Annotated in this window: 50 protein-coding genes; 10 read left to right on the plus strand and 40 right to left on the minus strand. The window is 36.2% G+C overall.

From position 1 onward, the window contains the following. Window positions 1-207: 207 nt before the first annotated feature. From FFM71_RS05790 to FFM71_RS05805, 4 genes are all read right to left on the minus strand, one after another. Window positions 208-2,091 (minus strand): LTA synthase family protein, encoded by a 1,884-nt coding sequence (locus FFM71_RS05790; protein WP_171000481.1) that lies wholly within the window; start codon window positions 2,089-2,091, stop codon window positions 208-210. 671 nt (window positions 2,092-2,762) lie between these two features. Beyond that, window positions 2,763-4,646 carry an LTA synthase family protein gene (locus FFM71_RS05795; protein ID WP_137611227.1) on the minus strand — a complete coding sequence of 628 codons (1,884 nt, stop codon included), beginning with the start codon at window positions 4,644-4,646 and terminating at the stop codon, window positions 2,763-2,765. Window positions 4,647-5,068: 422 nt separating this feature from the next. Further along, the gene (locus FFM71_RS05800) at window positions 5,069-5,647 is read right to left on the minus strand and encodes an NAD(P)H-dependent oxidoreductase (protein ID WP_137611228.1); all 579 of its coding nucleotides are present in this window, start codon (window positions 5,645-5,647) and stop codon (window positions 5,069-5,071) included. Window positions 5,648-6,047: 400 nt separating this feature from the next. Then, window positions 6,048-6,899: a YitT family protein gene (locus FFM71_RS05805; RefSeq protein WP_137611229.1), complete on the minus strand. Its 852-nt coding sequence runs from the start codon at window positions 6,897-6,899 to the stop codon at window positions 6,048-6,050. 587 nt (window positions 6,900-7,486) lie between these two features. Between FFM71_RS05805 and FFM71_RS05810 the strand changes: the two genes are divergently transcribed. Then, window positions 7,487-8,350 carry an NAD(P)-dependent oxidoreductase gene (locus FFM71_RS05810; RefSeq protein WP_137611230.1) on the plus strand — a complete coding sequence of 288 codons (864 nt, stop codon included), beginning with the start codon at window positions 7,487-7,489 and terminating at the stop codon, window positions 8,348-8,350. A 402-nt stretch (window positions 8,351-8,752) separates the two neighbouring features. Here the strand turns inward: FFM71_RS05810 and FFM71_RS05815 are convergent, their stop codons facing one another. Genes FFM71_RS05815 through FFM71_RS05825 form a run of 3 tightly spaced genes read right to left on the minus strand, consistent with a single transcriptional unit; the run spans window position 8,753 to window position 12,748 of the window. Continuing rightward, window positions 8,753-9,670, minus strand: coding sequence for a sce7725 family protein (locus FFM71_RS05815; protein WP_137611231.1), 918 nt, complete (start codon window positions 9,668-9,670; stop codon window positions 8,753-8,755). Beyond that, entirely contained in the window at window positions 9,667-10,383 is a 717-nt protein-coding gene (locus tag FFM71_RS05820; protein ID WP_137611232.1) for a hypothetical protein, read from the minus strand. The genes FFM71_RS05815 and FFM71_RS05820 overlap by 4 nt, the downstream gene beginning before the upstream one ends. Next, on the minus strand, window positions 10,373-12,748 hold the full coding sequence (locus FFM71_RS05825; protein ID WP_137611233.1) for an ATP-dependent DNA helicase: 2,376 nt from the start codon (window positions 12,746-12,748) through the stop codon (window positions 10,373-10,375). Before FFM71_RS05825 ends, FFM71_RS05820 begins: the two co-directional genes overlap by 11 nt. 214 nt (window positions 12,749-12,962) lie before the next feature. Between FFM71_RS05825 and FFM71_RS05830 the strand changes: the two genes are divergently transcribed. Beyond that, entirely contained in the window at window positions 12,963-13,517 is a 555-nt protein-coding gene (locus FFM71_RS05830; RefSeq protein WP_137611234.1) for a TetR/AcrR family transcriptional regulator, read from the plus strand. A gap of 155 nt (window positions 13,518-13,672) precedes the next feature. Here the strand turns inward: FFM71_RS05830 and FFM71_RS05835 are convergent, their stop codons facing one another. The 7 genes from FFM71_RS05835 to FFM71_RS05865 all read right to left on the minus strand — a co-directional run bounded on the left by FFM71_RS05835 (window position 13,673) and on the right by FFM71_RS05865 (window position 18,707). After that, entirely contained in the window at window positions 13,673-14,506 is an 834-nt protein-coding gene (locus tag FFM71_RS05835) for a methyltransferase domain-containing protein (protein WP_137611235.1), read from the minus strand. 7 nt (window positions 14,507-14,513) lie between these two features. Beyond that, entirely contained in the window at window positions 14,514-15,080 is a 567-nt protein-coding gene (locus FFM71_RS05840; RefSeq protein WP_137611236.1) for an SOS response-associated peptidase family protein, read from the minus strand. A gap of 790 nt (window positions 15,081-15,870) precedes the next feature. Beyond that, window positions 15,871-16,293, minus strand: coding sequence for a DUF805 domain-containing protein (locus FFM71_RS05845; RefSeq protein WP_137611237.1), 423 nt, complete (start codon window positions 16,291-16,293; stop codon window positions 15,871-15,873). Window positions 16,294-16,305: 12 nt separating this feature from the next. Continuing rightward, window positions 16,306-16,650: a fluoride efflux transporter FluC gene (locus FFM71_RS05850; protein ID WP_223876483.1), complete on the minus strand. Its 345-nt coding sequence runs from the start codon at window positions 16,648-16,650 to the stop codon at window positions 16,306-16,308. After that, window positions 16,647-17,066 (minus strand): fluoride efflux transporter FluC, encoded by a 420-nt coding sequence (locus FFM71_RS05855; protein WP_137611238.1) that lies wholly within the window; start codon window positions 17,064-17,066, stop codon window positions 16,647-16,649. Before FFM71_RS05855 ends, FFM71_RS05850 begins: the two co-directional genes overlap by 4 nt. Before the next feature lie 54 nt (window positions 17,067-17,120). Beyond that, window positions 17,121-18,023 (minus strand): phosphogluconate dehydrogenase (NAD(+)-dependent, decarboxylating), encoded by a 903-nt coding sequence (gnd, locus tag FFM71_RS05860; protein ID WP_137611239.1) that lies wholly within the window; start codon window positions 18,021-18,023, stop codon window positions 17,121-17,123. 123 nt (window positions 18,024-18,146) lie between these two features. Next, entirely contained in the window at window positions 18,147-18,707 is a 561-nt protein-coding gene (locus FFM71_RS05865) for a MerR family transcriptional regulator (protein WP_137611240.1), read from the minus strand. A gap of 226 nt (window positions 18,708-18,933) precedes the next feature. Here FFM71_RS05865 and FFM71_RS05870 point away from each other — a divergent pair, with 226 nt between their 5' ends. Then, window positions 18,934-20,322, plus strand: a complete 1,389-nt coding sequence (locus FFM71_RS05870) for a hemolysin family protein (protein WP_137611241.1) — start codon at window positions 18,934-18,936, stop codon at window positions 20,320-20,322. A 510-nt stretch (window positions 20,323-20,832) separates the two neighbouring features. Here FFM71_RS05870 and FFM71_RS13380 read toward each other — a convergent pair. The 8 genes from FFM71_RS13380 to FFM71_RS05900 all read right to left on the minus strand — a co-directional run bounded on the left by FFM71_RS13380 (window position 20,833) and on the right by FFM71_RS05900 (window position 29,299). Then, on the minus strand, window positions 20,833-21,003 hold the full coding sequence (locus FFM71_RS13380) for a hypothetical protein (protein ID WP_171000482.1): 171 nt from the start codon (window positions 21,001-21,003) through the stop codon (window positions 20,833-20,835). Window positions 21,004-21,036: 33 nt separating this feature from the next. Next, window positions 21,037-21,195 carry a hypothetical protein gene (locus tag FFM71_RS13385; protein ID WP_171000483.1) on the minus strand — a complete coding sequence of 53 codons (159 nt, stop codon included), beginning with the start codon at window positions 21,193-21,195 and terminating at the stop codon, window positions 21,037-21,039. Window positions 21,196-21,772: 577 nt separating this feature from the next. Then, window positions 21,773-22,528: a class I SAM-dependent methyltransferase gene (locus tag FFM71_RS05875; protein WP_137611242.1), complete on the minus strand. Its 756-nt coding sequence runs from the start codon at window positions 22,526-22,528 to the stop codon at window positions 21,773-21,775. Window positions 22,529-23,136: 608 nt separating this feature from the next. Beyond that, window positions 23,137-24,846: a putative glycosyltransferase family protein gene (locus FFM71_RS05880; RefSeq protein WP_137611243.1), complete on the minus strand. Its 1,710-nt coding sequence runs from the start codon at window positions 24,844-24,846 to the stop codon at window positions 23,137-23,139. Between the two features lie 49 nt (window positions 24,847-24,895). Continuing rightward, complete coding sequence (locus FFM71_RS05885; RefSeq protein ID WP_137611244.1) at window positions 24,896-26,569, minus strand: putative glycosyltransferase family protein; 1,674 nt, start codon at window positions 26,567-26,569, stop codon at window positions 24,896-24,898. Window positions 26,570-26,769: 200 nt separating this feature from the next. Further along, a complete protein-coding gene (locus FFM71_RS05890; RefSeq protein WP_137611245.1) occupies window positions 26,770-27,111 on the minus strand; it encodes an iron-sulfur cluster biosynthesis family protein in 342 nt (113 codons plus the stop codon). A 704-nt stretch (window positions 27,112-27,815) separates the two neighbouring features. Next, window positions 27,816-28,631, minus strand: a complete 816-nt coding sequence (locus FFM71_RS05895; protein ID WP_137611246.1) for a hypothetical protein — start codon at window positions 28,629-28,631, stop codon at window positions 27,816-27,818. Window positions 28,632-28,636: 5 nt separating this feature from the next. Then, on the minus strand, window positions 28,637-29,299 hold the full coding sequence (locus tag FFM71_RS05900) for an HAD hydrolase-like protein (protein WP_137611247.1): 663 nt from the start codon (window positions 29,297-29,299) through the stop codon (window positions 28,637-28,639). Window positions 29,300-30,065: 766 nt separating this feature from the next. On the opposite strand from FFM71_RS05900, the gene FFM71_RS05905 reads away from it, so the two are divergent. Further along, on the plus strand, window positions 30,066-32,399 hold the full coding sequence (locus FFM71_RS05905) for an HAD-IC family P-type ATPase (protein ID WP_137611248.1): 2,334 nt from the start codon (window positions 30,066-30,068) through the stop codon (window positions 32,397-32,399). A gap of 621 nt (window positions 32,400-33,020) precedes the next feature. Here FFM71_RS05905 and FFM71_RS13390 read toward each other — a convergent pair. The 5 genes from FFM71_RS13390 to FFM71_RS05920 form a co-directional block, all read right to left on the minus strand. After that, window positions 33,021-33,179 (minus strand): hypothetical protein, encoded by a 159-nt coding sequence (locus FFM71_RS13390; protein ID WP_171000485.1) that lies wholly within the window; start codon window positions 33,177-33,179, stop codon window positions 33,021-33,023. Between the two features lie 10 nt (window positions 33,180-33,189). After that, window positions 33,190-33,354 carry a hypothetical protein gene (locus FFM71_RS13395; protein ID WP_171000486.1) on the minus strand — a complete coding sequence of 55 codons (165 nt, stop codon included), beginning with the start codon at window positions 33,352-33,354 and terminating at the stop codon, window positions 33,190-33,192. A 95-nt stretch (window positions 33,355-33,449) separates the two neighbouring features. Next, complete coding sequence (locus FFM71_RS05910; protein WP_137611249.1) at window positions 33,450-35,576, minus strand: SLAP domain-containing protein; 2,127 nt, start codon at window positions 35,574-35,576, stop codon at window positions 33,450-33,452. A gap of 123 nt (window positions 35,577-35,699) precedes the next feature. Continuing rightward, window positions 35,700-35,921 (minus strand): hypothetical protein, encoded by a 222-nt coding sequence (locus tag FFM71_RS05915; RefSeq protein ID WP_137611250.1) that lies wholly within the window; start codon window positions 35,919-35,921, stop codon window positions 35,700-35,702. An 82-nt stretch (window positions 35,922-36,003) separates the two neighbouring features. Further along, a complete protein-coding gene (locus tag FFM71_RS05920) occupies window positions 36,004-37,446 on the minus strand; it encodes a glycoside hydrolase family 1 protein (protein WP_137611251.1) in 1,443 nt (480 codons plus the stop codon). 161 nt (window positions 37,447-37,607) lie between these two features. On the opposite strand from FFM71_RS05920, the gene FFM71_RS05925 reads away from it, so the two are divergent. The 3 genes from FFM71_RS05925 to FFM71_RS05935 all read left to right on the plus strand — a co-directional run bounded on the left by FFM71_RS05925 (window position 37,608) and on the right by FFM71_RS05935 (window position 38,780). Continuing rightward, window positions 37,608-38,081: a DUF2975 domain-containing protein gene (locus tag FFM71_RS05925; protein WP_171000487.1), complete on the plus strand. Its 474-nt coding sequence runs from the start codon at window positions 37,608-37,610 to the stop codon at window positions 38,079-38,081. A gap of 7 nt (window positions 38,082-38,088) precedes the next feature. Beyond that, window positions 38,089-38,304, plus strand: coding sequence for a helix-turn-helix domain-containing protein (locus FFM71_RS05930; protein WP_137611253.1), 216 nt, complete (start codon window positions 38,089-38,091; stop codon window positions 38,302-38,304). 101 nt (window positions 38,305-38,405) lie between these two features. Further along, a complete protein-coding gene (locus tag FFM71_RS05935; RefSeq protein ID WP_137611254.1) occupies window positions 38,406-38,780 on the plus strand; it encodes a hypothetical protein in 375 nt (124 codons plus the stop codon). Window positions 38,781-39,369: 589 nt separating this feature from the next. Here FFM71_RS05935 and FFM71_RS05940 read toward each other — a convergent pair. Genes FFM71_RS05940 through FFM71_RS05950 form a run of 3 tightly spaced genes read right to left on the minus strand, consistent with a single transcriptional unit; the run spans window position 39,370 to window position 42,051 of the window. Then, window positions 39,370-39,651 carry a SemiSWEET family transporter gene (locus FFM71_RS05940; protein ID WP_137611255.1) on the minus strand — a complete coding sequence of 94 codons (282 nt, stop codon included), beginning with the start codon at window positions 39,649-39,651 and terminating at the stop codon, window positions 39,370-39,372. A 10-nt stretch (window positions 39,652-39,661) separates the two neighbouring features. After that, a complete protein-coding gene (locus FFM71_RS05945) occupies window positions 39,662-41,131 on the minus strand; it encodes a glycoside hydrolase family 1 protein (RefSeq protein WP_137611256.1) in 1,470 nt (489 codons plus the stop codon). After that, complete coding sequence (locus tag FFM71_RS05950) at window positions 41,131-42,051, minus strand: ROK family protein (RefSeq protein ID WP_137611257.1); 921 nt, start codon at window positions 42,049-42,051, stop codon at window positions 41,131-41,133. The genes FFM71_RS05945 and FFM71_RS05950 overlap by 1 nt, the downstream gene beginning before the upstream one ends. A 125-nt stretch (window positions 42,052-42,176) precedes the next feature. On the opposite strand from FFM71_RS05950, the gene FFM71_RS05955 reads away from it, so the two are divergent. Continuing rightward, a complete protein-coding gene (locus tag FFM71_RS05955; RefSeq protein ID WP_137611258.1) occupies window positions 42,177-43,289 on the plus strand; it encodes a helix-turn-helix domain-containing protein in 1,113 nt (370 codons plus the stop codon). Window positions 43,290-43,458: 169 nt separating this feature from the next. Here the strand turns inward: FFM71_RS05955 and FFM71_RS05960 are convergent, their stop codons facing one another. The 5 genes from FFM71_RS05960 to FFM71_RS05980 form a co-directional block, all read right to left on the minus strand. Continuing rightward, the gene (locus tag FFM71_RS05960) at window positions 43,459-44,322 is read right to left on the minus strand and encodes an alpha/beta hydrolase (protein WP_137611259.1); all 864 of its coding nucleotides are present in this window, start codon (window positions 44,320-44,322) and stop codon (window positions 43,459-43,461) included. A 16-nt stretch (window positions 44,323-44,338) separates the two neighbouring features. Then, complete coding sequence (locus FFM71_RS05965) at window positions 44,339-45,544, minus strand: MFS transporter (RefSeq protein ID WP_137611260.1); 1,206 nt, start codon at window positions 45,542-45,544, stop codon at window positions 44,339-44,341. A 2-nt stretch (window positions 45,545-45,546) separates the two neighbouring features. Then, window positions 45,547-48,351, minus strand: coding sequence for a family 78 glycoside hydrolase catalytic domain (locus FFM71_RS05970; protein ID WP_137611261.1), 2,805 nt, complete (start codon window positions 48,349-48,351; stop codon window positions 45,547-45,549). Between the two features lie 161 nt (window positions 48,352-48,512). Next, the gene (locus tag FFM71_RS05975; protein ID WP_137611262.1) at window positions 48,513-49,493 is read right to left on the minus strand and encodes a ribose-phosphate diphosphokinase; all 981 of its coding nucleotides are present in this window, start codon (window positions 49,491-49,493) and stop codon (window positions 48,513-48,515) included. A gap of 14 nt (window positions 49,494-49,507) precedes the next feature. Then, entirely contained in the window at window positions 49,508-49,888 is a 381-nt protein-coding gene (locus tag FFM71_RS05980; protein WP_137611263.1) for a YueI family protein, read from the minus strand. A gap of 1,082 nt (window positions 49,889-50,970) precedes the next feature. Between FFM71_RS05980 and FFM71_RS05985 the strand changes: the two genes are divergently transcribed. Further along, a complete protein-coding gene (locus tag FFM71_RS05985) occupies window positions 50,971-51,210 on the plus strand; it encodes a hypothetical protein (protein ID WP_137611264.1) in 240 nt (79 codons plus the stop codon). Between the two features lie 44 nt (window positions 51,211-51,254). Here FFM71_RS05985 and FFM71_RS05990 read toward each other — a convergent pair whose 3' ends face one another. From FFM71_RS05990 to FFM71_RS06005, 4 genes are all read right to left on the minus strand, one after another. Further along, window positions 51,255-52,217: a helix-turn-helix transcriptional regulator gene (locus FFM71_RS05990; RefSeq protein ID WP_137611265.1), complete on the minus strand. Its 963-nt coding sequence runs from the start codon at window positions 52,215-52,217 to the stop codon at window positions 51,255-51,257. 262 nt (window positions 52,218-52,479) lie between these two features. After that, a complete protein-coding gene (locus FFM71_RS05995) occupies window positions 52,480-53,145 on the minus strand; it encodes a type 1 glutamine amidotransferase (RefSeq protein WP_137611266.1) in 666 nt (221 codons plus the stop codon). Window positions 53,146-53,357: 212 nt separating this feature from the next. Continuing rightward, complete coding sequence (locus FFM71_RS06000; protein ID WP_137611267.1) at window positions 53,358-53,735, minus strand: nucleotide pyrophosphohydrolase; 378 nt, start codon at window positions 53,733-53,735, stop codon at window positions 53,358-53,360. 2 nt (window positions 53,736-53,737) lie between these two features. Continuing rightward, window positions 53,738-55,498, minus strand: coding sequence for a DUF2075 domain-containing protein (locus tag FFM71_RS06005; protein WP_137611268.1), 1,761 nt, complete (start codon window positions 55,496-55,498; stop codon window positions 53,738-53,740). A gap of 213 nt (window positions 55,499-55,711) precedes the next feature. Here FFM71_RS06005 and FFM71_RS06010 point away from each other — a divergent pair, with 213 nt between their 5' ends. After that, the gene (locus tag FFM71_RS06010; protein ID WP_137611269.1) at window positions 55,712-56,506 is read left to right on the plus strand and encodes a hypothetical protein; all 795 of its coding nucleotides are present in this window, start codon (window positions 55,712-55,714) and stop codon (window positions 56,504-56,506) included. Between the two features lie 121 nt (window positions 56,507-56,627). Here the strand turns inward: FFM71_RS06010 and FFM71_RS06015 are convergent, their stop codons facing one another. Next, window positions 56,628-57,578, minus strand: a complete 951-nt coding sequence (locus tag FFM71_RS06015; protein WP_137611270.1) for a zinc-binding dehydrogenase — start codon at window positions 57,576-57,578, stop codon at window positions 56,628-56,630. Window positions 57,579-57,671: the final 93 nt, after the last annotated feature.

Here is a 57,671-nt window from a genome sequence, read left to right on the forward strand (position 1 = left end):
ATCAAAACAGATTTAGGTGGAATGTCGCCTGTTCAATATCGAGAATCAACAGAATTAAAAGCTGCATAAAAAAGTGTCCAAACTTCGGGGTTCAGATCAGCGTTGAAGACTCGCGGGTTTTGCGAGGCTTCAACCGAGGCTCGAGCCGTTCCGCGCAGCAATTGAATACTCTCAGCTCTGGAAACGGCATACTTCAAAAAATTTCAATTATTTATTAATTGTTGACTTGCTATAGCCCTTACCGACTGTTAAATCATATTGAACTAACTTGTAGTCGTGAAGTAATTTTCTCTGTGATGATGTTAAATTCTTCGTTGAGATTTGTTTGCCATTTGAATCAACATACAGGTTTTCATTCTTTCCAACACTATTCTTTGCCATTGCTGGTATCTCTTCTTGTACCTTGGTTAACAATGCATAATACGGTGTCACTTGCTGTTGCATCTGTTTCAAAGCCAACGGAATGAAACCATTTGGATCAGTAACTTCAGTTGAATCGGTCAACTTTCTAGTTCCGTAGCCATGTTCGATTGCGTATTTATTACTATAAATAAAGTAGTCTGTTTCATGCTGAACGACGTTATATTTCTGCATAGAGTTCTTGGCATACAAACCTGGTAAATGGTCGCCATACCAAACAACTGTGATTGGTTTCTGGATCGTATCTAACTTGTCCAAAAAATCTTGGGTTGAATTATCAGTGAAATTAATACTTTTAGCGTAATTTGAAACCTGTTGTGGAATCTCCGCTGCTTTCCCATTAGTAACGTTAAATTGATTATTGTCATACATAACGTTATAAGGCATGTGATTTTGCATTGTAACTAAACTAATAAATTGGCCACCTTTATTTTGATTAATTTGCCACAAAGTATTTTTGTAAGAGGATTCATCGCTAACATAAGGATTATTGCCGATTGTATCGGTATACTTTAATGCCAGCTTTCCAGTCGAATCAATATTTCGGAAACTTTGAAAGCCAAGTTTTGGATATACTGTCTGTCGATCATAAAAATTGCCATGAAACGGATGAATCGCAGCCGATTTCTGGAAACTATTGACGATATTGACTGGATGGTCCTGCTTCGTAACCAATTGCGTGTATGGTGACTGTAGTGACTTTGAGAATTGATTATAAGCTAAACCAGTGAACGTCATATATTCCATATTGGCAGTTCCACCACCATAGCCAGAACTGAGCATCAATCCAGATGTGTTTTCCTTTTTGATATTCATAATTTTGGGGGCAACTTCTTGATTAATTTTAATATTAGGAACTCGACTAGGGTCAGCAAAACTCTCACTCAAGACGAAAATCAACGTCTGATCACTCAAATTATTATTAGGCCGCTTTTCATTAATATTGTCGGCAACATTACGATACTTTGTTACCAGATTAGCCATCTTAGTTTTATTGTAGCCACTTGGCTGATCCATAATATCGACATGCATGTTTCCTAAAAACGTCAGTAACGGACCATTTGTAGTAGCAGTCATACTAATATTCGGTGTGAAATTAGAATAGCCGGCCTTTGTCATTAATTTGTTAATGGTCGAGCCTTCCTTATTAACGTTATAAAAGGCACCGATACTAGAGACCGCCAAAGCGATCAAAATAATGCGTGTAACGATATTAAAACGCCATAACTTCTTCGAATACATTTTCTCCAAAATAATACATGAGATAACAACCAACAAAATAACGATCACAACAATCAGAACAATTTTTCCACTAATCATCGTAAGCATTTCTTTAGCATTAGATAGAAAGCTTAAATCACTTGGCAAAACGGGTTCCGAACGATAGATAACCTTTAACTTATTAGCCACGATATAAATTGCAAAAAATACGTAAAATACGGCAGTTGCATAAAAGAACCGGTTGAATAAACCGTAAGCTCCTAAATACAGCAATGTCAAAATTAACGTCGTAATTAGATATGGTACGACATTAGTTTTGAACAGAATACTATTAGTGGTTTGAAGTAACCCCGTTTGAGAATAGTTCAGCAAATATCCGACAATGAACGCAGATAAAATTATAAAAACTATTTGCAAACAATATAAAATATTAAATTTCTTTTTATTCATAATAGAAACACCCTTATTTGATAGTTCACACATAGTAATAGCCGGAAAACCTGGAGACGTCAGGTTTCCTTATATTTTCAAGCTTTAGTTAATAACTAAAGCTTAAAAGACGAAAAATTGATATAACCGTTGTTGTTAAATACCTAGAGTTAATTTATTTAAACAATCCGGAGTTTTCATTTTATTATTCCTTCAATTAAAAAAACAAACTAGTTGGAAGAGCTGAGAGTATTCATTTGCAGCGAAAGTGGCGTTAGGACTTTAGTCCTTACACCACCGGACGCGTTGGAGACTCGCGGGTTTTGCGAGGCTTCAACCGAGGTCCGAGACCGCTCTCTGGCTCAGGCCGTTCCGCGCAGCAATTGAATACTCTCAGCTCTGGAAACAGCATATTTAACTAAACTTTCAATCTTTAGTTAATAACTTATATACTAACTCATTTTTATTAATATTCAGATATTATGTAATAAAAAAATGTGAATTTCTATAAATGAAATTCACATTATTAATTTTTTCCTAACTTTATATAGCCGTTACTATCAAGACCCTAGGGGCAAATTATTTAAACAAATCAGAAGCCCTTCGTTTTATTGTTACTGCCACAAAAACTAGTTGGAAGGGCTGAGACTTTCAATTTTAAAAATTATATAAGTCTGAAGCTAAAAAGCCAGTTACTTATTTATGGTGTTCTTAGAATAATTCTTCCCAGCCGTTAAATCGTATTGAACCAATTCATAATCATGAATCAATTTCTTCTGCTTAGCCGTCATATCTTTGGTTGTAACTTCCTTGCTATCCTTGTTGACATACAATGAATTACTACTTTCAGCAATATTCTTAGACATAGCGGGGATTTCTTCTTGGACCTTTGTCAATAAAGCATAATATGGTGTTACTTTTTGATTCATTTGCTTCAATGCTAATGGAATAAAACCATTAGGATCTGTAACTTGCGTGGAATCAGTTAACTTGGTCGTTCCATAATTATGATCTCGTGCATACTTGTTACTGTATATGAAGTAATCTGTTTCATGTTCTGGAATATTATATTTGTACATATCGTCATTATCATAAATACCTGGCAAATGATCGCCATACCAAACAATTGTAATGGGTTTTTCAATCGCATCCAATTTACTCAAGAAATCTTTGGTTTCCGTATCAGTAATACTCATACCTTTAGCATAATTGTTAACTTGGTCACGGGTTTTATTCAAAACACCTGAACCGGTATTCTCAAATTGATTCTTAGAATATTCATTCATATATGGCATATGATTTTGCATCGTAACTAAATTGATAAACTGACCACCACTAGTCTGATTTATCTGCCATAGAGCGTCGTTATAGGCAGACTCATCGCTAATATACTCCATACCAGGCAACGTATTCGTATATTTTAAAGCTAAACTTCCAGTTGTATCGATATTTCTAAATGATTGAATACCAAAACTGCGATAAACAGAATTACGATTATAAAAATTACCGTGATATGGATGAATGGCAGCAGAAGTCTTAAAGCTATTAGCAATGTTAATAGGGTCCTCCTGCTTATTAACAACCTGTGTATAAGGCGATTGCAAAGTATCAGAGAACTGGTTCATTGCTAACCCAGTCAGTGTCATATATTCCATATTTGCAGTCCCACCGCCATAACCAGAACTCATCATTAAACCTGACGTAGTATTATTCTTAATATTTCTAATATTTGGCATTGGATCTTGGTTCATTTTAATATTCGGTACTCGCGTTGGATCCGAATAACTTTCGCTGAGAACAAAAATCAACGTTTGTTTGCTCAAATCAGAGTTATCACGGCTTTTATTAATATCAGTTGCTTCCCGTTGATATTCTTTAACAATATCATCCATGGCCTTTTTGCTGTAACCACTTGGTTTGTCCATAATATCAACATACATATTGCCTAAAAATGTCAACATAGGACCATTACTATTGGCAGAGCGATTAATATTGGAATCCGAGTTGGTATAACCCGAAGCAGCTAATAGTTTATAGGTAGTCGAATTAGTGTCGCTTGCTGTATAAAAGATTCCGATGCTAAACGCTGTAAGAGCAATAAAAATCAGTCTAGTAACTGGTCTAAAACGTAACGTATTCTTTCCATAAAAGTGTTCTAATGTGATAGATGCCACTACCGCGACGATTAAAATAGCAATCACAGCTACAATTAATTTTGTCGTTACCATCGACATCAAACTTTTAGTATTCTTCAATAATAGAAGATCACTTGGCAAAATTGGTTCTGAACGATAATTGACTTTTAAGCGGTCAGCTACGGCATAAATCAAAAAGAAAATGAAATAAAATGCTGAAGCGTAAAAGAAGCGATTAAATATTCCATACAACCCCAAATAAATTACAAATAGAATTAAAACCGTAAGTAAATAAGTGTTAATATTCGTTCCAAAAACAATTTGTGTGGTGAAAATCCAGTCATTAGTTTGTGCGTAATTTAAAATAATTCCAACAGCAAAAGCTGACAATATCATGAATAATATCTGTAAAGCCCCAATTATATTACTTTTTTTATGCATTAATAAAACGTCCTCATTTTATACTCATAATATGTATTCTAACTCTAAATTCTTTTATATCTAGGAAAATATTATAACGCCCACCAAACAATAGCAAATTTGATGGGCGTTATATATTTTTTAACTAAAGTGAAGACCTCTGATTTTTTATTGTTCCTGCCATTAAAAGAATAAATTAGTTGGAAGAGCTGAGAGTATTCATTCGTAGCGAAAGTGGCGTTAGGACTTTAGTCCTTACACCACCGGGCGTGTTGAAGACTCGCGGGTTTTTGCGAGGCTTCAACCGAGGTTCGAGACCGCTTTCTGGCTCGGGCCGTTCCGCGCAGCAAATGAATACCCTCAGCTCTGGAAACGGCATACTTAACTAAACTTTCACCCGTTATCTTTTTCAAGGTAAAGCGTTATGTTAGTTAAATTTGCATCTACTTTTCATAGAGCCTCGGTAATTCATTTAAAAATTTTTCACGTTTCTCATCAGTCGTTGTATTTACTTGGCCAAAATGAATCCATTTGACACTTTGGGGATCAATACCTACATCCGCCAAGGTTCGATTAATAAAAATCTCTTGAATCGGATTCCCGCAGTCTTTTTCCAAGTATGCCTTAGTTACGGTCGACGTCGTTATAACGGTGACTTTTCTAATATACGTCAGTAGTCCTTTCCAACCGTTGTCTTCATTATAAGCAAAACCATTTAACATCACTTTATCGAAAAATCCTTTCAACATTGCCGGCATTCCTTGCCACCAAATTGGAAAAATAAAAATCAATTCATCCGACGCAGCGATTCGACGCTGATATCTTTTGACCAGTTCATCATCTGTCTTACCCTGACCGTGAAGTTTCAACTGTGCTTCAGTTAAAATCGGATTAAAGTTGTCCGCATATGGATCGATTATTTCAAACTCTTCATCATTTTTACAAAAAGAATTCGACAATCTATTTAAAAGTTCGTGATTAAAACTACCCGCGTAAGGATGAGTATAAATAATTGTTTTCATATTCAAAATCTCCTTGTCACTTCATACTATCCAGTATATTATCTTTTGGGTCATTACCCGACCCAATAAAGAGTGATTTTTATGGTCTAATTTGACTTTTGTATGCCATCTCCAGGGCTAATTTGTATGTATTATTAGACAGATTGATTTCTGATGAATTCAGTTTTTAAATCATAGGTAAATCAAATAAAAAATGAGTTGTATCACTTAAAGAACCAAATAATTAGGTGTGATACAACTCATTTTTATTAGCTGAAGATTGAAAGGTGAAAAAGTGATATAAACGTTGCTGTGACAGTTCTAAATTCAATTAATTTAAACAGCAAAAGAGCACAATTGGACATTCTTATTATTAAAAAACTAGTTGGAGGAACTGAATAATGTATCAAACTTTTAGAAATTAATTATCATTGAATTTTCCAGAAATAGACATTGTTGGTTGAATATTAATAAATGCCTCTGGATCCACATTCATAATGATCTTTTTAGCAAAGAATAATTGATACTTTGTTAAAACGGTTGTAATTGAACCGATTTCTTCGCCTGAATAAGCACCTTGTAGATGGTAATCCAACGTTAATCCACGATTTAACGACTTTAATAATTCCTTTGAAATTTCATCGATTTTATGTGAATAAATCGTAACGGTAATTTTTTGTTGCTGAATATACATTTTATCAATAACCACATTAGTAATGTAGATTGAAATAATTGTATACAATGCTAATTCCCAGCCGAATGCAAAGCCGGCAATTATGATAATGACCGCATTAATGGCAAAACTCACTTGCCCAACTGAACGGCCAGTATTTTTCTGCACGATCAATGCAATAATATCGGTCCCCCCGGTTGAAAATCCATAACGGAAACAGAGTCCAATTCCTGATCCTGCAAGAATCCCACCAAAGACAGCTGATAATAGTGGATCTTTGGTAATTGGATATAATGGCACTAATAAAATACAAATTGATGCTGAAACGACGGAGATAATTGATAAAATTGTAAACTTTCTCCCCAATTTGAACCATGCCAATAATATCAATGGTAAGTTCAATAACGCATACCACAAATACACAGGCGTACTTAAATGGGCAAATTCATTTAGCAAGTTGACAATCAACTGTGAAGCACCAGTGACACCACTGGTATAAAGCTTGGCCGGCTGTAGTAGTAACTGAATACCTAAAGCCGAGGTTATTCCATAAAATAAAGCTGCTAAAATACTTTTATAATAGGTTTTTACAAATGTCATGAAATACCCTCCCGCATCTATTAAATTTGATTACACATCACCTGAATTATAGCAAATAAGCCGCCTTAAAAAATACATTAAGCAGATTATTGTTGATAAGTTTTTTTATGACTATAATTATTGTCTGAAGGTTGGATGTATACTATCGGCTTCGGAAACGGAACAACTCACTAAACTTTCAATCTTTAGTTATTATCTGAAGGTTGAAAGGTGAAAAAGTGATATAAACAGTGCTCTGATAGTCCTAAAGTAAATTTATTTATCAATTTATTTAAATAGCAAAAGATAACAATTAGACATTCGTATTATTAAAAAACTAGTTGGAAGAGCTGAAAGTATTCATTTGCCGCGAAAGTGGCGTTATTGCTTCAGCAATTACACCACCGGGCGTGTTGGAGACTTACCGTTTTTTGGTAAGGCTTCAACCGAGATTCGAGACCGCTTTTTGGCTCGAATCGTACCGCGCAGCATATGAATACTTTCAGCTCTGGAAACGGCATAACTCATCAAACTTTCAATCTTTAGTTATTATAAAGATGCCGTCTTCAAATCTAGAGACAGTGAATTTAATTAATGGAGGAAATATCATGCAAAAAATTGGTTTCATTGGTACAGGCGTTATGGGTAGCGGTATTATTAATAATTTACTTAAAGCCCATTATGACGTGGATATTTATACGAGAACAAAATCTCGAGCCGAACCATTAATAAATGAAGGAGCTCAATGGTTGGCTGCTCCTAAGGATGTTGCGGAAGATGCGGACATTATCTTTTCTATGGTCGGCTTTCCAAAAGATGTCGAAGATGTTTACTTCAAGGAAAACGGTATCATTGCTGGTTTGAGTGCTGGCAAAATTGTTGTTGATATGACAACAAGTACGCCCACTTTGGCCAAAAAAATTGGTGAAAAAGTCGAACCCATTGGCGTCGAATGTATCGATGCCCCAGTTTCCGGTGGAGACGTCGGCGCTCGTGATGGTAAATTAACGATTATGGTCGGTGGTTCCAAAAAAGCTTTCGACACGCTTCAACCAATTTTTAATATTATCGGCAAAACAAATCACTACTTCGGCTCTTACGGAGCGGGACAACATGCGAAGATGGCCAATCAAATTATGATTGCTGGGACCATGACCGGTCTAACTGAAATGTTTGTGTACGCTAAAGCAGCAGGATTGGATCTCTCAGCCGTCTTAGAAACTGTTGAAGGTGGCGGTGGTGATAACTGGAGTTTGGAAAATTACGGACCTAGAATTTTGAATAATGATTTCAAACCTGGATTCTACTCCAAACATTTCTTAAAAGATCTACGCATTGCACTCGATGAAAGTGAAAAAATGCATCTTGATCTTCCAGCAACAAAACAAGCCAAGAAACTTTATGAAACATTAGTTGACGAGCAAAAGCTTGGTGATGATGGTACGCAAGCATTAATTAAATTATGGTGGTAAAAATACTCAACAAAAAGAAGTTGTTTTTCACTTGGGACTGAAATGAATGGCCCAGATGAAAAGCAACTTTTTATTATCACTAATTAATTAAAGGTTGAAAGGTGAAAAACTCATATAATCATTGTTATTACCAGCCTAGAGTTAATTTATTTAAATAATCAGAAGTTTTCGTTCTATTATTCCTGCCATGAAAAAACAAACTAGTTGGAAGAGCTGAGAGTATTCAATTGCAGCGAAAGTGGCGTTATTGCTTCAGCAATTACACCACCGGGCGTGTTGAAGACTCGCGGGTTTTGCGAGGCTTCAACCGAGGTCCGAGACCGCTTTTTGGCTCGGGCCGTTCCGCGCAGCAATTGAATACTCTCAGCTCTGGAAACGGCATACTTAACTATACTCTCACCTCTAAAGATGGTAGTTCAACAAACGATTCATCAATTCGAAATGATGCATTAATGATAGTTTTTTGACCATGCCCAAACCGGGAAACTTATCTCCCTGACCATAGCTTAATAATTCCTTCAAGGCTGGTGTATCATTAATTCCTTGAATATTCTCACTACACCAATTAATCATTTTACGTAACGCTTCAAAGAATTTATCCTTCTGTCCGCTCATTTTTTCATTACTATCAGAAACAAAATGATGAATACGTAACGTTCCGTCCTTAGTCACATAGATCAAATGCAACGCAATGGCACGTGCTGGCATCCCTTTATCAAAATAAACATGTCCCACCATGGAGTAATCACCGAAACCATCATAATTTCCCACTTGATGATACCAATCAGCCGGTTGGAAAAATTCATCCTCCAAATCAGCATAATCTTCCACGTGTCGAACAAACGTCAATGGATCGGTCAATAATGCCGCCTTATGATCCACTAATTTATGCATTCGTGCTACATCAGGAATTAACACCTTGTCCACAGCTTGTAAAACTGCCGTATCTTTATAAGCCTTCAAAAGTTCATAATTTTTAGATATTAACAATGACTGTTGATTTTTTACTGTTTCCACAAAATCACTACTGAAATCAGCTGCCAAAATTGCACTGGGATAGTAGAATCCCAAGTTATTAACTGCTGGCAGTGGATAAAGTTTCGTATCGTTTAATCCATAAACACTTACCTGTGGATTAGCTATGACACTAAATGGCTGTCGATGATCGATAAAAGTCTGGACGGTCTGCTGCAATTCTTTGGAATCACGGACTGGCTCAATAATTGGTACAATTTTGGAACTCAATTGTTCTTGCTCACAGAGCTCCTTCAACGCCAATAAATCATACATTCGACCGCGCAAATATGGAAAATAAATCATATTCTATCCTCCAAATTAGGCTGTTGTAACTGCTGCAATTGTAATTTCAGTTCCTGATATTCAGCATTACGTGCGTCCAATTCTTCTTGTAACGCCGTTACAGCATCGCTTTGTAAATCTTCAACAAAACGGTCATAAATATTGTTGTCCGGAGTATACACATCATACCCTGCCTTGGCACGTTTCTTTAATTCCTTAAATAATTGATCATCATTATACAGTTGCAAACCTTTTTCCACACGTTTAGCCTTATCGACTTCACGAGATAAGGACGCTACAAAATGACTGGTCAATTGTTTTTCATCAACCTGTAATTCTTGGTACTGAGCCTTTTTGGCGACCGTTAAGAATCCAGGGGCACGCAATGTTTGTGGCGAGGCCTCTATGGCCTTTTTATCAAATGCACGATAAATTAAAACACCGATACGACTGGGAATCTCATTTTCAACTTCGTCATATAATTTCTGTGGTAAAACAAAATAATTGTAGTTTCCAATAAATGACAACTTTGCCTTCGAATGGAAATCTGATTTAGTGACCTTCAATTCATAACAACGCCATTCAATCTGATCATCGGCCAGCTGTTGATAACTCAAGGTATCAACGATACCTTTTTTATCAGGCATGGAAACTTCCTCAACCACATACGACCCTTGTTCAAAACAATATTGATAGAGTGTACTTTCTAGTTCCTTCGTTAACTTAGTTTTCATCTTGTCTTTCCTTCCAAAAGTTATGCACAGCGTCATTTAATTGTGGCAATGAATTGATTCGTCGATAGTTTCGCCAATGCTGTGGAAAAAGTTTGGTATATCTGGAACTGCCAAATCGTTGATCCAATAATAAAATTATCCCTGCATCGTGACTACTTCGAATCAAACGACCTGCCGCTTGTAAAACGTTATTCAAACCAGGCATCTGATACGCATATTCAAAACCATGACCATTGTCTTCGTCATAATAATCACGAATCAAATTATTCTCGGCACTCAATCCAGGCAATCCAACACTGACAACTGCTACTCCTATCAACCTATCACCGCGTAGATCAATTCCTTCTGAGAAAATGCCACCCAGCACACAAAAGGCAACTAATGTATATTGAGGGTTTTCAGTAAATTGGTCCAAAAAATCTTGTCGAGCTTGATTATCCATTTCACCTTTCTGAGTAATTATATCTACTTCTGGGTAGGCAATTTCAAAGGCTTTTTTGACCTGTTTTAAATAACTGTATGATGGGAAAAAAATCAAATAATTTCCTGTTTTATTACTGATCATGGCATTCAAACTTCGCACAATACTATCTTGACTAAATTCCCGTTGACGATATGTGGTTTGAATATACTGCGTTATTAAAATTTCTTGGTTTTCCACCGGAAATGGCGATGGCAGTTGATAAGCTAAACTATTCTCAATCCCGCCCAAAACGCTACGATAATAATCCATTGGTGATAAGGTGGCTGAAAACAGCACTGCCCCTATGCCTAAATTAAGCGACTCATTAATGAAGTGGCTTGGATCAAGACATAATTCTTTCACCACCAGACTCTTGCCATCTAAAACAATTCTAGTCTTATAGCTGTCATCAAATAGCGCACCAATCTTCACAAATGTCAGCGAGTTGAAGAAATAATCTTTTGCCTCATCCAAAAAATCCGACGGCTTTTGTTCTGCCATCCAATCGCCCATAAAATCATTGAATTTACTCAAGGTATTAATCAATTTATCTGGAACATCAGCAGTGATTTTTTCTTCCTGATTGTCCTCTCTTAGAACTTTTTTCATTTGAGTGAAAACTCGGCGAACCTTTTTTAGTTGTTTCTGAAAATCTTCACTAGCCTTGGTATCGATAGTCTTAGCTTTTTTCAACAAATTAGGAATCGATGTCTCTGTAATTTCGGCCGAATACATGTCCCGTGAACGGCTGACCAAATTATGAACCTCATCGATCAAAAAGAAATTATCTGTATCTTTTTCCACAAAGAAGCGTTGTAAATATACTAATGGATCAAATAAATAATTGTAATCACAAATAATTAAGTCACAAAATAATGAGGTATCAAGTGAAAATTCAAATGGATCCACCATGTGTTTTTTAGCGTACTTTTCAATGACCGACCGTGTAATTGCATCCTCATTTGTCAATAAATCGGACAACGCTGGCTTAAGTCGATCATAATAACCAATCATGTAGGGATTTTCTTCAGGCGGAATATCTTGTTCTTCTGGAAAGCGAATTTTATCTTTGGCTGTTAAAGTAATACTTTTCAATTTCAAACCCTTGCTAGCCATCAATTTAACTGTCTCTTCAGCCACATGACGCGTGCTCTGCTTGGCAGTTAGATAAAACAAACGTTGAACTTTTTCCTCACCCATCGCTTTAATTGCTGGAAAGAGTGTGGAAATAGTCTTTCCCGTTCCAGTCGGTGCCTCAACAAAAAGCCGCTTCTCTAATAAAATCGATTTATACACGGCCGCAGCCATCTCATGCTGCCCGGTTCGAAATTTATCAAATGGAAAAGGCAGCTTTTTAATAGAATCATTTCTACTTTTGCGTAATTTAGCACGTAACGTTATCCAATATTCGTATTCAGTAATTAAGTCTTCAAAGAACTTCTCTAATTCAGCCTGTCCCAGCGTTTTCTCATCAGTGGTCACTACTTCATTGCTAACTTGAAAATACGTCAGCTGTAACGTTACATGCTTTAATTCAGGGTGCTCTTGTAACAGGATGTAGCCATAAACCTTCACCTGACCCCAATATAATTCCAACGTATTGTCACTCAATTCTTCATAAGGCTGGTCAGATGTCTTAATTTCCTCGATCAAAGCTTTATCTTTGGTTAATGTTATCCCATCTGCTCGACCAGAAATAACATATTGATTTTCATTCATCGTGACGTCAGTTTTTAAATAGACTTCACTTTCATAATCCGTATCTTTTGAACGTTCTTTTTGGAGTCGGCGATGGATCCGTGCGCCATTAAGAGCAGTGTTTTGACTATTTTTCGTTTCAACCAAATCACCACTGCGTAAAACAAACTCTACCAACTGGCGAATCCCAATCTTAGTCGTCATATGCTTTCTCCTTACGTTTACTATAGAGTTGGCGTTTTGTCTACAGAGCCCAGCCAATATTTCTCGACCCGACCGACTAGCGTCATGTACTCAACAACTAAATTACATTGTAAAACATGTGTTCGTTTTTGTCTTTAAACATTTTTGGCAATGACGTTTTCATGAAAAAAATATATAATATAAGACACTGATCTATCTGGGGGGATTAAATTCAATGTCATCTGATACTAAAAACGTCTTACGTGCTTCTCTTTGCGCCGCTCTTCATCATACGCCTATTGATAAAATCACAATTAAAGACGTTGTCGGAGAATGTAATTTAACCCGACAAACCTTCTACAATCATTTTTCAGATATTTACGATCTGGTTGAATATTCTGCTAGTCTAATTGCCAAAGAAGTTTTAGAAAACAAGGCTGACTATGACAATTGGCAGGAAGGATTTTATCAGGTCATGGTTCTGATCAAAGATAACCATCGTTTGGCAAAAAATGTTTACCTCTCTGTTTATCGCGACGTTATGCACAAGTATATCTATGAAGTTATCTACAAATACATTATCAACATTGTGGAAAAACAGGCCGTCGGTATGAACGTTGATTCAAAACACAAACATTTCATCGCTCACTTCTACAGCCTCGCTTTCATCTCACTTATCTTTGAATGGGTCGAAAATGATATGAAAGAAGACCCTCAAGAACTTGTCAATGAACTGGCAGTTTTAGTTCAAGGGGATTTCCAGAAAGCTTTAACAAAATATGCAGTATAAACGCGTGATAAAACGTAATTTTTCTAACTAAAACAATAAATCCCTAATCATCTTCTTTTTCGTCTTGGTTATAATGCAAAACAAGTCACTGTCATGGTTCATCAAAAAAAGAAGTCAATTTTCAAATGAAAATTGACTTCTTTTTTCCTCCTGAGTTACGCTTTTGTCTTTCCAACCAATATCGTTGATCCAACAGTAATTTGCTTAACCATATTCCAATCAATCAAACTATTATCAACATTGAATAATAACGGTGTCATATTAATAAAAGCGGTTCGCTCTTCTTCTGAAACATCATACGTCTTAGTTGCATCAATTTGATCGATCAAGTCATAATGCTCTTCAAAATAATCTAAAACTTTTTTATTAGAATACTTCTCTTGTTGTAACTGACTCTTCGCTTGTTCACGTAATTCCTGAACATGAAATTCATTAGGAATCACTTTCAGAACATAACCATCTGGTTGTAAAATACGATTAAATTCTTGATAATTAGCTGGTGAAAAAATATCAACTATTCCATCGATTGATTGCTTTTGAATCGGCAAGTGGGCTAAATCGCCAATAAACCATTCAACGGAGGTATTGGGACCCTTGGCAGCCAATTGAATGGAATCCTTCGAAATATCGAATGCTAAGACAGTTCGATCTGCTGATTCAGCAATCTTTTTGGAATAATATCCCTCGCCACAACCGACATCCAAAATACTCTTTAAATCTAACTTTGCAATCAAATCAAGCATCTTCTCAGCAATATGATCATACATGCCATGCTCCAAAATAAGATGACGATTCTCAAACGAAGCTAAATCATAATTCTTTTGTTGTTTATTATTCAAAACCAGGTCAACAAACCCTTTTTTGGAAATATCAAAAGTATGATTTTGTTCACAGGTTAAACTACTTCCTACAAGAACTAATCTTTCTCCACAGATAGGACATTGAAAATATTCATTACTATTATTAAATTTTTGAATTTTATCGTTCATAAAACACCTATTCTTCCACTTGTGATAGCAACCGTGGCATTGCGCTGTTTAAGAAATCCTTTGCAAAATCATCGTTATATATCCAAGCATTAATTTGATTTTTCGCCAATATCAGGGGCATCCGGTCATGAATTTCAATCATCGACTCATTAGGCTGCGTTGTAAATAAAATACTCTGCGGCACATCATCAAAATAATTATAACAACCCGCAATGAATAAAGTCTGCGGATCATTACTAAAATTAAATTTATATTTTTGTTTAGACTTGTTCCATTCAAAAAATCCCGTTGTTGGATAAACACAACGGCGTTTTAAAAATGAGTCCGCAAACATTGATTTCTGTTGAACCGTTTCTGAACGGGCATTGATAATTGATTGTCCTGTTTTAAAACCTGGAAAGCCCCATTTCATAGCGATAACCTTAACTTGTCGTTCTCCAGCAACAATTAATGCCGTATCATCAGTTGGAAATATCTCGCCCGTTTTAGGACTGTAGCCAGCGTCAACAGCCAATTGATAAATACGTTTAATTTCAGGATTCTTATCAGGTTGAAACATATAACGTCCACACATCGCCATCACCTCATTAAAAGTATTGCATAATTTTACCTTAAAATGAATTCGATCAATAGCATAATATTGAATTTGCCGTCTCCAGAGGTGAGGGTATTAACCTGCTATGCGGACCGGCCCGAGCCTGGGAAGCGGTCTCGGACCTCGGTTTGAATACTTGCACAAACCGCAAGTATCCAAACTCGCCCGGTGGTGTAACGGCTGAAGCCGTAACGCCACACCCACAGCTGGTTAATACCCTCACCTCTTCCGACTAATTTATTTCTCAATGGAAAATAATTCAATGAACATTTTAGATATATTAACAAATTCAAAATTTCAACTTTTATATAATGGCTTTTTATATAATTAGTGATAAGAGAATAAAAGTCATTTTCTACTTTAAAATTTCTAAAGTAAAAAATGACTTCTTTTTTGTGGTTCATAATGAAAAAGGACCCAACACAAATCTTTGATTTTATAACTGAAGATTGAAAGGCAAAAAATTAATATAGTCAATGTTGTTACGGCTTAGAGATAATTACCTTAAATAATCAGAAGTCTTTATTGCTCCTGCCATAAAAAAATAAACTAGTTGGAAGAGCTGAGAGTATTCATTTGCAGCGAAAGTGGCGTTATTGCTTCAGCAATTACACCACCGGACGTGTTGAAGACTCGCGGTTTTTGCGAGGCTTCAACCGAGGCTCGAGACCGCTTTCTGGCTCGGGCAGTTCCGCGCAGCAATTGAATACTCTCAGCTCTGGAAACGGCCTATCAAAATTGAATTAATAACCATATTATGTGCCAGTCTCTATATTTGCTTTGGCCATCTATTTCCAAAATCATGCTGTGGAAGACAAAGCAATACTATTAATGCGATTTCACCAATAAATGGTACCAATCCTAATAATATCCACCAACCACGTAATTTACGATCGTGCAACCTTCTGATCATAGCTGTAAAAATCGAAATCCAATAGTAACCTTGAGTAATTGCTAAAGCTACGCCAACTATCGAACTCCAATAAAAGTCATCTACTGGCATTTTGGTAATTGCCCATGCTAATAAGCTAACTATGACACCAGCCACAATGGTCATTCCTAATAAGCCCCACCAGAAATCCTTGCGACTCATTCTTTTTGCGCCAACGAACAAATCTTGAAAATACAATCTTGTTGAAGAAATTATTCCTGGGCGAAAACTTTCATTCCATACTGATTCTCTCATTTGCATTTTTAATTTCTCCTAAATGTGGATACCAACGATGAATCCCAAAATTCCAAATATGTACGTTAAAGTAAAGTACCAAAAGCAGCGCCAACCTTGATGTTGAAACCATAATTGACTTAGCTCCATATTGAAAGTTCCATACGTGGTAAATCCTCCACAGAATCCAGTTCCTAGCAATAATAATATCGCACCATTCTGAATTTGTGCAGTAAAAATACCCAAGGCAATCGCTCCCATAATATTTATTAATAGCGTTATGACGGGAAAATCAATTTTTATCTTGGATTGAATCAGCGTCATCTCATTGCGTAAGAAGGCTCCAACCGTGGCTCCACAACCAACAATTAAAAAATTTATCATTTGCGTGCCCCTTTTTCTTTCACGTAATCATTAAACGCACTCGACGCTGCCCAATAATTTCCAAGAACAGCTACCAGAAAGCCCCCGACCATCGTTATAGTCATATAAATTAACAACGACCACCACTGACCGTTACTATACAAGCGATATGCGTCAGACGTAAAAGTGGAAAAAGTTGTATATGATCCCAGCATTCCCGTACTTAATGTCAAAATCATTCTAGAAGATAAGTTGAAACGATCTTGTAAATAGTGAATTAAAAATGGCAAGAACAGTGCTCCACTTAAATTAGCAATCAGTGTTCCCAAGGGAAATCCGTGACTTGTTTTAAAAACTAAGCTTTCCAAGTAACGTAGGTCACTCCCAATAAAAGCACCCACGAATAAACATAAAAATACTTCGCTTCTTTTTCGCATTCTCCATTCTCCCATAAAATAAAAAAACTTGCCAACCGACAAGTTTTTTATAATTTAATTTTTACTATCAACCGCATGTCCGCCGAACTCATTTCTTAGAGCCGCAACGACTTTTCCGGTAAAGGTATCATCTTCCAGTGAACGGTAACGCATCATCAATGAAGCGGCAATAACGGGTGTTGGAACTTGAAGTTTCAAGGCTTCATCCAATGTCCACTTACCTTCACCTGATGAATGCATAACGCCCTTGATCTCATCCAATTTAGGATCCTTAGAAAATGCTGATTGAGTCAATTCCATCAACCATCCCCGGATAACGGAACCATGTTCCCAAACATTAGCTACGGCCTCATTATCATAATAGAATTGGCTGTGTTCCAAAACGTCGAATCCTTCAGCAATAGCTTGCATCATTCCGTATTCGATACCGTTATGGACCATCTTCAAGTAGTGACCACTACCGGCCTTTCCCGTATACAAGTAACCATCAGTTTGTGCGATTCCTTTGAAAATTGGTTCAATATATTCAAAAGCTTTTTCATCGTCGCCACCAATCATGAAGTTACCATCACGATTAGCACCACTCATACCGCCTGATGTACCAACATCGAAGAACTTAATATTTTTGGCTGTCAAAATTTTGTTGTGTTGCAATGAATCTTTGTAAAATGAATTTCCACCGTCAATAACGATATCATTTTCATCAAGAATTTCACTCAAGGTATCAATTGTTTGATTAGTTGGATCGCCTGCTGGCAACATTACCCAAACAATACGTGGTGCACTTAAAGTCTCAACTGCTTCTTGCAAGCTATCTTTAACTTGCGCCCCCAGTGTTGAAGCATCATTTCTAGCGCCGTCACTCAAATCAAAAGCAACCACTTTATTACCGTTGCGAATCAAATTCTCGGTCAAATTGATTCCCATCTTACCGAGCCCAATCATTGCTAATTTCAAAATTAATCCTCCTAATTTGTCCTATCACAAGTTCTAATTATACATAAAAAAGCCGCACCAAAACTAACATTTTGGTACGACCCGATTACATAAGAGGTTGATATCATAGGATTAATTGGCTGACTAGCCTTTGAATCTATTCCACCAATGTTCCTTTTTGTCGTCATTAACTTTTTCATTTACACGTTCTTTGATATTTTCATCAATTTTGACGTCAGTACTTTCAGCCTTTTCAGTAGCTTGTTGTTTCAAAGTATCCAATTCAGCTTGAAGTTGTTCTTTTGCTTTTTCTGCATCAGAAAGCTCTTCTTGAAGTTCTTTGATAGTCAATTCACGTTTCTTATTTTCAGATTCCAACTTGGCAACAGTTGTTTGTAATTCCGAAAGTTCCCCGTTTTGCTTGGCATCAGTATCAGCTTTAACGTCAGCTGTCGGATAAATTTGAACGGCAGCTGTTTCAAGGGTCATCTTTGGACCGTGACTCAACTTAACCATTTCTTTGAAATCTTCGATATTTTTCTGAGTATATAGACGGTTATTTTGAGTATTACGCTCAAAGTATTGGCCGTTCTCAGTTGTTCTTTCTACTATCAAAGAATATTTACGTAGCGTTGCAACGCTGATTCCTAAGTCCTTAGCAGCTTGTGCAGGAGTTAATAAATTATTTGTTTTTACTTTACTCAAAAGGATTCCCCCAAGGTTGTTTCATTCTCTTCATTATAAAAATAATGATTGGTAAGTTCAACTACAAAATTGTAACGTTACCAAATTAAAAACGTCATAACTACATTTTACCCATAAAATTGGATATACTAAAGGTGTAAAAATAAAATATTTACTCTTAGCCGACGCAGTCGGTTTTTCTTTGGTGTATAATTCGTCTTACAAGAATAGAAGGGGAAATCATATATTGTCTAGTTCTGTAATTACAACTAATTTTATCATCATCCTGATAACCTTTATCTTTGCCTTCTTCTTTGTGGCTGCTGAATTTGCCCTCGTGCAAACTAGGTCCAGTCAATTGGAAGATGCAATTCAAAAAGGTACTGGTAATACCAAGAAGTTAAAACGAGCCCTCATGATGGTCAATAACCTGAATGAGTACTTATCAACAACACAAGTTGGTACTAGTATCGCTGGTATCATTTTAGGTTGGATCGGTGAAAGTACTATCGAATATCTTTTAGTAGAGGTCTTCGGAGTAGTTCATCTTTCTGCCGGCGGTAGTAGCGGTTTACACGCTTTAAGTTCCATTATTGGTGTTCTTCTTCTAACTTACTTAGAAGTTGTTATAACGGAAATTGTTCCTAAGAATATTGCGATTGACATGCCTATGACTACATTGATGTTAGTCGTTACACCATTACGCTTCTTCCATCTAGCAGTTTATCCATTCGTTTGGCTGTTAAATGTTTCAGCGTCCGGAATCGTTCGTCTTTTAGGAATAAAACCAGCTGACTCTGAAAACGAAGTGTTCTCTCAATCAGAAATCCTCAGACTTTCCAAATCGTCCATTAAAGGTGGCGATATGGAACCCGACGACGTAATCTTCATGCAACGTGCCTTCGAATTAAACGATAAAGTTGCAAAAGATATCATGGTCGATCGAACAAGTCTTTACGTAGTTGATATCACTGACAAAGTAAAAGATGTTATCAAAGATTACTTACAACAAGGTTTCTCAAGATTCCCTGTTGTCGCTGATAATGATAAAGATAAAGTTTTAGGTTACGTCTATGCCTACGATATCGTTCGCCAAAACCAAGTTGACGGTGACGTTGGTATTAGCCGGATTTTAAGATCAGTCAACACCGTTCCCGAAACAATGCCCATCCAAGATATCTTGGATAAAATGATTAAGAAACAAACACCTATCGTTGTAGTCGTCGATGAATACGGTGGGACAAGTGGTATCGTTACGGATAAAGATATTTACGAAGAATTATTCGGTACCGTTAAAGATGAGATCGATGACGTTTCCGATGAGTATATCGTTAAAAACGACGATGGTTCATATAATATCTCAGGTAAAACGACGTTATATGACTTTGAACGTTACTTCAGAACCGACGTCAAGGAATTCCAAAAATCAGATATTATCACCGTTGGTGGCTATTTGATTGAAAAGTACCCTGACCTACATAAAGATTCTGAAATAATGATGGGAAATTTTAAGTTTGTAGTAGCAGAATTCGATCATGGATTTGTTAATTGGTTTAAAGTTTCAATTGATAAAACGGCCGTTACGAAACAGGATAATTTAGCATCATTGACAGACGTTGATGATTTAAAGGAATAGAAAGTGGAAGAGAGTGGAACTCGTTTTAGAGCCACTGCACATATAAAAAAAGGGAGTTGTTTCTCACTTGATATAAGGTTCTTTCTCAACTTTGTTTATACAAGGATTTCGTATGCGTATTTAATTTAGAAATTTGTCAAAAAGAGACTGTCTTTCACTTGAAATAATTCCAAGTGAGAAACAGCCTCTTTTTCTCATAACCAAAGTTGAGAAAGAACCATTTTATTTGTCGTGGCTTTTCTTCTTATTTTACTCATGAATAAAGATTGCGGTTAGTCATGTCCTTTTAGAATGAAGGCATCAATCATGAGAAGGATTATGAATATTAATGATCCCCAATTTGAAATTGAGTAAATATGCTTAAAAAATATGTCCTTAATTATTTCAGGAGCAAACAGAATACCTACCCAAAAAGATATGGTTTTATAAAATTTATAATTGATTTCCATTTTTTTTAATTTCATCACAATTAACACTTCATTCTCTAATAGATTTAATTATGTAGGGATACTATCTAAAATCTTTGTATAAATGATTATAATACGATTGTCTTTTTGTCATTTTTTTTAAAATATCGCCTGAATTAGAAAAAAGATATTCATAAGCAGCAGATACGATGCCTGATCCTTTTACTCCTCTTAATTGATTGTCTGTTATTTCTGAAAAGTTCATTTTTTTCATTATGATTACATCCTTTCATTTGTAACTCTATGGTTAGTTATTGATTGGTGAAGGCTTCATATGTTGATAGTGAACCATATTGGAATATGCATCGATTGCATCCGCAATGATCCAATTTGCTATACGATTTCCCCCATAAACTTTAAGTAATTGATTCTTATCAAGTTCTTCAAAAGAGTTTGTACATTTCATTAAAATTACCCCTTATAGAATATTTGTATTAGGATACCTGATCAGTAATCACTGTAAATACAAGTAATACTATAAACCTGTATATTAATTATAAGTATTGTGAAATATTAACGTACGTTATTTGAATATTAACGTTTATTTTTTGATGGACAGGCGTTTGTCAAAAAATAACGTTTTTGTACATGTTTGATAAATTTAAGAAAGATTTCAGATTTCGGAGTATATGGTTCTTTCTCAAGTTTGGTTGTAAAAGGATTCGTATGCGTATTTAATTTAGAAATTTGTCAAAAAAGAGACTGTCTTCCACTTGAAATAATTCCAAGTGAGAAACAGCCTCTTTTTTTCATAACCAAAGTTGAGAAAGAACCTATATAAGTGAGAAACAACTCCCTTTTCCTTACGGCTAATATTTAAACATTCAATCTAAAAATGGCCTCCAGAATACTATTGAATAAATTCCACCAAACTAATCGGAAGAACTGTGAGTAATAATCAACTATGGACGGCATTAGGCCTTTACTATTACGCATAGCAAGTTAATACTCTCAGCTCTGGATTCAGAATAACTTCAAAACCTTTATTTTTTAACAACATAACTAGCCCAAAATGTAGGGATATTAAAATCGTGCAACTTACCTTCACTATTAGTATCCTCATACAAATCAACAATCTGAAAACCAGCTTTAATCTGTCCGCGAAGCTGTTCATTCAAAGTATGTGAGAACTGTACACCTTCCTCTTCAGGTGGAAATTCAGCATTAACTGAAGAATCCTTCAAAGGATTATATGGCAAACTGTGAAAAAGTTTTGTTTCAGATTTATCAAAGATATAGTTAACACCGTTATCAAGACCTGCAATCAAACGGCCACCCGGTTTCAAAATTCGATAAGATTCATTCCAAACGGGTCGAACATCTTCAATATAGCAGTTAGCAACTGGTTGAATAATCATATCAAAACTATTGTCTGCAAATGGCAATGGCTTAGTCATATCGCCACGAACAATATCAATATTGTAGCCTTCTCTTTCAGCAACCATTTTTTCAGCATCTAATTGTTTTTGTGAGTAATCAAAGACTGTACAGACTCCACCTAAGGCTGTCAAAATAGGCATTTGTTGCCCACCGCCAGAAGCCAATCCCAGAATTTTCTTACCTTTAATAGGATCCGGATACCAGTCATTTGGAATCGCAACATTAGGTGTTAAAACCAACTTAAAGTCACCTTTTGTAGCGGCAATATATTCCTCATGACTAACAGGTTTGCCCCATTCCCAGCCTTCTTCAACCCAACCATCCACGATTTTTGCGTTGTAATCCGTATAGTCTTCCATCAGAAATCCTCTTTTCATTTTAAAATTATTCATTCAAAAACTAATGTCATCCATCAAATAATCCAGAGGCGACAATTTTTAATAATTATACTACTAATGATTGAAAGTTTAGTTAAGTATTCCGTTTCCAGATCTAAGAGTATTTTTTTATGGCAGGAATAATAAAATGAAAACGTTAAATAATCAGAAATCTCCATTTTACTGTTCCTGCTATAAAAAAAATAAACTAGTTGGAAGAACTGAGAGTATTCATTTGCAGCGAAAGTGGCGTTATTGCTTTAGCAATTACACCACCGGGCGTGTTGAAGACTCGCGATTCTTGCGAGGCTTCAACCGAGGTCCGAGACCGCTCTTTGGCTCGGGCCGTTCCGCGCAGCAATTGAATACTCTCAGTTCTGGAAACGGCATACTTAAACTTTCAACCTTTAGTTAAAATCAAAAAAATGAGTTGTATCACACTTAAAGAATCTGATGATTAGTGTGATACAACTCATTTTTATATAATTTGTCTATACTTAAAAATCTAAATTTCAAAAAAATTATTTTGTTTAAAAAACCATTTAGTCGTAAGGTCCGAGAATATTCTCACCCCTAGAGACGGCCAACTTCTAACGTGATTTACTATTTCTTAAACCTTCAATTTTATTAAAATCAACCAGATTTAATTTATTGATAAAACTAATTGCGATAATAACCAACAACGTCAAGAACGAGATCCGACGACTGGCCTTTTGTAACATTGTTTCAAAGTAATCGACCGTTACTTTACCGCTACCATTGATGGTAACTTGTGCCAAATTATTATTATCTTTATCCATCGTCAACTTAGAAACTTTCCCTGTAGACTGTTTTGACTGGAATCCATAATAAGCAATAATCGGTAAATCGACTTTTGCATTTTTGGCGTTCTTGAAGTTAAAACTCAAACGAGTTCCATACTGCTTAAAGTTACTTATCTTGGCCTTACCACTCTCAATTTCGGGCTTATGAGCCGTTCGTTGCAATTCCCCGACACTTGTACCAACTGGCAGATATTCTTGTCCTGCGCCTATACTGAAGGGCTCCTGTTGATTATATGTCTCATAGGTATTGAGTTGTAACGGCGAACCATTTACCAAACGGTAACTGCCTGAAATTGCGAATAAGAAAATTAAACTCATCAGGCCAATTTTGGCATATTTACTAGAAAGAAATCCCAATGGATCTGCCGCTATAACGATGGCCAATAAAATCGTAGCAATCATGTCAAAGCGCCATGGATATTGAATCATCTTGAGTGGTGTGTGATTGAAAATGACCCAAGGCATAACCTTTGTAGTACACAATATCATCAAAATCCCGATAACGGAAAACTGCTTTAATATCGGATTTTTAACTTTCGTGATCGAAACTAACAGAATAAACGCCGCCACTATCAATACCAAACCAATACTTGGTTGACCGATACCGTTATTCAAACTGAAAGTTACCATATCTGCAAAGTCAGTTGCCCCATTTGGCAAGAGACTCTTCGTTTGCGTCAAAATGAACTGGGTATGATGCATTTGCTCCATCATTGGAACAAAGTATGCCAAACTCAAAAGCCCAGAACATAACGTAGCCCACAACAATGACAACAGGCGTTTGGGATCAGCTTTCAACTCAGGAATTTGTGCTATTGCAATCATAATAATCAAGATTGCGACCAGCATTGGTGAAATGGCATGCGAATATATAATGCCTGTCATACCAAAAGTTAGATACAACCATTGTCTACGTTCTCCATAGAAAATTTCGTAAATTCCCAGCATTGCTAGTGGTAGAAAAATGAACGCTCCCACCTCACCGATATCTTGACGAAAGAGCATGTCATGTAAGCGATAGGTTGACAGTGTATAAACGAAACTGAACACTAAACTATTAAGATATTTGGGACTAACTTTGTAATAGCAGAGAAAAGCTACGCCAAAAGTTAAGAAGTTCAACAACCAGAAGTAACTTACAACTGCTTGTGCACTCGAAAAGCCTAACAAACGTAAGAATGCTGCTGGATAGAGCAAGAAATCTGAATAGAAAATATTAACTATATAACCAAATCCGTTCATAAATGACATGTTGATAAACGGAAATAATTGGTGTCGTTGTAACGAATGGTATAATCCTTCAATTCTCATCATATGGAAACGATTGTCGCTGCTTCCTAAATAAGCCCAGATTTTACCGTGAGAGACCTCAGTTTGATAAATTGCTAAAAAACTAACGAGAGCAAATAGTGCAATGGTGAAGATGACTGTGGCAATTTTCTTTGTTTTTTTATTTTTCAAAAAAGTTAATTGCATAAATTTTGATACCTTCCTTTGTAACATGCAATAGACTTTATTATACTAACTAATTCTTAAATAAAGATACTCTATTTCGCAATCTTTTCTGAAAAATAATAACGACCAATAAAATTATTAAACTAAAAATCGAGAATAAACTGCTGACTTTTTGAATCGTAGTCTTGTAATAATTAATTCGAACAGTCCCGGTACCATTGACTGTAACTTGTCCTAAGCCATTGTTCTTTAGATCCATTTTTAATGGCGAGACTTTACCCGTTGAGTTTTTTGCAGAGAATCCATAATAACTAATAATCGGAACGTCGATCTTAGCATTTTTAGCATTCTTAAAATTAAATTGAACTTTCGTTCCCTGTTGAGAAAAGCTACTGATTGAGGCTGTTCCACTCTTTAATTGTGGAATATGTGGTGTCGAGATCAGTTGATTCAAACTTGCATCCTTAGGCAAATACTCCTCGCCCCCACCAATACTGTAAATATCAAGATCATTGAACGAATCATAAACGTTATATTCTTTAGGATGATCAGTAATCAAAGCTTGTTCGGCACCAACAACCAAACCAAACGATAAACCGACCAATAAAACTTTTTTCCAACTGGTATTGAACCAATTCAAAGGGTCACTGGCTAGAAAAATTGCAAATAAAATTGAAACCAACATATCGAATCGCCAAGGAAATTGAATCGTATTCAGTGGTGTTTTAACAAAATATTTCCAAGGAAATAATGAAGTTGTCATGAATAATAATATTTCACCGATAATTGTGAAATCTCTGATTGCCTTATTTTTCACGAACCAGATGACAAATGGAATAATCAATGACACTATCAACATTATCAAGCCGATATTTTGAATGTATAAATTATTAACTAAACTCCAATTAAATAAATTTTTTAAATTCATCCCATTTTGTGAAACATCAATAAGTCGAGAATGTGTGAGTTTAAATTGGGTATGTTGCAATTGCTCGATCATCGGTAAGAAATACGCCACAGTCAGTGCTAACGCAACCGCACCTGCCTTTATTAATGACAAAATCCGTTTAGGTTCTTTAATAAGTGCTTTTAGACGAAATATGACCACCCAGAAAATGAAAACAGCAATAAGAATTGGTGATAATGCATGTGAATAAATTACCGCTACCATTCCTAATGTAAGATAGATCCATTGTTTATGATCCCCATAAAACACCTCGTACACGCCTAAAATAACGAGTGGCAGAAATGTTAAAGTTAACACTTCGCCCAAATCAAATCGACGAACCATATCGAAAATTCGATAAATTGATAAAGTATAAATTAGACTGAAAACTAAACTTTTATCATACTTATGACTGGCATGGTAAAAAGAACCAAAAGATATCAACAACGTGCAGAAATTCAGAAATACATAAAATAGCATGAATGCTTCAACCGTTGTAAATCCCATCATTCTCAAAAAAGCCGCCGGATAAAGCCACATATTTGAATAAAACACATTGGAAATATAACCGAATCCACCCATAAAGGACATGTTTACGATTGGAAAATATATGCCATGTTTCATTGACTCATATAATCCTTCAACACGCATAACATGAAAACGACCATCGTTATTCATACCTAAGAACGACCAAATATGACCACTCAAACTGGTTAGATAAATTGAAAAGATGCTAACAAAGATAAACAAAGCTAACGTTAATAAAACTTTATGTTTAACAATGAATTTTTTTATCATTTTTCTTCCTTGACAGAAAAAGGGAACTCAAAGACTAATGTCTTTAAGTTCCCTCAATATTTTTATTAAATTTCTATAGATTGGAAATTAATTACGGCCGATTGATGCTCTCAACACCCTCGACTAATTTTCATTAATTCTGATGCCTATAAGGCACAAAAATTTGTAGCAATCCCTAAAAATATCTAAAAATAATTATATTATTCAATGATATTAACACTCTTATCAATTATCTCTTTCGTATTCGCAAAAATCAACAATTGAGTCTTTGGATCAACGCGCAAGGACATTCCATCATCCAGAAAGTCCTTAGCACTATCTTTGAAATAGATGGTTCCAATAGGACTTTCAAGCTGAACCGAATAGTCACTCAAATCAGCATCTTTATCAAGTACGATAATTCTAAATTTCGTCAACAAAGCACAAGTACCCTCATCAGAATATTTGCCAAAACCATCGTCAAGGTCCAATAGAATTTTCTTACCATCCTTAACATATGGTTCCAATTTAGCTTGTGCTTCTTCTGTAATTTCAATTTTCATAATTTCTACTTCAACTTTTATTAAATATTATTACGCATAGTAGTAGTTGATAACTAAAGGTTGAAGGTTTAGTTAAGTATGCCGTTTCCAGAGCTGAGAGTATTCAATTGCTGCGCGGAACGGCTTGAGCCAAAGAGCGGTCTCAAACCTCGGTTGAAGCCTCGCAAAAACCGCGAGTCTTCAACACGCCCGGTGGTGTAAGGACTAAAGTCCTAACGCCAATTTCGCTGCAAATGAATACTCTCAGCCCTTCCAACTAATTTATTTTTTAATAACAGAATAATAAAACAAATATTTCTGATTATTTAAATAAATTAGCTCTATTCTTGTAACAACAATAGCGATATTAATTCTTCATCTTTCAACCTTTAGTTGATAATTAATTACAAATATTCACACCAATTATATTTTGGAATTTAAAATAGGCTAGGTATAAAATCAATTGAATATTTTCACATTCAAATAATAACAATTAACTAGTCGGAAGAGCTGGGAAATATTTATGTGCCGTGGAAGTGTTGTTATGGCTTTAGCCATTACAACACCGGGCGTGTTTGGAGACTTGACGAACTATGTCAAGGCTTCGAACTGAGGTTCGAGACCGCTTCACAGGCTCGGACCGGTCCGCACAGCTAGTGAATATTTCCCAGCTCTGGAGACGGCATATTTAACTAGCACATATCAGGCCATCGAGTATGACAGAATCAATACTTATACTTGGTAGTACTACCCCAATCCAACAAACTGACAATAAAGACCATGAAAATAATTGAGATATAACTAAGTAAAATACCATTTAACACGTTATATAACACGTCACGGATATTGTAATCAATGTTGCTTACAATCAAATCCTGCAGTGGATAGTAAAAGCACATCAATAACATTGCCAAAAGAATTGATGTACAAATGCCAACTGTTCCCAAATGATGGAAAAATAACATACTTGATCCGACTTTGACTCGCAAACGAATCGCCAACAGTACAAACATCACCGCTGCTATGATCATCGCCGTTTTAATTAAACGTTTAATAGTCTGAACTTGCTCAATGACCTTCTCAATTTGGCCCAAATCATTATCAACAATTTGATTCATGATGGTTTCATTACTCTGAATCACGGTATCAATTTCACCATCAATATTCAAACCATTTTGCTTGGCTTCTTTTTTTAACTTAGAACTGATCGTAGCCAAAATAGCACTACCAACAGTTAATTTCGAGTCGTCACTGTATACTTCATCCACAGATGTATTAATAATCTTCTTAACATCATTATTAGTCAGCGTTACTGATGAAAGATTGGATGATGCGGAGTAACTATTAACTAAGCGTCCCAACCTTTGGTTAGTATAATTTCTGATCAATGTGACGTTTGTTTCACTACTGACAACTTTTTTGACATAATTGCTATTCAAAACAGTTGAAAGCGTGATTCCTAAAAATACGATTACCATCAAACAAATTGATAACAAAACTAATGTGAATCCGTGTCTGTTGTATGACATTGACTTGCTCATAATTTCTAATTCTCCATAGCTAGTTTAGCAATCTCCTGTGGACTTTTTACGATCCATTCAGAGTTAGCGGCTTTTAATTCGTCGTAATCACCAAAGCCATATGTCACCCCGATGGCCTTGAGATTATTCTTATGTGCCCCCACGATATCACTGCTACGATCCCCAACCATAACAAGATTCTTTGTATCTAATTCAACTGAAGTCTTTTCAATTCCGTAAGAAATGACATCTTCTTTTAATGAACGAATCGATTCATCATCAGCGGCTCCAAAAACGTGTCTAACATAGTCTTTCATATTTAACTGATCGATAATTTTTTTTGCAAAAACTTCTGGTTTCGAAGTTGCGATAAAAATCTCTTTATCAGCATGTTTTAAGGATTCCATCATATCATAAATACCATCAAAAACCGTGTATTCTTCCCAACCTTCAGCTTGATAATACTCACGAAAGGCATTTATACTTTGGTTAATAAATGGATCATCTGGTGCAACGTGATCATATTTTTCAATCGAAGCTCCAATAGTTGGTCCAATGAAGGTATGTAACGTTGCATCATCGTGTGGGACATAGCCTAAAGTTTGCTTGTACATGTATTTCAGACTTTTCATAATTCCAATTTCAGAATTAATAATCGTCCCATCCAAATCAAAAAATAAATTGTTCAAATTAAATTCATCCTTTTATGTTAAATTTAAGTTATGTAGCGTGGGTTCCGTCTCCAGAGCTGAGAAGTATTTCGCCTGCTGTGCGGAACGGCTTGAGCCAAAATACGGTCTCAAGCCTCGGTTTGAAGCCTTTCCAAAGACCGGAAAGTCTCCAAACTCGTCCGGTGGGGTAATGGCTAAAGCCATAACGCCACCCCCACTGCTGGTGAATACTTCTCAGCTCTTCCGACTAATTTTTTATAAATTGAATATATGACTTTGAAAAAAAGTCCCAAACTAAGGTTTAATATATGTATTCAGACATAATTAAGATTAAACATCTGAAGGTTGAAAGGTGAAAAATTAATCTAATCATTATTATTACAGGCTTAGAGCTAATTTATTTAAATAAGCAGAAGTCTTTATTCTACTATTCCGCCATTAAAAAAATAAACTAGTTGGAAGAGCTGAGAGTATTCATTTGCAGCGAAAGTGGCGTTAGGACTTTAGTCCTTACACCACCGGGCGTGTTGAAGACTCGCGGGTTTTGCGAGGCTTCAACCGAGGTCCGAGACCGCTCTTTGGCTCGGGCCGTTCCGCGCAGCAACTGAATACTCTCAGCTCTGGAAACGGCATACTTAACTAAACTTTCAACCTTTAGTTAAACATCCATCTTAGTTACAGCCACTTAATAACTATTTTTCAGCTCTGAAGACAGCAACAAAAAATGTTTATGTAAAGAGTATATAGCATTCGATAGAAAATAACTAACAGGCATAGGTAGAGTATGGTAAAAATTAAAAAGCCTAATGAATACACCGACATAAAGACCGGTTTAACTACTGCTCAAGTTGATGCAAAGGTCAAAGCAGGACTAACAAATGTCCAAATCAAAAAGCTATCACGACCCATTCCTAAAATTCTGTCCGATAACTTATTTACACTGTTTAACTTTCTAAATTTAGTCATTGCTATTCTAATTTTCTTAACTGGATCATACCGTAACCTGTTCTTCTTGGGTCCTGTTGTGGCTAACATTATTATCGGAAGTTATCAGGAAATTCGGGCCAAACTCACAATTGATAAAATTAGTTTGGTTCATTCAGCTACTTTCACGGTCACTCGAAATGGTACTGATCAAGAAGTTGACATTGCCGATCTTGTTGAAGATGACATTGTGTCTATTAAACGTGGCGATACGATTCCTGCTGATGGGATTGTTCGTTATTCTAACGGATTACAGACCAATGAATCAAGCATTACGGGTGAAGCTGACACAATTAGTAAAAAAACTGACGATGAAGTTTTCTCTGGTAGTTTTGCGATTGCCGGTCAGGCTAAAGTTCAATTGACTCAAGTCGGAACTGAAAGTTTTGTTTCTTCAATTTCAGCGGCCGTTGGCAAAGAGAAACGTTCGGTCAGTGTTCTAATGAAAATTGTCAATAATATCATAAAGATTTTAACATATACGATTATTCCTGTTGGATTAATCTTGTTCTTCCGTTCATTTTTAAAGAGTGGTGATTTTTCTAAAGCTATTCTTGGCACTTCGGCCTCCGTTATCGGTATGATTCCTGAAGGTTTAGTTCTATTAACCTCAGTTGCCTTAGCTACCGGTGCTTATAATTTAACCAAACGCCGCATTCTTGTCCGTTCCCTCAGTGCCATCGAAACTTTGGCCCGAGTTGACGTCTTATGCCTTGATAAAACTGGAACTATCACAACCGGTAAACTAACAGTTAAAAAGACTCAGACTTATGGCGTTAGTGAGCAGCAAGTTCACGCGATTGCTCAAAAAATCGTGGATGCCACTCAAGAAACCAACGCCACCGCAATGGCGGTCACAGCACTACATGAAGCACCGTTACAACAAGATGTTAAAGAAGTTATTCCTTTCTCATCTGAAACCAAATATTCGGGATTCATATCAAATGATAATGTTCGTTACATCATGGGTGCTCCTGAATTCATCATTAAAAATCCCACCCCAGAAACTACCAAGACAGTCGAAGAAGCTGCTGAACGTGGTTTTCGGGTCATCGCTATTTTAAAGGAATCCCCTGAACAGACACTATTAGGACTGCTAATGATTTCTGATGAAGTTAGAAAACAAGCGCCCGACACCTTCAATTATTTACACAATCAAGGTATCGATCTTAAAATTATTTCCGGTGATAATCCAGTCACAGTTGCCAACGTTGCCGCTCAAGCCGGAATTTCTTCTGGAAAAGATTATATCGACATGAGTAGTGTCACTGAAACTGATGACTATCACGACCTAGTCAAAAAATATAAAATTTTTGGTCGTGTGCGGCCAAAACAAAAAGCTGACCTGATCAAAGCCATGCAAGATAACGGACTGACCGTTGGTATGACTGGTGATGGTGTCAACGATGTTTTAGCAATGCGTCAATCAGATTGTAGCGTCGCCATTGCTGGAGAAAGTGATGCTGCCGAAGCCTCAGCCGATTTCGTACTATTAAATCGTAATTTTGATTCAATGATCTTTATGCTCAATGAAGGACGTCGAGTTATCAATAACGTCGAACGAGTTGCTTCACTATTTTTGATAAAAACAATTTATTCAGTTGTTTTATCAATTATCTTTATCGTATTAGGAACTGGCTATCCATTTCAACCTTCACAATTAACACCAATCAACGCTTTAACAGTCGGAATTCCAACCTTCATCCTAGCTTTGGAACCCAACTACACCCCACCAGCTGGCCGATTCATGCGAAATGTTATGGAAATAGCTTTACCATCTGCTATTTGTAATATTTTACTTATCATGACAATTTCAGTTTTAGGGAATCATTTCAATTTCAGTTATGAAACCACTTCAACCATGGCCGTCTTCACCATTGGATTGATTGGATATTGTGCATTGATATCCATCAGCAATCCGCTGTATACCAGAAAAAAAGTCATGATAGGAATCTCATTTGCCCTGTTCATAATTTCATTCATCTTCAGTGGCAATGCTTTCGGCTTACAGAGCATTTTGACTTGGCAATACACATATATTTACATCGCCCTATTCTTGATCTCATGGCCATTATTTATGTTTATGAGGGAAGTATTAGGGAGAAGAATATTTTCTAAGATAAACTGGAAATAGAGAGTGGAGCAGGCCCGGGAATTTCCGAGCATTTTCGTATCTTTATGAATTGCACGCCGTACTTTGCGGGCGATTTATAAAGATATGAAAAGCGGAAGAAATTGGCCTGCGGAACTCGTTTTAGAGCCACCGCATTTATAACCCCCCCTGTCTAATTAATCAATTCTTCCCAAAATTAAATTATATAACTGAAGGTTGAAAGGTGAAAAATTAATCTAACGATTGCTATTACAAACCTAGAGCTAATTCATTTAAATAAGCAGAAGTCTTTATTCTAATATTCCGCCATTAAAAAAATAAACTAGTTGGAAGAGCTGAGAGTATTCATTTGCAGCGAAAGTGGCGTTAGGACTTTAGTCCTTACACCACCGGGCGCGTTGAAGACTCGCGGGTTTTGCGAGGCTTCAACCGAGGTCCGAGACCGCTCTTTGGCTCGCCGCGCAGCAATTGAATACTCTCAGCTCTGGAAACGGCATACTTAACTAAACTTTCAACCTTAAGTTATATAAGTATCCCAATAATTATTTTTAAAGCCTTTGTATCAATCAAAAAAAAGAGTCGTATCACACCTAATTATTTGGTTCTTTAAGTGTGATACAACTCTTTTTTCAATTCATTTTTTTATTTAGACTTCATTCTTCTCAAAATAATCGTACTAATAATCAAGATAATCAGTAAAGCAGCTCCAATTACCGTTTGACTGACATGAAACATACTCAAGCCAAAGATAACTATAAAAGCAACAAAGCCCAAAACCATCCCTTGCGTTAATCTATCCATGGTTTTCCCCCTATTTGTGTATTCTCATAATCAAGGCGATTGCATAGATGACTAACCCAACTAAAACGGCATAGATAATGCTTTGTAAAATTCCATTCATATGTAAAGTCGAAACAATAGCAACAACTAACCCTGCAACCAACGCTACAACTAACATTTCAATCATCTGACGCATCCAATCAACCCCTTCATTTTAATACCAAGTGTACTCTTTTGTGAAAGCGTAGACAAAAAAATACACTAATCTTTAAATTAGTGTATTTTCAAAAATTATTTCAATGTTGAATCGGAGGCCCTGATCCATTCATCAGTAGCAACACGATACATCTTCTGTCCCTTGATAGTTGCAGAACGATCTGTGTACCAAGGAGTATTTGTATCCAAAGCACGATCAATAATTACTTGACCACGACTGTTGTATACAGGTGTCAAATTCTCACTATTAGTTGTAGCAACAGTTTGTAATGGTGTGTACTTGTAAACATCACTAGCCTTTACGTATTCATTTGTAGCGACACGATAGTATTCCGCACCATTGATAGTCAATGACTTGTCAATGATCCAACTTGAACCTTCTGACAAGACAACATCATTATTCAACTTACCCTTTTCGTTGTAAATCTTGATGTACCCATTCTTTGGATAACCTGAAACGATGTTATCTTCAGTTTGATCAGATTTTTGAACGTAGACAGTTGATGTTGGTGTGTCTTTGTCAATCGTATAGTTAACGTCATCAGCGCTAACAAAAGCATAGCCTGTTGGAGCCTTTAGAACGATTGTTGAGCCATCAGCACCCTTACCAGCTTCAGTTCCAACCTCTTTGCCAGTATCTTGGTCAACGTAAGAAATGCTGTATGGTGTGTCTGCAGCAATTACGTACTTAGTTACATTTTGGTTGTTCTTGAGTAATAAGAATCCATTGTCAACAATTGAAGCAAAAGCATAACCATCTGGAGCAGTTAGTCCGATATAATCGCCTAAAGCACCTTCACTCTTAACAGGAGTTCCAACTACTTTGCCAGTGGTCTTATCTCTGTAAGTAACAGTATATGAAAGGTTGCCTACTGTACTTTGAATTGGTTTAACATAGATATCTTTCGTTGGTTGATCAGCATTCAATGTTTGCATGAAGTCACCCAAGTTAACTAATTGATAGCCAGTTGGAATGCTCTTCAAAATAGTTGATGATCCATTGTTACCAGTTAATGTTTCTGTACCTGCTGATTTTCCTGTAATTGAATCAATATAGTTTACGGTAGTTTTGGCAGCCTTTGTAACGGTAAAGTCAGCTTCCGTAGTAGTTTGAGCTAAAGTTGTTGATGATTGATCACCACTTAAACTATAATCTGTACCCGTAAGTGCTGTAGTTGCAGCAGCGCTATCAATAGTATCTCCAACTTTTCCAGTTGCGTCTTTAGTAAACACGACGTTACCAGTCTTGGCATCTTTGAAGACCATCGTGTAATTGACTGCAGTATCAGTGCTTGCTGTTAAAGTAGCTTGTCCTGTTACTCCGGTAAAGGTAATTGCATTACCAGTAGCTGAATCATTTACTGGATTACCTGCAGAATCAATTGCAGCAACAGTATACTTAATTGCCGTAAGATCAGTTGTATCAGTTGGTGTTGCCAAGAATTTTTGACCATTAGCAGTAAAAGCAATTGGACTCTTTGCGGCGTCCTCTGTTGATACTACACGACTAGGTACAGTTGGAGCACTATATAGATTTACAGTTCCAGTAGCCGGAATACCACTTCCATAAATATCACTTGGTGTAAATACGACCGCACCACTAGCAGTAACTGAAGTAGGATTTGAACTTAAAGTGGCTGCATTAACATTACCTTTAGCATCATTACCATTCGTTGTTTTAGCAGTAACTAACTTGCTTAAACTAGCATTAGCTTCATCAGCCGATGTATAATTCATCGTTGTTCCTTGGCTAAATGATACGGTGGGCTTAGCAAGACTGTAACTAACGCTGGCTTTCTTTGTTGTACCATCCAATGTATAACTAACTTCGGTTACAAAGCCAGTCTTTGAATCTGTAGTAACAGCTGTTATAGGAACCAGTTGCCCGTTTTCATCAACAACATTCAATTCACCTTGCAAAGTACTCAAGAATGAAGATGCAGTTTTTTCACCGAAAATTGGTGTAGCAGTTAAAGTACTACCATCTACCAAGTCAGTAAATTGAGTTTGTGCATTGACCTTATTTGCTGTTGACTTTGAACCTAACAAATCATTAATAACTTGAATGACATTATTAGTAATTGAACTAGTATCAACCTTCAATGGATTACTACTTGCAGCTTGAACGACTGAAGTACTTGCCCCTAATACAGTACTAGAAAGCAAAACTCCTGCCAGTACCATTTTTGTATATTTTTTCATAAACACATATCTCCCTGATAAATTAATATATATCTACACACCCTTAGCATATCAGTTATGCCAAAAAAAAGAAGTCATTTTTTGTCGAAAATGTCTTCTTTTTTCAATATTCTTAAATAAAATTTAAAGTTTCTTACGAAATTTAGAAATTCGATCATTACGACGATGACGCATGAACTTATCGTGATTTTTTTCCATGCCACCCAAATAAATAACCGAAAGTACAATTACTGCAAATAGTGCCAATAACGCATTTGGTTGATTAAATGAATAGAGTCCTATCGCAATTAAAACCAGTACAATAATGGATACTCTCAGCGTAACCCTAGGTACTTTGTCCTTCATAATTAATTACCTCTTTGCTTTGAGATTGTACTTATATTATGAAAGATTTTAACTCATCAAGCAATCAAGACGCTTACAAATTCTACAATACGTCACCATTGGATTCGATAACTTTCTTATACCAGTAATAACTTTTCTTTGGTGTTCGGCCGAAATCACCCTTTCCATCATCATCACGATCAACATATACGAAACCGTAACGTTTGGCCATTTGACCAGTACCTGCTGAAACTAGATCAATACAGCCCCAAGGTGTATAGCCAATCAAGTCAACGCCATCTTTGATAGCTTCTTTCATTTGTTCAACGTGGCCTTTAAGATAGTCGATACGATAGTCATCATTGATTGAACCATCTTTTTCGACAGTATCTCGAGCTCCTAGTCCATTTTCAACAACCATGATAGGAATTCCGTAGCGGCCATAAACATCATTAAGATACCAACGCAAGCCTTTAGGATCCATGCTCCAACCCCATTCACTATATTTCAAGTAAGGGTTCTTGACGCCAACGGAGAAGTTTCCAGCGGCTTCACCTTTACTAGGATCAGTCGTCAAAGTATTGGATGAGTAATAACTGAAACTGTAATAGTCAACGGTACCTTCCTTTAAAACTTCAGTATCTTCAGCTGTGATGTTTAATTTAACATTGTGTTCATTCCAAAAACGTTTAGCAAAGTGTGGATAAGCACCACGAACTTGAACATCACCACAATAATAATTATTAATTTCATTAGCTAATTGGGCCTTCAAAACGTCATCAGGATTAGATGTTAAAGGATAATTGACATTCCCAGCAATCATACAACCAATCATATTGTCAGAATTTATCTTGTGACCGATTTTAACAGCTAAAGCACTGGCAACGAATTGATGGTGTAAGCCTTGAAGATTGTTCTGGACATCTTCATCAGACATCTTAGGATTGAATGGTGCTTGTCCATCTTTAACTGGCAAGCCAAGTGACATGTAACCACCAAACAACATTCCAATATTGATTTCATTAAAAGTTAACCAATATTTAACGAGCCCCTTGTATTCCTTGAATAATGTTTCAGCATATTTAACATAAAAGTCAATAACCTTGCGATTTCCCCAACCACCGTATGCTTCGGTCAAATGATAAGGCATCTCGTAGTGAGAAATAGTTACCAATGGTTCGATTCCATATTTGTGGCATTCTTCAAAAACATTACGATAAAAGTCTAGCCCCTTTTGGTTTGGCGTAGCATCATCGCCATTAGGAAAAATTCTTGTCCAAGCGACTGACATCCGATATGTTTTATAACCCATACCAGCTAATAATTTAATATCTTCTTTATAATGATGATAAAAATCACTACCTTGATGAGATGGATAATAAGCTCCAGCTTGAATATTTTTTGTAAAAGTACGAGGTTTTTCGTAAGTTCCACCTAACAAAAGATCGGCAGTGCTGATACCTTTACCATCAACATCCCAGGCACCTTCGTATTGATTGGCAGCAGTGGCGCCACCCCATAAAAAGTTCTTTGGAAATACACTCATATGAATTACTCCTTCTTTTTAAACTATGTATATATGGTAACGCTTTCCATACTTTAAAATAAACATTTAATTTTCATTTATATTGATTTTCGATATTTTTATATTGTTTATCGATATGAAATGACGTAAAATACATTTAACAAATGACAGGAGTCCTAAATATGCAAATCAAAACGACGCTTCTTAAAATAGTCACAGCAGGAATCGATGCCTTTCTGCTATTATTCTGTTTCATGTTAACTCTGGGTCTGTTTTCTTCAATTCAGTCTCATTCAATGGTGCACTTTCAATTATTGACAATAATTTCACTGTACGTAACTTGCTTGGTAGTTTTCGTAATCAGCTTTTATTTATTCAGAATTTTCCGTCTGATTGACAAACATGATTTCTTTACCAAAAAAGCACTACATTTTGTTAGAATCGTCCGTTACTTGTTCACTGCCGCTTCAGTCACCCTTGCAGGAATTCTCCCTTTCATTGTAATAACGGCCCATCAGGGAGGAGCCCCTGGGATAATTCTTCTAGCCTTAGCTTTCGTCTTATTTCCTCTAGCCATTTCAGCCTTCGTCTCTGTGATGGAAAAAATTTTGATCAATTCAATCAAATTCAAGCAAGAAAATGAACTGACAATTTAGGTGACCTATGATAAAAATAAATTTGGATTTACTACTATTGCAACACAAAATGACTGTAACTGAATTGGCTGAAAAAGTTGGTATTACTCAAGCAAATATCTCCATTCTAAAAAATGGTAAGGCCAAAGCCATCCGTTTCTCGACACTGGAAAAGATTTGTGAAGTATTATCGTGTCAACCAGGCGATATCCTCGAATATGTACCCGACGAATCGTCTAACTGATTCAATTCATTTAACTTCACAAATTAGTCACGCTTTCATTAAAATAAATGAAAATACCTGTGATATGATGAACTTAAAGCTAAATGAAAGGAGTCTTAACTATGTCGAAACGAGTTGTCGCTGTAGCGATTAATATCAAAAAGATTCCCTATGTTAATGACACAGAAGTTATTTTTACACCCGGGAAACAAAAGATTTGGTACACTGCCAATACTGTACCAATCGAAATCCCCAAAGTTGTTCAATTTGGAGATGTAATAATAAATAAGTTTATAAAGAAGTTTTTGAAGAAGTCGAAGAAACATGATATTTTGAAATTAAGGTATTTCACTATGCAAGTTGCCAAACGCCTCAAGAAATCCGATTATAACGAAATTATTTTTGAGAATGACGAATTAAAAAATCGGATTTCTTCCAAGTTAACTAAAGAATATGTTATTAGAGATGCAAAAGGAGCTTTATCCACGGAAGGATAAGCTCCTTTTTTTGCCGCTTCCAATCGTCAGTAATGCAGTCTGCTTTGTGACCGGTGCGAGCCAAAGTACGGTCTCGCGCCTCGATTTTGAGCTTCGAATAGACCGCGAATCTCAAAATACGTCAGTGGAGTAAGAGCTAAAGCTCTAACACCACTCCCACAGCTGTCTGCATAACTGACGATTGGAAGCTAATTTTTTGTATACCTGCTAATTAATTTGTATATCTAGTTTCTTAATTAAATACTAAAGGTTGAAAGGCAAAAAAATAATATACCCCCAAAGTTGTTCTAACTTTGGAGGTATAAGTCATGTTATTAAAGGTCTAAAGTCAATTTATTTAAATAAGCAGAAGTCCTTATTTCACTGTTACGCAATTAAAAAAAATAAACTAGTTGGAAGAGCTGAGAGTATTCAATTGCAGCGAAAGTGGCGTTATTGCTTTAGCAATTACACCACCGGGCGTGTTGAAGACTCGCGGCTTTTGCGAGGTTTCAACCGAGGTCCGAGACCGCACTTTGGCTCGGATCGTTCCGCGCAGCAATTGAATACTCTCAGCTCTGGAAACGGCATACATAACTAAACATTCAATTTAAAGTGCAGTGATAAATGTTAATATTCCTAAGACAATTCCCGGTAGATTGGCTATTATAACTGGCCAGTCTTTTTTACGTTTCAGCAATCCATAAGAGACCCACAATGTACTATTCAACGCCGCACACAATGGCTGTAAAGGATTCCCCTTGCTGCCCGCTAAATTATTCATTATTTGAGGAATGTAGGAAACGTACATCAAAATTGAGAATAATGTTGCTAAACGGCTGACATAAAATAGTAGGTCCTTATCTACTTTTTGAATTTTTGGTTGATTCATTTCAATTTCCTCAATATTTTAAATTGTCGCTGGTTAGAACGCGACCATTGGTACTAATTACTTGTTTGTACCATTCGAACGACTTTTTCTTCTTACGTGACAAAGTTCCTTGTCCATTGTCGTCTAAGTCGACATAAATCATGCCGTATCGTTTCGACATTTCACCAGTTGAAGCACTGACTAAATCAATGCATCCCCAAGGTGTGTAACCCATAACTTTGGCACCATCCACAATTGCTTCCCCAATAGCCTCGATGTGAGCCTTTAAATAATTAATTCGATAATCATCATAAATTTTGCCATTAGCTTCTACTTTATCCTTTGCTCCTAGCCCATTTTCGACTACAAAAATCGGTTTTTGGTAACGGTCATATAATTCATCTAATGCAATTCTCAAACCAGTCGGATCAATCTGCCAATCCCAATCGCTGACTTCTAAAAACGGATTCTTCACGCCGCCCATTAGATTTCCAGCTACCTGCTCATTAGTGATACCAGTAGTCTCAATGGCTGTAGACATGTAATAGCTGATGGAAATGAAGTCGACTGGGTAAGCTTTCAACTCTTGTAGATCTTCCTTAGTAATATCCAAGTCTGCTTTAGTGAATCCATATTTGGCAAATAAGCGTTTTGTGTATGCTGGATATTGTCCACGAATTTGAACGTCTCCACAGAAATAATTAAAGTCCTGATTGTTCTGCAAGTTAGCAATTTGATTCTTGGGGTCAGAATTATAGGCGTATGAAGTGGCATACAACAACATGCAGCCTACTTTAATATTAGGATTAAAATCATGTGCAATTTTAACTGCTTTAGAACTGGCAACAAACTGATTATGCCAAGCTTGAAAGACGTTTTTCTTGTCATTGCCACCGTTACTTGGAATCAAACCTTGTCCCATAATTGGATGCTGTGAAGCCGAATTAATTTCGTTGAAAGTCAAAAAATAATGAACCTTGTTACCAAAGCTCTCGATGACCGTCTTAGTGTATCTGGCAAAAAATTCGATTAACTGACGATTCTTCCAGCCACCATATTCTTTTGCCAAAATCAGTGGCATCTCATAATGAGATAACGTGATGACTGGTTCAATTTTATATTTCAAACATTCATCAATAATTTTCTCGTAGAAATCTAACCCAGCTTGATTGGGTTCTTGTTCATCCCCACGAGGATAAATTCGACTCCACGAGATAGAAAAACGATAAGTTTTGAATCCCATTTCCGCAAATAAACCGATATCTTCCTTATAGTGATGATAATAATCAATCCCTAAATGATTTGGATACTGATACTTATTTTCGTCAATTTTCCATTCAAAATCCGGAGTTTGGACAATTTCAAATCTTTTTTTACCACTCGGAAGTGCATCAGCAATTGAAAGGCCACGTCCATCGCAATCAAATCCACCTTCCAGTTGATTGGCAGCAGTGGCCCCACCCCATAAGAAGTTTTCCGGAAATTCTAAGTTATTTTCCATTACATATTACCTACACTTTTCAATTCATTAGTACCTTCTGTTACCATTTCAAATCTCGAAATTGATCCATAGAGATTAGCTGCGTTATATAATTTAGAGCTGACAATTTGTGGTTTAGTCAAAGTATTATTAACAAACTTATTCTCAGCACGTAATTCATCAAAGGCTTTATTGATACCCTCAGCTACGATTGCTTGATGTGAAATTCCACCACCAATAACGTATTGATCAACATCCAAAACAGTCTGCATATTATGAATCAAGAGTGCCACATTGCGACAGAATTTTTGAAATCTTTCTTTGGCATAAGTATCGTTACTTTTAATCAATTCAAATACTTTAGGTCCATCATTGATATCCTCCAGCTCGTAATGACTGGCAATATCTTGAATAAGCCCTACAGCTGAGCTACGACCTCCCATTAAATCATCCATATCAAATTTTCCACAACTCATAAAACTAACCTCACCAGCTTGTTGATGACTTCCATAAACTAGTTGGTGATTCAAAACTATGCCTGACCCAATTGCAGTCCCCAACACCAACATGACTCCGTTTTTAACCTCTTTCAAGGACCCTTGCCATATTTCGGCCAAGGTTGCTGCTTTGGCATCATTTTCAACAAAAATCGACAGTTTAGTATCAAGCGATTTGCTAAAGGAAACTCCATCCAAAAACGGCAGTGACCCACCAAAACTAATGCTCTGGTCTGTTACATTAACCTTCCCAGGTACACTGATTCCAATACCTGAAATTTGTGATTGAAACTTTTGAATAATTTCGTTAAACCTTTTTAAAAATTCTGCTTGCGAGGTTTTTATTGTATTCTCAGAATATGTCTTTAAAAGTTGACCTTGATCATTGATCAAAGCATATTTAAGCTTGGTGCCTCCGATATCAAAAGCTAAATAGGTTTTCATCTTTTTTCTCCTAATCTGCTTGCCATACGTTATTAATATATTTTTATTATCGCAATTCTGTTATCATTAATTTGTTGATTATCACTTTTTTTTAACTAATAAAGCTTTTTAATCGAGGTATAACCATGAATTTTAAAACGGTTACAGATTTCTTCCACACTGCTACCAATCTATCAGTCTTCATCTTTAATCCTAAAAATGAACAAACTTATTTGGCAAAAATGACTGTTGCACCAATGTTACCAACTGGTCTACAGGAAAAGATGTTGAATAATATCAATCAGAATATTACAATTTCCATCTTCTCAAGAATTGGTTCCATCGCCACATTCAGGTTGGACGATTCCAAATTTATCATTTGGGCAGCCTCAAGCGCCATCACTGGCAATGGTAAATATGCCGATAAAATTCCCTTGATTGACTTCAATACATTCAAGGCTCAATTGAATCTGTTTTATATATCCTTGACTCAAACCGTGCCCAATTTTTCCAGTAATCAGTTGGACCTGACGGATTATGACATTATTGATCGTCCCAACCAACAACTTGAATCTTTCAATGAAAATAAACCATCGCACAATGGTTATTTAGCTGAGCAGAAAATGCTACTTGGTGTTGAACACGGCAATCTCAAGGAGTTCAATGACAATTATGTAACTTTCATGGATCAAGGTAATTTTGGTATTCTTGCTCCTGATGATCTCCGAAGTAAGAAAAATATTACCGTAGCGGCAACGACCCTCTTCACTCGAGCAGCAATTCGTGGTGGCATGTTTGCTGAGGATGCTTATAATCTGAGTGATGAATGTATCAAAAAGACTGAGGCAATCCGAAACATCACAAATATTTACGAATATACCCGAACGATTGGGGAAAGGTTCGTTAAGAATGTGGCTCAAATAAAACGTCAAAACATTCCTTCAATCATTTATCGTGCTCAAGAATATATTTATGATAATCTGGCTAACGTTGAAGACGTTTCCGAAATTTCCCAAAATGTCGGTTGTAGCAAATCATATTTGATGCATCTCTTCAAAGATACGACCGGAATCAGCGTTGTTGAATTTCTAACAGTTCAAAAGGTCTTGTCTGCCAAACAGTTGTTATTGTTCACCCAATTGCCAATCAGTGAAATTGCTACATTAATTGGCTATAAAAACCAATCGCAATTATCCAGAACATTTAAAAAAATGACCGGATTATCACCGTTAGCTTTTAGAAAGAATCAACATATTTAAAAAAAATAGTGGAACAAAATATGTTCAACTTTCAAGTATTAAATTGAATAGGGACTGTAATCCGATCTTGGATTACAGTCCCTATTCGATTCGAACGGAAAAAGTTATGCTTTGTCGCACCCTTATGTTCCGCGTCTAAAGGTTGAAAGGTGAAAAAATCAGATAACCATTATTTAAGGAATTTAGAAATCTTATTCAATGCTTGGTCCGTCTCAGGCATATCGAAAAGTACAAACACATGGAATAAGTCTTGCCAAACATCCCAAGTGACATCAACTCCGGCTTTTTGACAAAGATAATTCAAAACTTTCGAATCATCGTACTTAACTTCCTCACTACCACAATTGATCATCAATGGTGGGAAACCAGCAAAGTCACCATAAATTGGCGAAACTAACGGATCTTTAGCATACGGATCATCGAAGTATGGTACTGGATCTCCAGCTCCTAACAACATCGGATCTCTTTCTTGTATCAAAAACTCCGAAGCCATGATATTAATTTGAGTGATCACTGGTGAAAAGACAGCAATTTTTTCAGGTAGTTCTTCCTGCTCTGCTTTTAATTGCAATGTCATCGTCAGTGCTAAGGTAGCACCCGCAGATTCTCCAAAAACAAAAACATGAGTATACTTTTGCTTCAAAAATTTATAAGCTGCAATGACATCCTCTTGAGCAGCAGGATGTCTTGCTTCAGGCCATTGACGATAATCAACTGAAAAGCCATCATAATTCATAACTTTCATTAAGCTAAAACAAAGATTGCGACGTGACTTAACTGATCCAGTAGCATAAGCACCACCGTGAATAAACATTAGAACAGTATCGTATCTACTATGTTGTAATTCATAAAGCTCACCTTTAACTGAATCGTCGTATTCCGTAAGCTTGATATTATCTGGAATTGAGACTCCGTTATGTTCATCCGCGTCTTTCCTCAAAAAGACAGCTGTTTCAGGTTTTAACTCATCGGATTGTTGTTGCTTAATACTTTTTGCAATTTTTATTGCTTGTTTTGCTTGTTCACTTAACATATTAATACCCCTATTTTTAAGCCTTAACATTATTTGGTAACTTATCAGATTCAGTATGCTCTAGTTTTGAATAATTGGCCCCAGCAAAAGCAGCGATAACGAATAATACTGCGAAGATCACTAATCCGGCTTCAAAAGTAAAACCAGGTTCAAGATTATTAAATAATGACGAGATGCCTTTAGCTAAGTAAGGTGAAAGCAGTGTTCCCACATTGGCGCAAGTCATAACGACTGAAGTTGAGAAAGCGACTTGACTCGCAGAGGTCATTCGATTGATATTGGCAATCATTGATGCCATAAAGATTGAAACCGAAATTCCAACTAGGATAACTCCGATGGCGCTCAAGATAAGCGAATGAGAAATTGTTAACATTAAAAAGGCTACTGCAGCAAATCCCAATCCAATGGCCGTCGTGTACTGGAACCAATTTTTTTGAACATACATGAAGATAAATCCACCAGCAGCCATAGCGAAAGCCATCAAACCTAATAAAGTACTGGCATCAGAAGCAGTTCCGTAATTACGTGAGACAACTAGAAGTGCAAACTTAATTGAAATAAAAGCGAAGGTTGCATTAAACATGAAAGCAAAGAGTGCTAACAACCAAATTTTGCCATCAACTTTTTTACTATCGTTGGCTTTATTTTGATTTGCATCTGCTTCGGAAATCATGCCCACTGTCTTGGGTACATAAATGCCAACCAAAAGGATGATTGGTAAAACAATCAGATAGATCCAATATGACATTTGCCATCCGCTGTTCAATAAAATTCCAGCTGAATAAGTCATAACAAACATCCCTAACCCTTGAAAAACACTGGATAGTCCAAGCATTTTTTGTTGATCACGACCATCATATAATTGAATGATAAGAGATTGTGAGAAGGACATTAACAAACCAGTTCCGAGTCCTAAAACAATTCTTGATATTAAAATCAATGAAAAGTTCATCGTAATGGCAGGAATAACTCCACCAATAAAAATTAAAGCTAAACCAGTCATAATAGTTCTCTTAACACCGATGAGATCAGCGACGAGATTACTGATTGGGGTAAAAATAATAATTCCAAGGGATGGAATCGTCATCAACAATTCAATAGTTGTGGCACTAATATTAGGAAAACTCTTCATCATCAAAGGTAAAGTTGCGGCTGTGGCCCCAGCACTTACCGTAAAGACAGACAATATTAAAATTGCAAATCGCGTCATTATTTTTTTCATAATTAATTATCCTTTTTTATTTGTTCTGATTCATAATCCATAAACATTTGATTAATCTGAGCTACTTGTTCTTTAGTCAACGGTGAAAATCCAATGCCTTTCATTTCTTGACTCAATTGCAATATCGAATAATCTTTGAAGTGATCCATATTTCCAGGTAAATTCAAGAAACCCCAGAATGGAACTAATTGATTGAGTTTGTTAGTAATAGCTTTATCATCAATAAATTTGACTAACGCCGTGTGAACATCAAAGTTATTTACAAATGGTCTCATAGGACGATAAACAATTTCATGATGACCAGCTGGTAAAATGTCACCATTTTGATGTTTAATACCATCGGCTATCCAATCATTGGTTCTTGGTAAATCAACTTTAGCTGGTTGGTTGTACGGTAAATCCAAGCTCACATGTACTTCATTCCCGGCTTTACCAACTATCTGCCACGAAACTTTCACTTGTCCTGTAACTAACTGTGTATGACCTTCCATCGAATGAAACTTAGGGCTGATGGCAGGTTTGATTTGTAACTGTTGACCTTGCTTGATACCCAATAGATATTCATAGGCCCACTGCATAACTGCACCAGCTGAGTAATGATTCAATGAATTCATACCGTTATCATTAATTTTTCCATCCGGTTTAACAGAATCCCATCGTTCCCAAATAGTTGTCGCACCCAATTTAACTTGGTAAAGCCAACTTGGATAATCCTCATTCAAGAACATTTGAACAGCCAATTCATTCTGACCATTCTGTGATAAGGCTGGCAATAAGGCTGGTGTTCCGACAAATCCAGTTGTTAAATGATTGCGGTCCTTTTCAATTCTTGCCACCAGTTTATCGGTTAAACTTTCTTGATCATCTTTTGGATAAAGTTTCAACTTTAGACACAATGCTAAAGCAGTCTGTGTATCTGTTATCAAACGACCACTAGCCGTAAAGAATTCAGCAACAAAAGCTTCTTTGATTTTCGCAGCTAATAATTGGTAGTAGTCATGTTCCCTTTTGGCATTCAACACCTCGGCGCTGGCGGCAACTATTCTAGCTGATTGGTAGTAGTAAGCACTGGCAATTAATTCATCAGGTGTCTTACCTTTCAAATGCATAATATCCTCGGTATCAAGTGCCAACCAATCTCCTAATTGATCTGCATCCAACCATAGGAATTCATTGCGTGTTGTTTTAGCATAATCGTGAACCCAATCGACCCAAGACATCATGGCGCCAAAATTCTGACGCAAAGTCGAAGCATCTTTGGTTCTGGTGTAATTTGTCCAAGGAATAATTGTTGCAACATCACTCCAGACAGCCTTACCACCGTCATCGCCATCAACTGCAGGTACGTATAAAGGTACTTTCCCCTTGTTAATACTCTGTTCAACGGCTACATCGTAAGCAAATTTCCGATTGAATTGATAAGTGTCCATATTGTAACTGGCAGTTTTTGCAAAAATGGCCGCATCTCCAGTCCAACCTAGACGTTCATCACGTTGTGGGCAATCAGTTGGAACATCCATAAAGTTACTGCGCTGTCCCCATTGAATATTGCTGAATAATTGGTTAACTAATTTATTATCTGAATGAACATTACCGATATTTTCCATATCTGAATAAAGTGCTTGAGCCTGGAAATTATTAATATCGTAATCATTAGGAAAACCAATCAGTTTGACATATCTAAAGCCAAAATATGTGAAATGTGGTCTAACAAAATGTTGCTTGCCATCACTGACATAAGTGAACGATGCTCGTGCTGAACGTAAGTTACCACGATATAACTCTCCATTTTGGATGATTTCGCCGTACTCTAGTTCAACCTTGGTTCCTTTGGGAAGATTGTTTTTAAAATCTACCCATCCGGCCATATTCTGTCCAAAATCGAGTACGATTCCATCGCTTGGTGTACTGATTTTTTCTTTAACATTGAAAACTTCATGCGTCTTGATCGGCAAGCTCAAACGATCCTTTAAATGTTTCGTAGGTTGCTCAAATTGTTTAAGTGGCAAATCAACTGTGGCAATAGTTTCATCGAAATCTTCACCATAATAAATTCCAGAATGGCTAATTTGGGAAGTTTTAGTTTGCCATGAATCATCAGTTCCAATTGTGTGGCTAATTCCGATATTATCGACATAATCAATTTCTGCGTTGGCCATTAAGGCATTACCATATTGGTTTTCTTTACCGCCATGTTCTTTGATACCAAGTTTGCCACGATACCAACCGTCACCTAAACTGATGCGGATCGTGTGAACACCAGGAGTCTGAATAAATTTGGTAATATCATGTGTGGCAATTTGGATGTAGTAATTATAGTTTGTAAAACCAGGTGCTAAATATTCGTCACCCACTTTTACATCATCGATATATACTTCATAAAGTCCTAATCCACTGATATACAATCTGCCTTGTTTAATTTCTTTAGGAAAATTGATTTGCTTAATCAAATCCAAACCATGAACACTGGCATCATCAGTTCCAATCCACTTGCTCTTGTTAAAACCAGTCATAAGGCCAGTTTCAAAGAATGCCATTTGACTCAAAATCTTTTGATTGGTTCGTAATTCGAAGTTCACATTGTATCTAGTTTTACTTTGTAATTTAAAAACTGGCTTAAAACTCAAATTTTCGGCAGCTTGCCATTTTGTTTCAAAAACAGTCTCATTATTTGTTGTAATTATTAATTTTTTTTCTAAATCTTTAGGATATTTATTATCTTGAATCGTACAGTTAATGAATAAATCATTTAACTCAAATCCAATGGGATTATTCATATGGTTTATCTTTACTTGTTTAATTTCCAAATCACGTTCCCCCATTTTTCTTTAGTAATCGCTTTCAATATGTATAATATGCGTTATTCTTGTTATGAATTCACATATCGTGCTATTTTTTTACAAAATAAGCTGTTCTTTACAAAAAAAAATAACCCCAACCAAATTAATGATTGAAATTATTCTTCGAATTATTTAATTTCTGTATAGCTATCACGTACTTCAAACAATGAATCGATTGATTCATTCATTTCTGTCATACGAATGGCATCTCCAACTAGATCTGTCACTGATAAAATCTTAAGTTTATCAAATTGACAGTCATCTGGAATAACGATTGAGTCAGAAACCAAAACTTCCATCAAGATAGAATTTTCTAGTCTCTTAGCGGCATTTTTAGAAAAGATTGGGTGTGTTGCGGCAGCTGAAATAGTTTTGGCACCAGCAGTTTCAACGGCTTTGGCACTGTTAACCATTCTTGTACCGGTATCAATCAAATCATCAACGATGACACATTGTTTACCTTCAACATCACCAATAATATCAGGAACAACCTCTTCATCTTCTGTCGATCTTTGATCAACAATTGCAATTTGTGAGCCAAAGACTTCAGCCAATGAACGAGCACGTTTTGTTGAATTGTGATCAGGAGCTACAAAGACGAAATCGTCTGGGTTCTTGATTTTCTTTTCGAAATAGCTAGCAAAAATTGGCATAGCACGCAAGTGATCAACTGGGATATCAAAGAATCCTTGAATTTGATCGGCATGCATATCAAGTGCCATAACACGATCAACGCTACCTAATTCCAACATATTAGCAAATAACTTAGCGGAGATAGGCTCTCTTGAACGAGACTTTCTATCTGAACGAGTATATGCAAAATATGGCAAGACACAAGTGATTGTTGCGGCACTAGCACGTCTCAATGCATCAACAGCAATCATCAATTCCATAAAGTTATCATTTACAGGATCTGAAACTGAATGAATAATGTAAACGTCTCTTCCACGAATACTTTCATTGATTTGAATGTTAATTTCGCCATCACTAAAATGTGAAACAGAAGCATCCAACAATGGAACTCCCATGTAATCAGAAATTCTCTTAGCTAATGGTTTATTACCATTTAAAGAAAGTAAAGCAATTTTATCTAATGCATTATTAGACATATTGTCCTCCAAAATTATATAAGCACTGGTCTATCAACAGGTTTACCCTCGTTAGCGATAACCAAGCCCATGTCATTGTCAGTCAATTGACGGTCTCGATTTCGCATTCCCGATTGTGAAACTATTGTAAACTTATACTTTAATTTTACACTCAAACGGAGGTAATTATCCAGTATATATGAATCTATTTTTCCATTTAAATAAAGATGATACTCTGGATATTTATTCATAACGCTTTCAACTGTCTTCTGATTATCCTCATTTTTCAGCTGTGCAACCGTTAAAGCGATTGCAACACGTTCGGCAAAATTACCTAAGAATTTATTCTTCTCATCAGGCTTTAATTGCGGTTTTCCAAAAATATTATCTTTGATGTAATCTTCAACGTTAGTCATATTTGCCCTCCATATGCCATAGTATAGCTAAAATGTTGTTGTATTAAAAGAAAACTGTTGTTGGTACTGCCGCCTCCGGGTGTGAGAAATTCAGCCTGCTGTGGGGACCAGTTCGAGCCAAAATACGGTCTCGAGCCTCGCTTTTGAGCCGAAAACCGTGTCTCAAAAGTCGTCCCGTGATATAAGGACTCACGTCCTTATGTCACCTTCACTGCAGGCTGATTTCTCACACCCGGAGGCTAAATATTTTTTAATTCAAAAAATTTGGCTATTGCTCTCATTTAATTACCTCTGAATCTCTATACTAAAAAATACGATAACTCTTCTTAAGTACCAAAAGTAAATCTTTTATACCATACTTAAAGCATTATGCCAGTTAATAATTTATCTGAAGGTTGAAAGGTGAAAAATCAATCTAACCATTGTTACTACAGTCTTTGAGCTAATCTATTTAAGTAACTCAAACATCTTTATTTTATTATACCGACCATAAGAAAATAAACTAGTTGGAAGAGCTGAGAGTATTCATTTGCAGCGAAAGTGGCGTTATTGCTTCAGCAATTACACCACCGGGCGTGTGTTGGAGACTCGCGGGTTTTGCGAGGCTTCAACCGAGGTCCGAGACCGCTTTCTGGCTCGGGCCGTTCCGCGCAGCAATTGAATACTCTCAACTCTGGAAACGGCATACTTAAATAAACTTTCAACCTTTAGATAATCTATTTTTAAAAGTTCATTTAATGAATTTCTAGGTGCCAAGGAAAAAAGTAATCAAATGTCATTTGAAGTAATTTCTATAATCTGTTTACTAAAGATCCACTAGTCGGAAGGACTGAGAATATTGACCTGCTGTGGATGTGGCGTTAGGACGGCGGTTTTTGCCGTTCTTACACCACCGGGCGTGTTTGGAGACTTTCCGCTTTATGGAAAGGCTTCAAACCGAGATTCGATACCGCCTCTCAGGCTCGGATTGGTCCGCATAGCAGGTGAATATTCTCAGTTCTGGAGGCGGCATAATTGTAACGCTTTGTATGTCCTAAGCCTTTAGCTGTATAATAATAGCAAAGAGAAAGGATGTGTTACTTATGGACGAAATGGTATTTTTTAATCCCGGCGATGCGATTGCCAACTCAAAAGACTATGGCGAAGCTGTCCGTGGAGCACAAATTTACAAAGCAAAGGATCCTTATGAATCATCCCTTATTATTGCTGAGGATGTTAGCGATAATAAGAGTTTTGCTGTTTACTTTGCTAAAGATGAGAAGTCTCACCTTAAAGATTCTGATTCTAGTATCGTTCAATATCACTTGAAGAAAAAAATTTAGCTTATTAACGTAAAAACTCCAAATCTGTATGATTTGGAGTTTTTTTATTTCTCGTCTGAATAGTATTCCAAGGTTTTCTTCAATTCCTTACGCAACTGTTCAATTAAAGATTGTGGCCCGAGAACTTTAACTTGTGCACCCTGACTTAAAACCCACAACAGGGCTCCTTGTGAGAATAAATCTCCTTCAACAATTGTGACATCAGAATTTTCAGGATCGTCGTCACTGGAAAGATATGAATTGGGTACATTTTCCAATGTCACCTGCTCATTACCTTCATAACTAAATTTATAATGGACATGATTTCCACCACTTAGCAAAAAGGTTTTATTAATCATACGACCAATATCTGGGCGTTTATCAGCTGGAACATTAACTGCCTTGCCTTTTGGAAAAATTTTATCGAATTGATCCAAACGATAAAGAAAAGTTTTATCATCATCAATTAAATACATCATTATATAGAAATGATGATTATCATAATACATGCTCAACGGTACTCCAGTTTGCATCCCCAAGACATTAGCACCATTCGCAATTCCACTGTATTTAAAAGTAATAGATTTCTTAGCAATGATCCAATCTGAAAATTGCTTCACTCTGGGAAAAATAAGTCCATCCACAGCCGGGATATAGCTTTCACTCGTAGTTGTTAAGAGGGTTCTAATATTCGGTTGATCTTCGGTTGCAACAAATTCCAATAATTGCTTGGTTACATCGTTCAATTCTTTCTTACTTAAAGCCCGGCTACCAATCAAAATTTTTAGAATAGCTAAAACTTCCGCCGAATTTATAATTCCAATATTAGTCACATAATATTTTCTCTGGACAGTACTGTAGTGCAACACGTACCTTTCCGCGAAATCCTCATTATTTCGAATCGCCTCTAAGTCACGCTGAAAAGTTCGTCCCGACTTTCCATAAATAGCCTGATAATTATCAAAATCAATTTTTCCACCACATAGCATTCTCATTAATATATTAACAATTCGTTCACTACTATTCATTTGTTCATCCCCATTTTTCGATACTCAGGATTTCTCAAATGGCTTGTTGATTAATCCTTGTAACAAAATTCAGATTATCATCTGGGTGTGTCACATTATGGCTATACATGAGGATGAACAAAATTTCTTAAAAAAATATTACTTTAATTTGAAAGTGATTAGCAGAAATATATTAAATAAAGCAAATAAGAGCGATAATCCTTAAAATTGGGATTATCGCTCTTATTTGCTGTAAGCGGGAGAAACTAACCTCTGCCGCATATTAATCACTGATATAATCCAGCAATTTATAAAGTGTCTGTTTATTATCATCAGAAATCTTAGTTTGTAAAATTTCTTTACTTGTTTGTTTAAAAACTGAATCTTTTAGATAAGGAAAATCATTTACAACCATCTCGCGAACATTATCAGCCTTTGGTTCCAAATGGAACTGTAAACCAACAATCCGGTGATTCAAGATGAATCCTTGATTTTCCAACTGATCACTTGAGAATAACAATTGGGCTTGAGCAGGAATTTCAAACATTTCCTCATGCCAATGTAAAACGTTTAACTCTTCCGGAATATTAAGAAACTTTACATCCCGTCGATAAACTGGCGCAAAGCCAACTTCTTTAGCTGGAGCTTTGGTAACATCATAACCTAAGGTCTTAACAATCTGTTGTGCTCCGTAACAAACGCCAAAGATAGGCTTTTCCTGATCCATCAATTCTTGAATCAATTCACGTTCTTGTTCGATCCAAGGTAAGTCATCATTGGGACTCATGGGACCACCTAAAATAACAAGCATGTCTGTTTCATCAGCAGTTGGTAAATATCCGAATTGATAAGGATGATAAATATACATTTCATGACCATTCTTTTGTGACCAATCTTGAATCATCCCTGGTCCTTCATTTGGAGTATGTTGTAAAACGTTTATTCTCATAAGAATCCTTTCACGTCAACGGCAATGTTTAATTTGGGTATCGCCTGCAACAACCTAAGATGAAACAATTATATCACGACGTTGCAATTAAATATTCCAAAAGCACAAACTTGGTCCCACCGCAACACAATATCTTTAATCTTCGATAACTCATCAATTTTAGAACCAATACTTGCTTGGACATCCAATACTTTGTTGACCCCATAGCTTTATCAATCTTTGTTATCTTCAGAGCCTTTTTTCAATTTATCAGTATCTTTCAATTCATCATATTTCAAATTCTTACCATAACTCTGATCAACAGGATATTTAGCACTATCCTTATTCAACTTCTCATCCATAATTTCGTCAATATCCAGTCCCAAATTATCGGCCATCATATAAGAATAAATCAGTACATCAGCCAACTCTTCTTTTAATTCAGTTGATTTTTTTGATACAACTTCATTGGACTTTTTCCATTGAAATAACTCTAACAATTCTGAAGCCTCTAAAGAAATTGAAATAGCCAAATCTTTTTCATTATGATATTGACGCCAATTTCTATCATCACGAAATTTGTTTACTTTATCCATGGTCTCTTTTGTCATATTTACAATCTCCCTTTCTGTGCTTCTAATAATTTATTCTGTAACTGTTCATCCACAGCATATATGTACAAGCCATGCACTCCACGAGTTAATAAAACATTTAACTCATTCTTCAACAAAGTTTCTGATGCATCAATTTTTTGTCCTTCATAAGTTCTTCTCTGCTTTGCCTTGGTATTTTGACTAGCACTTTTATCAAAGATGATTTTTCCATCTCGATACTTTACAGACGGACCAATTATTACACCAGCATAGTTAAGATCAAAACCTTGAATCGTAAATGTTGAGCCAACTTCTCCAATAGTTTGTTCTTGTTCTGCCCAGGCCAATCCCTTATTACGACGTTTCTGTTCCTTAGTTTGTGGTAATTGTAAATTCCATGGCATTGAAAAATCACCCACAGTCACATTCCAATATTTGTAACCATTATCCGGTTTTTTCTGATCGATATATTTCCAATCGAAAGTTGCTAATAATCTTGAAATACCGGATTCTTCATTCAATGATTTTTTACTTAACCGGTAATATAGTTCTTCTGGTGAATTAAAAACTTTTAAATCATACTTATTATCCATTGGAATATTAGTAATTTGTTGCTCATCTGTAATCCGTCTGATCCACTCAACAGTATTTTTATTACCATCAATCCGCATTTGATTGTGCAATTCGACTAATTTACCTTCACTTAATGCATCAAGAGTCATACGGTTCAGTTTATCTAATCCCCAATATTGCTCTCTGGATAAAATCTGATTAGGATCGAAAACTGCGACAACAACTCGAGCACATTTCAAAAGATCATCCAGTTGGTTTTCTCCTTGATAGGATTGCTTACCCTGAGTCCACAACAAATGTGCTTCATCAACTAAAACCACATCAACCATTTTTTTGCCTAAATGGTCATTAATAAACTTAGTTGGTTTTTCAACAATTTCCGAATTATTCTTAGATCTAATACCTAATTTATCAGCTATTTGTGCATAAACTTTTAGTTGTTGATCATGATTAACTAAAAGCGTTTGCGTTCTGCCTCTTAAAATACTATTATCACCATTCTCGGCTGCCATCTGTGTCAAATCATAAAAAAGATTGCTTAAAAGAACGGTCTTTCCTGCTCCAGCTTCACCCTTTACCAAAATCAACTGACCAACTTTATCTCTATTCAAGGCCTCCTCAATTTTCATAACAATAGTATCTTTAGCAACTAGCTGTTCTGAGGTCAACCTGTGAAACGGTGAGGCTTTAAAAATGGCCGAATCACGAATTACACTTAATACCGGAAACAGATTTTTATCTATTCGTCTTAGTTGTCTCCAAATTTTATAGAAAATAGGGTCCAGTTCATCAGATGTATAGTATTCGTCTTGTTGATTGGAACGACCATTGTGCACAATTTCAACAGCATCAACGCCAGTCATATAATGCATTAACTTATTTTCAATATCTAAAGTTAACGATTTATTGAAATGATCATGCCCAATCAAAAACATTTTTGCATCATCAGATTCGTCAATACTTTTCCAAAAGGTATCCATTCTGGAATCATCTTGTAGATGTTCTGATGTTCTTCGCTTAATATTATTTGTCTCACCAACATAAACCGAATATTTATTAGGCTTTACTTCATCATTAACAATATAAATAGTCGGATATCTTAATAAATATTTTGAATTTTTTTCGTCTCTGATTTCATTTTCAAAATCATCAATTGCAGAACTATTATATGAAATTTCCCGAATAATTGGCGTAGATATTTTTTTCAAGGCTCTGACCTCACTGTTTTAATCTCTTTATTCATAATACCTTCTGCTTTCAATAAGTAAAAGTGTTTATGCGTAACAAAGAACAACGATGAATCCATCAAAAATCATTATCAAAATATTATTATCTGTTTTCATTTGATAATAATCATATGCCTCATTATGTCATATAAACTTGTTATAATTAATTTATAAACAAAAGCATGGGGGCTAATTATGAAAACAATTAATGTTCAATCCGACCGCGAATTCTTCAATGCTATCAATACTGCTGACAATTGTGACACAATCGTCTTAAAATCTGGCGAATATTTTTCATCAGAAACTATGTTTCTATCAATTAAAAAAAGTCTGACTATCAAAGGCCAATACGCCAATGCTAAAGCCACAAAAATAAATTGTGGTTTATTCTTTGGCGAAAATACAACTGTAATCCTTGAAAACTTATTACTGACTTATGATAACGAAAAGGGCAATACCCTTGCACTATATGATGGCGCCAAACTTTATTGCAACAATGTTATCGTCAATCGCACAAACGAATCTAGCTGGGACACAATCTATTCTTCAAATTCATTCATTTCTCTAAAAAATTCCGATATTCAAGCTGATCGTCAACGAAATATTTCTAGTCTATCCCTTGAAAATAGTCAGCTTATGTCAGTCAAATCCAACATACACCTACCTCTTCTGGTCAACTCCACGGCCTATTTGAAAGATTCCTTCATTTCCTACTCAATTGTTTTGAAAAAAAACTCTAATTTATCATTTATTAATCTCGCCATTGATTCAACTCAAAATAATGAATCCAGTGATTTCTATGTTGAAGGTGAATCAACCGTTAATGGCGATAACCTTGATTTTTCTAAAAACGAACCTTTCATTGACGTCCTAAATAGTAATTTTGAAGGCAATGATTTCTTCGCTGGCCTTGATAAAGTCCGTTGGCGTTACGATACTAATTCGAATGTTATCATTGATGGCACTGAACCATTCAATAACAATTTATAAAATTAAAAAAAATGAGCTGTGTCACACCTAATAAACTATTTAAGTGTGATACAACTCATTTTTAGATTATTAAAAATCTAAATCCATAAAAGAACAAACTAGTCAGAGAGACTGAAAAGATTTAATCTGTTGTAACAATAACCTGTCCCATTGGACGGTCATGTTTCATGATGTACTCTTGTGCTGCTTGAATCTCATCGAGTTTAAATACCTTTGAAACTGGGATTGTTAAGTGATTGTCATTGATCAACTTAAACATTTCAGTGACAATTTCATCATTGATATCCACACCATCAAATGCAGTAGCGTACTTGCCACCAAGGCTTTCGAATGGATCAAAGTTTTCCCAAATCCACTTGCCTGCTAACAATCCAACGGTTGTAAAGTAACCGCCACGTTTAACATGTGACAATGAATCTCCAACAACTGAAGCGCCAACCATATCCAACAATCCGTCATATGATTTATCAGTTTGCAGTTTACCATCTTGATCAATAACGACGTCATCTGCACCCATATCTGACAACATCCGACGGCGTTCTTCACGCCTTGTAGTTGATGTAACCTTTAATCCCATTGCTTTCGCCAAAACCAAAGCTGCCATGCCGACACCAGTCGTCCCACCACGAACCAACAATGTTTGTCCAGCGTGCAACTTAGTAGTCTTCAATGCACCGAAAGCTGTGTAAAATGTTTCAGGATAGTTGGCAAATTCAGCCCATGAACCATCGAAGTCAACTGGATAAATAATTTTATCAGGAACCAAGGCATATTCTTCTTCACTGCCATCAAAAGCCCGACCAAAGCCACCATTAACAACCATAATCTTTTGACCTTTGGTTAATTTACTACTCTTAGAAGGCTCTGAAATCTCACCAACGGCTTCAACTCCAATAACTCTAGGAAACTTAACCGATGGCGAGCCACCCTCACGTGTCAAAACTTCATAACGATGTACAGCAAAAGCTTTGATATTGATAACCGATTGGTCATCCGTTGCCTGAGGCATTGGACGTTCTTCAATCTTCAATACTTCTGGTCCACCAGCTTTACTAATTACAACTGCTCTCATAATTGTCTCCTCCACAATCGATATATTCCTTAACTATTGAATAGTATAAACTTTTCATCTCAATGACCTGCATTTTTTGACTATTATATTTTT

Source organism: Companilactobacillus huachuanensis, assembly GCF_005404815.1.
Taxonomy (GTDB): Bacteria; Bacillota; Bacilli; order Lactobacillales; family Lactobacillaceae; genus Companilactobacillus; species Companilactobacillus huachuanensis.

What these genes read in the sequence shown, in the direction of transcription:
- FFM71_RS05905 (WP_137611248.1), top strand. Translation starts at nt 30,066, where the DNA reads ATGGTAAAAATTAAAAAGCCTAATGAATACACCGACATAAAGACCGGT.
- FFM71_RS05990 (WP_137611265.1), bottom strand. Translation starts at nt 52,217, where the DNA reads ATGAATAGTAGTGAACGAATTGTTAATATATTAATGAGAATGCTATGT.
- FFM71_RS05965 (WP_137611260.1), bottom strand. Translation starts at nt 45,544, where the DNA reads ATGAAAAAAATAATGACGCGATTTGCAATTTTAATATTGTCTGTCTTT.
- FFM71_RS13380 (WP_171000482.1), bottom strand. Translation starts at nt 21,003, where the DNA reads ATGAAAAAAATGAACTTTTCAGAAATAACAGACAATCAATTAAGAGGA.
- FFM71_RS05960 (WP_137611259.1), bottom strand. Translation starts at nt 44,322, where the DNA reads ATGTTAAGTGAACAAGCAAAACAAGCAATAAAAATTGCAAAAAGTATT.
- FFM71_RS05925 (WP_171000487.1), top strand. Translation starts at nt 37,608, where the DNA reads ATGCAAATCAAAACGACGCTTCTTAAAATAGTCACAGCAGGAATCGAT.
- FFM71_RS05935 (WP_137611254.1), top strand. Translation starts at nt 38,406, where the DNA reads ATGTCGAAACGAGTTGTCGCTGTAGCGATTAATATCAAAAAGATTCCC.
- FFM71_RS05920 (WP_137611251.1), bottom strand. Translation starts at nt 37,446, where the DNA reads ATGAGTGTATTTCCAAAGAACTTTTTATGGGGTGGCGCCACTGCTGCC.
- FFM71_RS13395 (WP_171000486.1), bottom strand. Translation starts at nt 33,354, where the DNA reads ATGCGTCAGATGATTGAAATGTTAGTTGTAGCGTTGGTTGCAGGGTTA.
- FFM71_RS05955 (WP_137611258.1), top strand. Translation starts at nt 42,177, where the DNA reads ATGAATTTTAAAACGGTTACAGATTTCTTCCACACTGCTACCAATCTA.
- FFM71_RS05795 (WP_137611227.1), bottom strand. Translation starts at nt 4,646, where the DNA reads ATGCATAAAAAAAGTAATATAATTGGGGCTTTACAGATATTATTCATG.
- FFM71_RS05890 (WP_137611245.1), bottom strand. Translation starts at nt 27,111, where the DNA reads ATGAAAATTGAAATTACAGAAGAAGCACAAGCTAAATTGGAACCATAT.
- FFM71_RS05910 (WP_137611249.1), bottom strand. Translation starts at nt 35,576, where the DNA reads ATGAAAAAATATACAAAAATGGTACTGGCAGGAGTTTTGCTTTCTAGT.
- FFM71_RS05855 (WP_137611238.1), bottom strand. Translation starts at nt 17,066, where the DNA reads ATGCGAAAAAGAAGCGAAGTATTTTTATGTTTATTCGTGGGTGCTTTT.
- FFM71_RS05850 (WP_223876483.1), bottom strand. Translation starts at nt 16,650, where the DNA reads ATGATAAATTTTTTAATTGTTGGTTGTGGAGCCACGGTTGGAGCCTTC.
- FFM71_RS05790 (WP_171000481.1), bottom strand. Translation starts at nt 2,091, where the DNA reads ATGAATAAAAAGAAATTTAATATTTTATATTGTTTGCAAATAGTTTTT.
- FFM71_RS05885 (WP_137611244.1), bottom strand. Translation starts at nt 26,569, where the DNA reads ATGATAAAAAAATTCATTGTTAAACATAAAGTTTTATTAACGTTAGCT.
- FFM71_RS05980 (WP_137611263.1), bottom strand. Translation starts at nt 49,888, where the DNA reads ATGACTAACGTTGAAGATTACATCAAAGATAATATTTTTGGAAAACCG.
- FFM71_RS13385 (WP_171000483.1), bottom strand. Translation starts at nt 21,195, where the DNA reads ATGAAATGTACAAACTCTTTTGAAGAACTTGATAAGAATCAATTACTT.
- FFM71_RS05815 (WP_137611231.1), bottom strand. Translation starts at nt 9,670, where the DNA reads ATGATTTATTTTCCATATTTGCGCGGTCGAATGTATGATTTATTGGCG.
- FFM71_RS05820 (WP_137611232.1), bottom strand. Translation starts at nt 10,383, where the DNA reads ATGAAAACTAAGTTAACGAAGGAACTAGAAAGTACACTCTATCAATAT.
- FFM71_RS05830 (WP_137611234.1), top strand. Translation starts at nt 12,963, where the DNA reads ATGTCATCTGATACTAAAAACGTCTTACGTGCTTCTCTTTGCGCCGCT.
- FFM71_RS05800 (WP_137611228.1), bottom strand. Translation starts at nt 5,647, where the DNA reads ATGAAAACAATTATTTATACTCATCCTTACGCGGGTAGTTTTAATCAC.
- FFM71_RS05810 (WP_137611230.1), top strand. Translation starts at nt 7,487, where the DNA reads ATGCAAAAAATTGGTTTCATTGGTACAGGCGTTATGGGTAGCGGTATT.
- FFM71_RS06010 (WP_137611269.1), top strand. Translation starts at nt 55,712, where the DNA reads ATGAAAACAATTAATGTTCAATCCGACCGCGAATTCTTCAATGCTATC.
- FFM71_RS05940 (WP_137611255.1), bottom strand. Translation starts at nt 39,651, where the DNA reads ATGAATCAACCAAAAATTCAAAAAGTAGATAAGGACCTACTATTTTAT.
- FFM71_RS05995 (WP_137611266.1), bottom strand. Translation starts at nt 53,145, where the DNA reads ATGAGAATAAACGTTTTACAACATACTCCAAATGAAGGACCAGGGATG.
- FFM71_RS13390 (WP_171000485.1), bottom strand. Translation starts at nt 33,179, where the DNA reads ATGGATAGATTAACGCAAGGGATGGTTTTGGGCTTTGTTGCTTTTATA.
- FFM71_RS05835 (WP_137611235.1), bottom strand. Translation starts at nt 14,506, where the DNA reads ATGAACGATAAAATTCAAAAATTTAATAATAGTAATGAATATTTTCAA.
- FFM71_RS05805 (WP_137611229.1), bottom strand. Translation starts at nt 6,899, where the DNA reads ATGACATTTGTAAAAACCTATTATAAAAGTATTTTAGCAGCTTTATTT.
- FFM71_RS05950 (WP_137611257.1), bottom strand. Translation starts at nt 42,051, where the DNA reads ATGAAAACCTATTTAGCTTTTGATATCGGAGGCACCAAGCTTAAATAT.
- FFM71_RS05915 (WP_137611250.1), bottom strand. Translation starts at nt 35,921, where the DNA reads ATGAAGGACAAAGTACCTAGGGTTACGCTGAGAGTATCCATTATTGTA.
- FFM71_RS05840 (WP_137611236.1), bottom strand. Translation starts at nt 15,080, where the DNA reads ATGTGTGGACGTTATATGTTTCAACCTGATAAGAATCCTGAAATTAAA.
- FFM71_RS05825 (WP_137611233.1), bottom strand. Translation starts at nt 12,748, where the DNA reads ATGACGACTAAGATTGGGATTCGCCAGTTGGTAGAGTTTGTTTTACGC.
- FFM71_RS05895 (WP_137611246.1), bottom strand. Translation starts at nt 28,631, where the DNA reads ATGAGCAAGTCAATGTCATACAACAGACACGGATTCACATTAGTTTTG.
- FFM71_RS05930 (WP_137611253.1), top strand. Translation starts at nt 38,089, where the DNA reads ATGATAAAAATAAATTTGGATTTACTACTATTGCAACACAAAATGACT.
- FFM71_RS05845 (WP_137611237.1), bottom strand. Translation starts at nt 16,293, where the DNA reads ATGCAAATGAGAGAATCAGTATGGAATGAAAGTTTTCGCCCAGGAATA.
- FFM71_RS05875 (WP_137611242.1), bottom strand. Translation starts at nt 22,528, where the DNA reads ATGGAAGACTATACGGATTACAACGCAAAAATCGTGGATGGTTGGGTT.
- FFM71_RS06000 (WP_137611267.1), bottom strand. Translation starts at nt 53,735, where the DNA reads ATGACAAAAGAGACCATGGATAAAGTAAACAAATTTCGTGATGATAGA.
- FFM71_RS05975 (WP_137611262.1), bottom strand. Translation starts at nt 49,493, where the DNA reads ATGTCTAATAATGCATTAGATAAAATTGCTTTACTTTCTTTAAATGGT.
- FFM71_RS05880 (WP_137611243.1), bottom strand. Translation starts at nt 24,846, where the DNA reads ATGCAATTAACTTTTTTGAAAAATAAAAAAACAAAGAAAATTGCCACA.
- FFM71_RS06015 (WP_137611270.1), bottom strand. Translation starts at nt 57,578, where the DNA reads ATGAGAGCAGTTGTAATTAGTAAAGCTGGTGGACCAGAAGTATTGAAG.
- FFM71_RS05945 (WP_137611256.1), bottom strand. Translation starts at nt 41,131, where the DNA reads ATGGAAAATAACTTAGAATTTCCGGAAAACTTCTTATGGGGTGGGGCC.
- FFM71_RS05985 (WP_137611264.1), top strand. Translation starts at nt 50,971, where the DNA reads ATGGACGAAATGGTATTTTTTAATCCCGGCGATGCGATTGCCAACTCA.